General features: G+C 26.9%; 97 protein-coding genes (2 of these 97 cut by a window edge). 2 read left to right on the top strand and 95 right to left on the bottom strand.

Translation table 11 applies throughout. The annotated features are described in order from the left end of the window. The 72 genes from EJJ37_RS07675 to EJJ37_RS07375 form a co-directional block, all read right to left on the bottom strand. Positions 1–236, bottom strand: the 5' portion of a protein-coding gene (locus EJJ37_RS07675; RefSeq protein ID WP_133015015.1) for an HU family DNA-binding protein. The gene continues 67 nt to the left of window position 1, outside the view; the window shows 236 of its 303 coding nt (coding positions 1–236); its start codon is at positions 234–236; the stop codon falls past the left edge of the window. Positions 237–350: 114 nt separating this feature from the next. After that, a complete protein-coding gene (locus tag EJJ37_RS07670) occupies positions 351–1,013 on the bottom strand; it encodes a metallophosphoesterase family protein (RefSeq protein ID WP_243124849.1) in 663 nt (220 codons plus the stop codon). A 66-nt stretch (positions 1,014–1,079) separates the two neighbouring features. Continuing rightward, on the bottom strand, positions 1,080–3,299 hold the full coding sequence (locus EJJ37_RS07665) for an AAA family ATPase (protein ID WP_133015014.1): 2,220 nt from the start codon (positions 3,297–3,299) through the stop codon (positions 1,080–1,082). 13 nt (positions 3,300–3,312) lie between these two features. Continuing rightward, positions 3,313–6,516 carry a PHP domain-containing protein gene (locus EJJ37_RS07660; RefSeq protein WP_133015013.1) on the bottom strand — a complete coding sequence of 1,068 codons (3,204 nt, stop codon included), beginning with the start codon at positions 6,514–6,516 and terminating at the stop codon, positions 3,313–3,315. Positions 6,517–6,606: 90 nt separating this feature from the next. Further along, a complete protein-coding gene (locus EJJ37_RS07655) occupies positions 6,607–7,800 on the bottom strand; it encodes a PD-(D/E)XK nuclease family protein (RefSeq protein WP_133015012.1) in 1,194 nt (397 codons plus the stop codon). Beyond that, positions 7,801–8,829 (bottom strand): toprim domain-containing protein, encoded by a 1,029-nt coding sequence (locus EJJ37_RS07650; RefSeq protein ID WP_133015011.1) that lies wholly within the window; start codon positions 8,827–8,829, stop codon positions 7,801–7,803. Positions 8,830–8,842: 13 nt separating this feature from the next. Further along, positions 8,843–10,315: a P-loop NTPase family protein gene (locus EJJ37_RS07645; protein ID WP_133015010.1), complete on the bottom strand. Its 1,473-nt coding sequence runs from the start codon at positions 10,313–10,315 to the stop codon at positions 8,843–8,845. A 12-nt stretch (positions 10,316–10,327) separates the two neighbouring features. Further along, positions 10,328–10,792: a hypothetical protein gene (locus tag EJJ37_RS07640; protein ID WP_133015009.1), complete on the bottom strand. Its 465-nt coding sequence runs from the start codon at positions 10,790–10,792 to the stop codon at positions 10,328–10,330. Positions 10,793–10,891: 99 nt separating this feature from the next. Beyond that, entirely contained in the window at positions 10,892–11,863 is a 972-nt protein-coding gene (locus EJJ37_RS07635) for an AAA family ATPase (protein ID WP_133015008.1), read from the bottom strand. Positions 11,864–12,005: 142 nt separating this feature from the next. Beyond that, positions 12,006–13,232 (bottom strand): hypothetical protein, encoded by a 1,227-nt coding sequence (locus EJJ37_RS07630; protein ID WP_133015007.1) that lies wholly within the window; start codon positions 13,230–13,232, stop codon positions 12,006–12,008. A gap of 169 nt (positions 13,233–13,401) precedes the next feature. Beyond that, complete coding sequence (locus tag EJJ37_RS07625; RefSeq protein WP_133015006.1) at positions 13,402–14,022, bottom strand: hypothetical protein; 621 nt, start codon at positions 14,020–14,022, stop codon at positions 13,402–13,404. Positions 14,023–14,057: 35 nt separating this feature from the next. Further along, positions 14,058–14,597, bottom strand: coding sequence for a hypothetical protein (locus EJJ37_RS07620; protein ID WP_133015005.1), 540 nt, complete (start codon positions 14,595–14,597; stop codon positions 14,058–14,060). 12 nt (positions 14,598–14,609) lie between these two features. Next, a complete protein-coding gene (locus EJJ37_RS20180) occupies positions 14,610–14,783 on the bottom strand; it encodes a hypothetical protein (RefSeq protein ID WP_166484704.1) in 174 nt (57 codons plus the stop codon). A 12-nt stretch (positions 14,784–14,795) separates the two neighbouring features. After that, on the bottom strand, positions 14,796–15,080 hold the full coding sequence (locus EJJ37_RS07615; RefSeq protein WP_133015004.1) for a hypothetical protein: 285 nt from the start codon (positions 15,078–15,080) through the stop codon (positions 14,796–14,798). A 50-nt stretch (positions 15,081–15,130) separates the two neighbouring features. Beyond that, positions 15,131–16,051 carry an RNA ligase family protein gene (locus EJJ37_RS07610; RefSeq protein WP_133015003.1) on the bottom strand — a complete coding sequence of 307 codons (921 nt, stop codon included), beginning with the start codon at positions 16,049–16,051 and terminating at the stop codon, positions 15,131–15,133. A gap of 66 nt (positions 16,052–16,117) precedes the next feature. Beyond that, on the bottom strand, positions 16,118–16,435 hold the full coding sequence (locus tag EJJ37_RS07605; RefSeq protein WP_133015002.1) for a hypothetical protein: 318 nt from the start codon (positions 16,433–16,435) through the stop codon (positions 16,118–16,120). Positions 16,436–16,458: 23 nt separating this feature from the next. Continuing rightward, the gene (locus EJJ37_RS07600; protein ID WP_133015001.1) at positions 16,459–16,662 is read right to left on the bottom strand and encodes a hypothetical protein; all 204 of its coding nucleotides are present in this window, start codon (positions 16,660–16,662) and stop codon (positions 16,459–16,461) included. 29 nt (positions 16,663–16,691) lie between these two features. After that, positions 16,692–16,865 carry a hypothetical protein gene (locus tag EJJ37_RS20175; RefSeq protein ID WP_166484703.1) on the bottom strand — a complete coding sequence of 58 codons (174 nt, stop codon included), beginning with the start codon at positions 16,863–16,865 and terminating at the stop codon, positions 16,692–16,694. A gap of 11 nt (positions 16,866–16,876) precedes the next feature. Further along, entirely contained in the window at positions 16,877–17,314 is a 438-nt protein-coding gene (locus EJJ37_RS07595; RefSeq protein ID WP_133015000.1) for a hypothetical protein, read from the bottom strand. Further along, positions 17,315–17,443 carry a hypothetical protein gene (locus EJJ37_RS21010; protein WP_275547928.1) on the bottom strand — a complete coding sequence of 43 codons (129 nt, stop codon included), beginning with the start codon at positions 17,441–17,443 and terminating at the stop codon, positions 17,315–17,317. It lies immediately after the preceding gene. A 35-nt stretch (positions 17,444–17,478) separates the two neighbouring features. Then, the gene (locus EJJ37_RS07590) at positions 17,479–17,676 is read right to left on the bottom strand and encodes a hypothetical protein (protein WP_133014999.1); all 198 of its coding nucleotides are present in this window, start codon (positions 17,674–17,676) and stop codon (positions 17,479–17,481) included. Positions 17,677–17,702: 26 nt separating this feature from the next. Then, entirely contained in the window at positions 17,703–17,864 is a 162-nt protein-coding gene (locus tag EJJ37_RS20170; protein WP_166484702.1) for a hypothetical protein, read from the bottom strand. A 40-nt stretch (positions 17,865–17,904) separates the two neighbouring features. Then, positions 17,905–18,066, bottom strand: coding sequence for a hypothetical protein (locus tag EJJ37_RS20165; protein WP_166484701.1), 162 nt, complete (start codon positions 18,064–18,066; stop codon positions 17,905–17,907). Between the two features lie 24 nt (positions 18,067–18,090). After that, entirely contained in the window at positions 18,091–18,309 is a 219-nt protein-coding gene (locus EJJ37_RS07585) for a hypothetical protein (protein WP_133014998.1), read from the bottom strand. Between the two features lie 42 nt (positions 18,310–18,351). Continuing rightward, entirely contained in the window at positions 18,352–18,519 is a 168-nt protein-coding gene (locus EJJ37_RS20160; protein WP_166484700.1) for a hypothetical protein, read from the bottom strand. A gap of 33 nt (positions 18,520–18,552) precedes the next feature. Continuing rightward, on the bottom strand, positions 18,553–18,762 hold the full coding sequence (locus tag EJJ37_RS07580; protein ID WP_133014997.1) for a hypothetical protein: 210 nt from the start codon (positions 18,760–18,762) through the stop codon (positions 18,553–18,555). A 35-nt stretch (positions 18,763–18,797) separates the two neighbouring features. Continuing rightward, positions 18,798–19,136 carry a hypothetical protein gene (locus tag EJJ37_RS07575; protein ID WP_133014996.1) on the bottom strand — a complete coding sequence of 113 codons (339 nt, stop codon included), beginning with the start codon at positions 19,134–19,136 and terminating at the stop codon, positions 18,798–18,800. 65 nt (positions 19,137–19,201) lie between these two features. Beyond that, entirely contained in the window at positions 19,202–19,363 is a 162-nt protein-coding gene (locus EJJ37_RS20155) for a hypothetical protein (protein WP_166484699.1), read from the bottom strand. A gap of 251 nt (positions 19,364–19,614) precedes the next feature. Continuing rightward, complete coding sequence (locus EJJ37_RS07570) at positions 19,615–20,130, bottom strand: methyltransferase domain-containing protein (protein ID WP_133014995.1); 516 nt, start codon at positions 20,128–20,130, stop codon at positions 19,615–19,617. A gap of 54 nt (positions 20,131–20,184) precedes the next feature. After that, positions 20,185–20,469, bottom strand: coding sequence for a hypothetical protein (locus EJJ37_RS07565; protein WP_133014994.1), 285 nt, complete (start codon positions 20,467–20,469; stop codon positions 20,185–20,187). A 3-nt stretch (positions 20,470–20,472) separates the two neighbouring features. Beyond that, the gene (locus EJJ37_RS07560; RefSeq protein WP_133014993.1) at positions 20,473–20,751 is read right to left on the bottom strand and encodes a hypothetical protein; all 279 of its coding nucleotides are present in this window, start codon (positions 20,749–20,751) and stop codon (positions 20,473–20,475) included. A gap of 1 nt (position 20,752) precedes the next feature. Next, the gene (locus tag EJJ37_RS07555) at positions 20,753–20,932 is read right to left on the bottom strand and encodes a hypothetical protein (protein WP_133014992.1); all 180 of its coding nucleotides are present in this window, start codon (positions 20,930–20,932) and stop codon (positions 20,753–20,755) included. A gap of 43 nt (positions 20,933–20,975) precedes the next feature. After that, complete coding sequence (locus tag EJJ37_RS07550; RefSeq protein ID WP_133014991.1) at positions 20,976–21,521, bottom strand: hypothetical protein; 546 nt, start codon at positions 21,519–21,521, stop codon at positions 20,976–20,978. Positions 21,522–21,554: 33 nt separating this feature from the next. Beyond that, entirely contained in the window at positions 21,555–21,764 is a 210-nt protein-coding gene (locus EJJ37_RS07545; RefSeq protein ID WP_133014990.1) for a hypothetical protein, read from the bottom strand. An 18-nt stretch (positions 21,765–21,782) separates the two neighbouring features. Then, positions 21,783–21,986: a hypothetical protein gene (locus EJJ37_RS07540; protein WP_133014989.1), complete on the bottom strand. Its 204-nt coding sequence runs from the start codon at positions 21,984–21,986 to the stop codon at positions 21,783–21,785. Between the two features lie 27 nt (positions 21,987–22,013). Continuing rightward, positions 22,014–22,562, bottom strand: coding sequence for a hypothetical protein (locus tag EJJ37_RS07535; protein WP_133014988.1), 549 nt, complete (start codon positions 22,560–22,562; stop codon positions 22,014–22,016). A gap of 28 nt (positions 22,563–22,590) precedes the next feature. Continuing rightward, a complete protein-coding gene (locus EJJ37_RS07530; RefSeq protein ID WP_133014987.1) occupies positions 22,591–23,007 on the bottom strand; it encodes a macro domain-containing protein in 417 nt (138 codons plus the stop codon). A gap of 2 nt (positions 23,008–23,009) precedes the next feature. Further along, positions 23,010–23,351 carry a hypothetical protein gene (locus EJJ37_RS07525; protein ID WP_133014986.1) on the bottom strand — a complete coding sequence of 114 codons (342 nt, stop codon included), beginning with the start codon at positions 23,349–23,351 and terminating at the stop codon, positions 23,010–23,012. A 24-nt stretch (positions 23,352–23,375) separates the two neighbouring features. Then, positions 23,376–23,576, bottom strand: a complete 201-nt coding sequence (locus EJJ37_RS07520) for a hypothetical protein (RefSeq protein WP_133014985.1) — start codon at positions 23,574–23,576, stop codon at positions 23,376–23,378. A gap of 43 nt (positions 23,577–23,619) precedes the next feature. Next, positions 23,620–23,814, bottom strand: coding sequence for a hypothetical protein (locus EJJ37_RS07515; RefSeq protein ID WP_133014984.1), 195 nt, complete (start codon positions 23,812–23,814; stop codon positions 23,620–23,622). Positions 23,815–23,820: 6 nt separating this feature from the next. Then, positions 23,821–24,030 (bottom strand): hypothetical protein, encoded by a 210-nt coding sequence (locus tag EJJ37_RS07510; RefSeq protein WP_133014983.1) that lies wholly within the window; start codon positions 24,028–24,030, stop codon positions 23,821–23,823. A gap of 28 nt (positions 24,031–24,058) precedes the next feature. Beyond that, on the bottom strand, positions 24,059–24,220 hold the full coding sequence (locus EJJ37_RS20150; RefSeq protein WP_166484698.1) for a hypothetical protein: 162 nt from the start codon (positions 24,218–24,220) through the stop codon (positions 24,059–24,061). 29 nt (positions 24,221–24,249) lie between these two features. Continuing rightward, positions 24,250–24,492 (bottom strand): hypothetical protein, encoded by a 243-nt coding sequence (locus EJJ37_RS07505; protein ID WP_133014982.1) that lies wholly within the window; start codon positions 24,490–24,492, stop codon positions 24,250–24,252. Positions 24,493–24,515: 23 nt separating this feature from the next. Then, positions 24,516–24,830 (bottom strand): hypothetical protein, encoded by a 315-nt coding sequence (locus EJJ37_RS07500; protein WP_133014981.1) that lies wholly within the window; start codon positions 24,828–24,830, stop codon positions 24,516–24,518. Positions 24,831–24,875: 45 nt separating this feature from the next. Further along, positions 24,876–25,232, bottom strand: a complete 357-nt coding sequence (locus EJJ37_RS07495) for a hypothetical protein (protein WP_133014980.1) — start codon at positions 25,230–25,232, stop codon at positions 24,876–24,878. 10 nt (positions 25,233–25,242) lie between these two features. Beyond that, complete coding sequence (locus EJJ37_RS07490) at positions 25,243–25,452, bottom strand: hypothetical protein (RefSeq protein WP_133014979.1); 210 nt, start codon at positions 25,450–25,452, stop codon at positions 25,243–25,245. 4 nt (positions 25,453–25,456) lie between these two features. Further along, the gene (locus EJJ37_RS07485) at positions 25,457–26,116 is read right to left on the bottom strand and encodes a DUF5662 family protein (protein ID WP_133014978.1); all 660 of its coding nucleotides are present in this window, start codon (positions 26,114–26,116) and stop codon (positions 25,457–25,459) included. A gap of 3 nt (positions 26,117–26,119) precedes the next feature. After that, positions 26,120–26,551, bottom strand: a complete 432-nt coding sequence (locus EJJ37_RS07480; RefSeq protein WP_133014977.1) for a YopX family protein — start codon at positions 26,549–26,551, stop codon at positions 26,120–26,122. Then, entirely contained in the window at positions 26,536–26,697 is a 162-nt protein-coding gene (locus tag EJJ37_RS20145) for a hypothetical protein (RefSeq protein WP_166484697.1), read from the bottom strand. Before EJJ37_RS20145 ends, EJJ37_RS07480 begins: the two co-directional genes overlap by 16 nt. Before the next feature lie 45 nt (positions 26,698–26,742). Next, on the bottom strand, positions 26,743–27,507 hold the full coding sequence (locus EJJ37_RS07475) for a hypothetical protein (RefSeq protein ID WP_133014976.1): 765 nt from the start codon (positions 27,505–27,507) through the stop codon (positions 26,743–26,745). A gap of 32 nt (positions 27,508–27,539) precedes the next feature. Next, positions 27,540–27,815, bottom strand: coding sequence for a DUF1653 domain-containing protein (locus tag EJJ37_RS21005; protein ID WP_133015030.1), 276 nt, complete (start codon positions 27,813–27,815; stop codon positions 27,540–27,542). Positions 27,816–27,903: 88 nt separating this feature from the next. Then, complete coding sequence (locus EJJ37_RS07465; RefSeq protein ID WP_133014975.1) at positions 27,904–28,110, bottom strand: hypothetical protein; 207 nt, start codon at positions 28,108–28,110, stop codon at positions 27,904–27,906. Positions 28,111–28,124: 14 nt separating this feature from the next. Next, a complete protein-coding gene (locus EJJ37_RS07460) occupies positions 28,125–28,310 on the bottom strand; it encodes a hypothetical protein (protein WP_133014974.1) in 186 nt (61 codons plus the stop codon). An 83-nt stretch (positions 28,311–28,393) separates the two neighbouring features. Next, positions 28,394–28,609: a hypothetical protein gene (locus tag EJJ37_RS07455; protein ID WP_133014973.1), complete on the bottom strand. Its 216-nt coding sequence runs from the start codon at positions 28,607–28,609 to the stop codon at positions 28,394–28,396. A 62-nt stretch (positions 28,610–28,671) separates the two neighbouring features. Further along, a complete protein-coding gene (locus EJJ37_RS07450) occupies positions 28,672–28,908 on the bottom strand; it encodes a hypothetical protein (RefSeq protein WP_133014972.1) in 237 nt (78 codons plus the stop codon). Positions 28,909–28,911: 3 nt separating this feature from the next. Further along, positions 28,912–29,289, bottom strand: coding sequence for a hypothetical protein (locus EJJ37_RS07445; RefSeq protein ID WP_133014971.1), 378 nt, complete (start codon positions 29,287–29,289; stop codon positions 28,912–28,914). Beyond that, positions 29,270–29,476, bottom strand: a complete 207-nt coding sequence (locus tag EJJ37_RS07440; protein WP_133014970.1) for a hypothetical protein — start codon at positions 29,474–29,476, stop codon at positions 29,270–29,272. Before EJJ37_RS07440 ends, EJJ37_RS07445 begins: the two co-directional genes overlap by 20 nt. An 88-nt stretch (positions 29,477–29,564) precedes the next feature. Beyond that, positions 29,565–29,846, bottom strand: a complete 282-nt coding sequence (locus EJJ37_RS07435) for a hypothetical protein (RefSeq protein ID WP_166484696.1) — start codon at positions 29,844–29,846, stop codon at positions 29,565–29,567. Next, positions 29,818–30,006, bottom strand: a complete 189-nt coding sequence (locus tag EJJ37_RS07430; RefSeq protein WP_133014968.1) for a hypothetical protein — start codon at positions 30,004–30,006, stop codon at positions 29,818–29,820. The genes EJJ37_RS07435 and EJJ37_RS07430 overlap by 29 nt, the downstream gene beginning before the upstream one ends. 41 nt (positions 30,007–30,047) lie before the next feature. Continuing rightward, a complete protein-coding gene (locus EJJ37_RS07425) occupies positions 30,048–30,635 on the bottom strand; it encodes a hypothetical protein (protein ID WP_133014967.1) in 588 nt (195 codons plus the stop codon). A gap of 101 nt (positions 30,636–30,736) precedes the next feature. Then, positions 30,737–31,120, bottom strand: coding sequence for a hypothetical protein (locus tag EJJ37_RS07420; protein WP_133014966.1), 384 nt, complete (start codon positions 31,118–31,120; stop codon positions 30,737–30,739). Then, positions 31,120–31,278 carry a hypothetical protein gene (locus tag EJJ37_RS20140; protein ID WP_166484695.1) on the bottom strand — a complete coding sequence of 53 codons (159 nt, stop codon included), beginning with the start codon at positions 31,276–31,278 and terminating at the stop codon, positions 31,120–31,122. Before EJJ37_RS20140 ends, EJJ37_RS07420 begins: the two co-directional genes overlap by 1 nt. An 11-nt stretch (positions 31,279–31,289) precedes the next feature. Then, the gene (locus EJJ37_RS07415) at positions 31,290–31,595 is read right to left on the bottom strand and encodes a hypothetical protein (RefSeq protein WP_133014965.1); all 306 of its coding nucleotides are present in this window, start codon (positions 31,593–31,595) and stop codon (positions 31,290–31,292) included. Position 31,596: 1 nt separating this feature from the next. Next, complete coding sequence (locus tag EJJ37_RS20135) at positions 31,597–31,740, bottom strand: hypothetical protein (RefSeq protein ID WP_166484694.1); 144 nt, start codon at positions 31,738–31,740, stop codon at positions 31,597–31,599. A 22-nt stretch (positions 31,741–31,762) separates the two neighbouring features. Next, positions 31,763–32,197 carry a hypothetical protein gene (locus tag EJJ37_RS07410; protein WP_133014964.1) on the bottom strand — a complete coding sequence of 145 codons (435 nt, stop codon included), beginning with the start codon at positions 32,195–32,197 and terminating at the stop codon, positions 31,763–31,765. A 102-nt stretch (positions 32,198–32,299) separates the two neighbouring features. Then, the gene (locus tag EJJ37_RS07405; protein ID WP_133014963.1) at positions 32,300–32,953 is read right to left on the bottom strand and encodes a hypothetical protein; all 654 of its coding nucleotides are present in this window, start codon (positions 32,951–32,953) and stop codon (positions 32,300–32,302) included. Between the two features lie 76 nt (positions 32,954–33,029). Then, positions 33,030–33,245: a hypothetical protein gene (locus tag EJJ37_RS07400; RefSeq protein ID WP_133014962.1), complete on the bottom strand. Its 216-nt coding sequence runs from the start codon at positions 33,243–33,245 to the stop codon at positions 33,030–33,032. 91 nt (positions 33,246–33,336) lie between these two features. Next, entirely contained in the window at positions 33,337–33,594 is a 258-nt protein-coding gene (locus tag EJJ37_RS07395; protein WP_133014961.1) for a hypothetical protein, read from the bottom strand. A gap of 41 nt (positions 33,595–33,635) precedes the next feature. Next, positions 33,636–33,845 carry a hypothetical protein gene (locus EJJ37_RS07390; RefSeq protein ID WP_133014960.1) on the bottom strand — a complete coding sequence of 70 codons (210 nt, stop codon included), beginning with the start codon at positions 33,843–33,845 and terminating at the stop codon, positions 33,636–33,638. A gap of 138 nt (positions 33,846–33,983) precedes the next feature. Beyond that, positions 33,984–35,126, bottom strand: coding sequence for a phage lytic cycle repressor MrpR family protein (locus EJJ37_RS07385; protein WP_133014959.1), 1,143 nt, complete (start codon positions 35,124–35,126; stop codon positions 33,984–33,986). Beyond that, positions 35,126–36,466 (bottom strand): hypothetical protein, encoded by a 1,341-nt coding sequence (locus tag EJJ37_RS07380; RefSeq protein WP_133014958.1) that lies wholly within the window; start codon positions 36,464–36,466, stop codon positions 35,126–35,128. Before EJJ37_RS07380 ends, EJJ37_RS07385 begins: the two co-directional genes overlap by 1 nt. A 159-nt stretch (positions 36,467–36,625) precedes the next feature. Continuing rightward, positions 36,626–36,838: a hypothetical protein gene (locus EJJ37_RS07375; protein WP_133014957.1), complete on the bottom strand. Its 213-nt coding sequence runs from the start codon at positions 36,836–36,838 to the stop codon at positions 36,626–36,628. Positions 36,839–37,074: 236 nt separating this feature from the next. Between EJJ37_RS07375 and EJJ37_RS21210 the strand changes: the two genes are divergently transcribed. Further along, a complete protein-coding gene (locus tag EJJ37_RS21210; RefSeq protein ID WP_133014956.1) occupies positions 37,075–37,380 on the top strand; it encodes a helix-turn-helix transcriptional regulator in 306 nt (101 codons plus the stop codon). A 7-nt stretch (positions 37,381–37,387) separates the two neighbouring features. Here EJJ37_RS21210 and EJJ37_RS07365 read toward each other — a convergent pair whose 3' ends face one another. The 18 genes from EJJ37_RS07365 to EJJ37_RS07290 all read right to left on the bottom strand — a co-directional run bounded on the left by EJJ37_RS07365 (position 37,388) and on the right by EJJ37_RS07290 (position 46,741). Continuing rightward, complete coding sequence (locus EJJ37_RS07365) at positions 37,388–38,332, bottom strand: tyrosine-type recombinase/integrase (RefSeq protein ID WP_166484693.1); 945 nt, start codon at positions 38,330–38,332, stop codon at positions 37,388–37,390. A 136-nt stretch (positions 38,333–38,468) separates the two neighbouring features. Further along, positions 38,469–39,335, bottom strand: a complete 867-nt coding sequence (locus EJJ37_RS07360) for a BRO-N domain-containing protein (RefSeq protein ID WP_133014954.1) — start codon at positions 39,333–39,335, stop codon at positions 38,469–38,471. A 75-nt stretch (positions 39,336–39,410) separates the two neighbouring features. Further along, positions 39,411–39,578: a hypothetical protein gene (locus tag EJJ37_RS20130; RefSeq protein WP_166484692.1), complete on the bottom strand. Its 168-nt coding sequence runs from the start codon at positions 39,576–39,578 to the stop codon at positions 39,411–39,413. A gap of 54 nt (positions 39,579–39,632) precedes the next feature. Next, positions 39,633–40,241, bottom strand: a complete 609-nt coding sequence (locus tag EJJ37_RS07355; RefSeq protein ID WP_133014953.1) for a hypothetical protein — start codon at positions 40,239–40,241, stop codon at positions 39,633–39,635. Positions 40,242–40,268: 27 nt separating this feature from the next. Beyond that, positions 40,269–40,859, bottom strand: a complete 591-nt coding sequence (locus EJJ37_RS07350; protein WP_133014952.1) for a type II toxin-antitoxin system PemK/MazF family toxin — start codon at positions 40,857–40,859, stop codon at positions 40,269–40,271. A gap of 100 nt (positions 40,860–40,959) precedes the next feature. Further along, positions 40,960–41,205 (bottom strand): hypothetical protein, encoded by a 246-nt coding sequence (locus tag EJJ37_RS07345; protein WP_133014951.1) that lies wholly within the window; start codon positions 41,203–41,205, stop codon positions 40,960–40,962. Between the two features lie 19 nt (positions 41,206–41,224). Then, the gene (locus tag EJJ37_RS07340) at positions 41,225–41,461 is read right to left on the bottom strand and encodes a hypothetical protein (RefSeq protein WP_133014950.1); all 237 of its coding nucleotides are present in this window, start codon (positions 41,459–41,461) and stop codon (positions 41,225–41,227) included. A gap of 249 nt (positions 41,462–41,710) precedes the next feature. Next, positions 41,711–41,914: a hypothetical protein gene (locus tag EJJ37_RS07335; RefSeq protein ID WP_133014949.1), complete on the bottom strand. Its 204-nt coding sequence runs from the start codon at positions 41,912–41,914 to the stop codon at positions 41,711–41,713. Between the two features lie 104 nt (positions 41,915–42,018). Continuing rightward, positions 42,019–42,228, bottom strand: a complete 210-nt coding sequence (locus tag EJJ37_RS07330) for a hypothetical protein (protein ID WP_133014948.1) — start codon at positions 42,226–42,228, stop codon at positions 42,019–42,021. A gap of 263 nt (positions 42,229–42,491) precedes the next feature. Then, positions 42,492–42,755: a hypothetical protein gene (locus EJJ37_RS07325; RefSeq protein ID WP_133014947.1), complete on the bottom strand. Its 264-nt coding sequence runs from the start codon at positions 42,753–42,755 to the stop codon at positions 42,492–42,494. Between the two features lie 62 nt (positions 42,756–42,817). Then, positions 42,818–43,006, bottom strand: a complete 189-nt coding sequence (locus EJJ37_RS07320) for a hypothetical protein (RefSeq protein ID WP_133014946.1) — start codon at positions 43,004–43,006, stop codon at positions 42,818–42,820. A 110-nt stretch (positions 43,007–43,116) separates the two neighbouring features. Continuing rightward, complete coding sequence (locus EJJ37_RS07315; RefSeq protein WP_133014945.1) at positions 43,117–43,365, bottom strand: hypothetical protein; 249 nt, start codon at positions 43,363–43,365, stop codon at positions 43,117–43,119. A gap of 164 nt (positions 43,366–43,529) precedes the next feature. Beyond that, entirely contained in the window at positions 43,530–44,441 is a 912-nt protein-coding gene (locus EJJ37_RS07310; RefSeq protein ID WP_133014944.1) for a GIY-YIG nuclease family protein, read from the bottom strand. Between the two features lie 145 nt (positions 44,442–44,586). Continuing rightward, a complete protein-coding gene (locus EJJ37_RS07305) occupies positions 44,587–45,510 on the bottom strand; it encodes a hypothetical protein (protein WP_133014943.1) in 924 nt (307 codons plus the stop codon). Positions 45,511–45,651: 141 nt separating this feature from the next. Then, on the bottom strand, positions 45,652–45,780 hold the full coding sequence (locus tag EJJ37_RS21000; RefSeq protein WP_275547925.1) for a hypothetical protein: 129 nt from the start codon (positions 45,778–45,780) through the stop codon (positions 45,652–45,654). 15 nt (positions 45,781–45,795) lie between these two features. After that, positions 45,796–46,011 carry a hypothetical protein gene (locus tag EJJ37_RS07300; protein ID WP_133014942.1) on the bottom strand — a complete coding sequence of 72 codons (216 nt, stop codon included), beginning with the start codon at positions 46,009–46,011 and terminating at the stop codon, positions 45,796–45,798. Positions 46,012–46,088: 77 nt separating this feature from the next. Continuing rightward, entirely contained in the window at positions 46,089–46,496 is a 408-nt protein-coding gene (locus EJJ37_RS07295; RefSeq protein ID WP_133014941.1) for a hypothetical protein, read from the bottom strand. Positions 46,497–46,528: 32 nt separating this feature from the next. Further along, entirely contained in the window at positions 46,529–46,741 is a 213-nt protein-coding gene (locus EJJ37_RS07290; RefSeq protein ID WP_133014940.1) for a hypothetical protein, read from the bottom strand. Positions 46,742–48,424: 1,683 nt separating this feature from the next. On the opposite strand from EJJ37_RS07290, the gene EJJ37_RS07285 reads away from it, so the two are divergent. Further along, on the top strand, positions 48,425–49,573 hold the full coding sequence (locus EJJ37_RS07285) for a replication initiation protein (RefSeq protein ID WP_133014939.1): 1,149 nt from the start codon (positions 48,425–48,427) through the stop codon (positions 49,571–49,573). Between the two features lie 465 nt (positions 49,574–50,038). Here EJJ37_RS07285 and EJJ37_RS07280 read toward each other — a convergent pair whose 3' ends face one another. The 5 genes in view from EJJ37_RS07280 to EJJ37_RS07270 are tightly spaced (at most 50 nt apart) and all read right to left on the bottom strand, a layout consistent with a single transcriptional unit that may run on beyond the window. Further along, complete coding sequence (locus tag EJJ37_RS07280) at positions 50,039–50,608, bottom strand: hypothetical protein (RefSeq protein WP_133014938.1); 570 nt, start codon at positions 50,606–50,608, stop codon at positions 50,039–50,041. A 14-nt stretch (positions 50,609–50,622) separates the two neighbouring features. After that, complete coding sequence (locus EJJ37_RS20125; protein WP_166484691.1) at positions 50,623–50,790, bottom strand: hypothetical protein; 168 nt, start codon at positions 50,788–50,790, stop codon at positions 50,623–50,625. A 17-nt stretch (positions 50,791–50,807) separates the two neighbouring features. Next, entirely contained in the window at positions 50,808–50,975 is a 168-nt protein-coding gene (locus tag EJJ37_RS20120; RefSeq protein WP_166484690.1) for a hypothetical protein, read from the bottom strand. 50 nt (positions 50,976–51,025) lie between these two features. Continuing rightward, positions 51,026–51,625 (bottom strand): hypothetical protein, encoded by a 600-nt coding sequence (locus EJJ37_RS07275; RefSeq protein ID WP_133014937.1) that lies wholly within the window; start codon positions 51,623–51,625, stop codon positions 51,026–51,028. Positions 51,626–51,634: 9 nt separating this feature from the next. Then, positions 51,635–51,917, bottom strand: partial view of an FtsK/SpoIIIE domain-containing protein gene (locus EJJ37_RS07270; protein ID WP_166484689.1) — the final stretch only. The gene runs 1,271 nt beyond the window's last position; 283 of the gene's 1,554 nt are visible here — the last part of the coding sequence; the start codon falls outside the window, past its right edge; the stop codon is at positions 51,635–51,637.

Genomic DNA, 51,917 nt, shown 5'->3' with positions numbered 1-51,917 from the left:
TGATATTCTCCTCTATCTTCATCCAATTCATTTATCACAGTTAGGTTTTCACCACAAGAAGGACAAACTGGTTCGTCATCTAATGCATAATCTTCTTTTGCCTTGTCTAACTCATATTCAAACTTCTTTGGATCTTCATGAATACTAAATAATAATTCATTTACATTTGTTATTATTTCTTTCTTGTTATAATCAAAATGTTCTGCTATAATTTCAAATAACTCATTTGCAGTCATTCTCTCACCTCCTGATATTATATTACCATATCTTTCTTGTTTTTGTCAACATATTTTATTAATTTATATTTAAAAATTTTAAAAAGAAAAGACAGCCGTTAAGCTGCCTTGAAATTAGATATAAAATTCTTCCATAGTATCTAAGCACAAACAAGCTAATTTACCATTTGCTCTCTTAAATACACATCCACAATCAATATAAATAGTTCCATTTCTATGCAATAGCTTAACATCATCACAATTATTAGTTATTGATTGCACAGGACTATGACCTACTATAATTGTATAATCTTTAAACTTCTTCTCATTCCCTATATTACTTCTATCCCATAAACAAAACTCTTCTTCTTGTAACTCTATAAATTCATCAATGATTAACTCTTCGTAGTTACTAGGAAAATAAACTCCTGCGTGTGTTAGTATAAATTTATCCACTACTTTTATATAAGGTAGTTTCTTAATATACTTATATAATGTATCAGCATAATAATAAGGTTGATGTACTATTCCTTCATGAGTTGTATTACCACCATTATAATACCATAATTGTGCATCACCTGATTCGTAAAACTCTTCAAAGAATTTCTCATGATTCCCTTTTATTAGATGAATATTCTTATGAGATATTATATAATCCAATATCTGTATTGGTTTATCTCCTCTATCAAATATATCTCCCAATATATAAAGTTCATCACCTTCATTAAAGTTAATTAACTCTAACATATTTATAAATTCATCGTAACAACCATGTATATCACTCATTACATATTTCATTTAATCACTCCTATTATTTTAATTTTTATAAAACTAGACTTTTATATAAATTATTGGCTTTTCTACTTAATTATAGAACGCGTTTGCCCATGTTTTTCTTAATAAATTCTCTTTCTTTTTAATGGCACTATTAATTGTTGTTATATTACCAATCATAAAACATCTTTCTTTGCTTCTAGTTACTCCTACATAAAGAAGATTTGAATTTAAATTAAAAGCATGCTGTCTAGGTGCTACAACTATAACTTGTTTAGCTGCCGAACCTTGGCTCTTATGTATTGTTATACAGTAACCTAGTTCTAATTGATCTAAATCTTCTTTTTCATATTCTATAACAAGATTATCATCAAATGTAACCTCTATCTTATCATAGCAAACCTTAGTTACTATACCTGTATTTCCATTAAATATAGCTGTTTCTGAACTCTTATTCAACTCGGATAACTTAGGCTTATAATTATTCTTAACCTGAATAACCTTATCATCTAAGAAGAATTTTGTATCTCCTCTCATGATGAAATGATTTCCCTTTCCTTTTTGTATTAAAGATTGTATAAGTTTATTGAATGCAACTGTTCCATAATTTCCTTTGTTTTGAGCTGTTAATACCATTATATCATCTATACTATATCCTTTTGACAACAAGTTCTTGTACACATAAACAATTCCGTCTAATATTTGCTTTTCTTGCTTTTCAAAATATACAAAATCTTTATTATCTCCGAATACCTTAGTGTATTTACTTAACGGTGGCACTAAGAATTGTTGACTATTTCTTATAGAAGTTGCTATATTCATAAGACCACCTTCGCCATATCTGAATATCTTTGTAAGCCTATTCACAGGTATTCTACCTGAAGTTAATAAGTCCTGCGCTAAATTTCCTACACCTACACTTGGTAATTGGTACGGATCAAATACTAATAATAACTTTGTCTTTTCTTCATCTATCGCCTTTAATAAATTATAAAATAAATTTATATCACACATAGAGAATTCGTCTATTATAACTAAATCCCCTGATATTTTATTTTCTTCATTAAATTCAAAACCACCGTTTTCTCCTTTTCCAAAACCTAGCCCCCTATGAATTGTACTACATTCCTTCTTACTATATTGAGATAATACTTTAGAAGAAGCTCCTGTAGGTGTCATCATTTTATATGTTAATTTTTTATCGTCACACATCTCAACCAAAGCTTGGACACTTGCTGATTTTCCTGAGCCTCCTGCCGCCGTTAGAATCCCAACTCCATTATTGCATATCATATCTATAGTATGCAATTGTTCATCAGTTAAACTAAATTCTCCAACTCCCCTATATGCTTCTGATTCACAACTCCATATTTTATAATTTTGTTGCATTTTATCAAGCTTGTTATATATGTATAATTCCTTATTTCGAGTGTTTCTAAGCCCAACCAACTTATTCTCCATATCCACGTATACTTTATCATCATTACTCTTTATACATTCTACAAAATGATGAATACATTCTGGTGTTAATTTATCACATTCACTTCTTAAGTTCTTTAATACAATACAACTATTCCCCTTCAACTCCTCTTGCTGCAAAACATATTCTATACAAGAATACATTCTACTTACAGAAGTTACTAATGGTTCATGAAATAATATTTTTTTATCTGATTCTAATTTTTGCAATATAGCGTCTGCACTTTTAAAACCTACTCTACTAATATCGCATAACGCTTTGTATGGGTTCTCATTTAATTTCTTTTCTATAGTTCTAACATCGTTGTATTTATCATATAACTTTTTAATTATACTCATAGACAATGTTCCACCATATTTATCCACCAATGATATAAGGACATAGTTTTCTATTATCTTTGTTCTTATATCTTCAAAAGTCTTTTCTTTTATGCCCTTTGTCTTTGACAAATCTACATATTCACCATTCATTATCATCTTTATTATATTAGGATAAACCTCTAATAATGTGTTTGTTTGCTTCTCAGTTAATATTTCATTTAAGAACTTTCTAGAAGAAAATTCATCATTATTTAAGTCCCTCCTTAGACTTATAACTTTATATTGTACTCCAAATTTAGTATTGTACTCTTTCTTAGCAGTAAACTCATATTCTATATCTGGTATTAAATTAGGCATATTCCCTGTTAATATTAATTGACCAGCACTATTTAGTTTTACATCTTTGTATTTAGTCTCATTTATATCTGCTACATAAATTTTAAATTCCTCACTATTATATCTACATTTTTTTATTGTCGCTTTAAATATAAATACATTATCGTCATTCATATATTATCAACTCCTATTTTAATAATCTTGTATTTACTAATTCATACTCCGAAATCCATAACTCTATCTTGTTAGGATCTTTTTCAAATATAGGTTTCATTTTACCTGTTTTTGTGTCTAATTTTTCTCCAACCTTTTTACTTCCTATCTTCTCTTCTGTCCCATATATGTATATTAAATCATCTTCATTTAACCCTTTGTAAATTCTTCTGCTTATCTTGTATTCTATAATATTCCCCGTATCTATTCTGTGAACTTTGATTCTAGGCGTATACTTATCATTGATTTCTAATATATAACCATAATTCTTTAGATCCTCATTTTCATAATCTATATATCCCAAATAATCTTTTTGTGCTTTTAATTTTGCAGACAATGTAATATCTTTGTCTGGGATTTGTTTTGTTATATCTGATACTAACTTTATGACATTCACATCCTTAAACATTTTGTCGGTTTCTTTATCAGAATACTTTCTAAAAATATCGGAAGATATTCCATATGGTAATTTATCTTTTTTAAACTGTTTCTTCGTAACGATTTCGTTATATAATTTAACTATTTTTATTAATTTTTTAGATTTTCCAAATTTAGAAAAGAAATCAAGCCTTATAAGTATGTCCAGCTGCCTAGAATTAATAGATGTACTGTCTAGATCTTTTAATAAATCTACGAAAGAATCATATTTGTTATTTCTTAGCTCATACAATTCATCCGCAACCGTATAATTCAGATATGATATAGAACCAACACCTTTGTATATCGATTTATCAACTTTATTAGCAAGATATTCTGCTTTTGAATATCTAAACTTTGGTGGCTTAATTACTATATTCATATCTTTGGCCATTTGAGTAACTTCTGCTCTCTTTTCTTTATATTTGTTATCAGAGAAAGCATTTAATGAACTAGCAATATATTCTACGGGATAATAATATCTTAAATACCCTAATATATATCCTATCATTGAGTATGGATCTGAATGGTTTTCTGAGAATCCATACTCAGAAGCATCTATTATAACTTGTAAAAATGGTTTAACAACCTCTTTTAATTTTGATATAGGAGTTCCATATTTTTTGTTACAAGTCTCTATGAATCTACGTTCTATTTCAGGCAATAACTGTTCTGTGCCTTTTTTCTTTGCTATTGCTCTTCTAACTGAATCCGATTCTGCCTCGCTGTAACCACAAAATTCAACACACCAACGCATTATTTGTTCTTGGAATGTAAGTCGTCCTAGTGTGCTACTTAGAAAAGAGTTTATTTCTTCTAGTCCGTTATCATAGGCAATTCCTAAACTTGCCTCATCTCTGAAGGATGCACATGACGGTCTTAATAATCCGTTTCCAAAACTAAACCATTTTAAATATGAGAAGTTGTCCGTATGAGACTTAATCCTATTTAAAGTTTCATCACTAAACATATTTTCTAATATCCCTTGTGCCATTTTGGACTCCCATTGAAATATACTCCTATTATCTTTTGCGATGCTCATCCATACATTTTCATCCTCTAAATCAACATTATCAGGAGTTAGTCTCTCTATGCCTGCCATCTCACAACACTTATTTATAACGCCCATATTAGCCAACCCTAAACAATCTAATTTTACCCAATTACAAGAGTCTACCTCTTTCATATCACAACAACTAACTGGATAATCATTGGTAGATAAAGTGATCGTTCCTATTTCCCTTGCTATATCTCTATCTGACACAATTATTCCCGCCGGGTGAGAACCGAATGAAACAACTGTTCCTTTTAATATATCTATATATTTAAATAAATCTTCGTGTTCTATCCTTAATTTTGCCAACGCTTCTTCATCATCCGCACTATTAGAAATTTCGTCTACTAAATGACTAGGAACTTTAAATGCTCTTCCTACATCCCTTGCTGCACCCTTAAATGCTATTGTATTATATGTTACAATATAAGAAGCGTTAAATTTTTCGTCTTCTAATAAAAAATGCTGAACCCATTCTTTATCTTCATCAAACCAATCCGAATCAACGTCCATCATGCTAACTCTATTAGGATTTATAAAACGAAAAAAGTTCATTCCAAATTTAATACTATTTATTTCAGTTATTCCTAGTAGATAACAAATAAAGCTGCCACTACAAGATCCTCTAGAATATCCAGGATATATACCATTTATTCTAGCATTTCTTTTAACATATTCCTCTAATAAAATAAAGTCTACAGCTCCAACTTGCTTTATTGTTTTTAACTCAGAGTTTATTCTATCATTTAATACATCTTTAGGAATATCTTTTATGTATTTTCTTCTATATCTTAGCCCCTCTCTTATCTTAACTTTTAAAACCTCTAAAGAGTTGTCATACATCTTAGGATACTTAATGCTTTTATCAAGTTCAAACCCTTCTACCATATCAGCAACCTTATTTGTGTTTTCTATGGCTTCTAAAACCTCATCGATAGGCAGTACATTTTGTCTTTCATAACATTTTATTAATTCCTCATAAGTTTTAAATGTTAAATCAAAAGACTCTTCGTCATCGTTATATTTTATGTTTTTGCTTGTTTGTAATACCTTAGTTCCGTCAACTCTTATACTATCTAAGCTATGCGTATCAGTTCCCGCTATAAGTGGTATTCCGGTTTCTTTAGATAATCTAAGCATTTCTAGATTATATCTCTTTTGAGACTCTGTTTCATGGTGTTGAATTTCTAAGTACGCTAAACCCTCTTTTCTATTCTTTAACCATTCTATGAATCTATTTTTCATATTAACGTTGCTACTTCCAAGTATACCTCCTATACAGGCACTCGTTACAACTATATTGTCAGATATATTAAACAACTCATCTAGACTTATTCTTGGATTATAGTAAAAATGGTTATCCTTTCTATTACATGCGACCTTGTGGCTCATTAAATAATTTATTTCATATACTCCGTCTAAATTTAAAGCATATAAACAACAGTGTTTATTATCTCTGATCTTTTCATCTAATGTCTCTGTTATATAAGCTTCTACTCCATGTATATATTTTATGCCATTCTCTTTACAATAATTATATTTATTTATCCAAGAACAAACATTTCCGTGTTCACTAAATGCTATTGCCTTCATGCCACATTCTTTAGCTCTATCTATAAATTGTTTGTAATTTGTTATACTATCCATTGTTGTAAAAAGATTTGATAAGCTTGTGTGTAAATGAAGTTTCACATAGTTATTCTCCATAATCAATTCCTCCCTTACATAATATTGACAAGTATTTTATATATAAAAAATCTTGTCAATCAATTTTCTTAATTTATATCTATTATTGTTTTACCAATTAAAATCATCATCGTCTTCTTTAATATTTAAATCCTTTTTAAACATATTACAATCATCCAGGTATTGCTTCCAAGGCTTATGTACGCTTTTATCATAATTACACAAGTTCCAATAATAATATTCGCTAGATTTATCTACGTTGCTCCACCATAAATCATCTATTAGTTTTTCATAATATTTTACTTCCTCATCATTATCATTATTGCTTATTATATCTAAATATTCCTTTGTTACTTCTGTTTTATTTTCTACTTCTTTTAATGTCTCAGTTATCTTATCAGATAATCCTTCTATGTTTTCTTGTGATAAATCTACATCAACATAACAATCACTTAATCTAAAATGCTGCTTAACATTAGGGAAACTATCTAGTGAATTGTCTCTAATACAGTTTTGTAATATATCTTCTACCTCCAACTCGTCATAACCCTCTATTTTAAGCCATTTTCTTACATCCCCACTCACATCTTTTACCCATTGACTCCTAACACAATCCTTTGTTTTTATCTTATTCTTTTTCGTATTCTTATCGATAGTCTTTAAATCTATCTCGACTGTTGTGTATTTTATAAAATTCCATCTAGCCCTTATCTTATCTAAGGATATATTAAATTTTTGAGATACCCCTAACGCATACAATAATAATTGAGCCGATTCTTTTTTCTTTTTCTCACCTGTATAAATTGTTGAAGTCTTTATATCTTCTATTACATATGTATCATTTATCTTTGTGATCATATCTATATATCCTACAAAGATAAATCTTCCTACTTTTATTAATATAGGTTTTTCTATTAACCATTTGCAATCCAAAGGTTTATAATTCATAAAAAAATGTCTTATACTGTTTTCATATTTATTGGCTATATTATCATTCATATTCTTATCATTCTTAGCATAAACATAACCTTCATTATTTAACTCAAACAATCCTTCCTCATATTTGTCTATCATATCATTATATTCAATTTTACCCTCTAAAAAGTCTTGAAGTATTTCATGGCACATAGTTCCAGATTTACTATATATGCTTCCATTTTCTATTTGTGGTACATGTTTTATGTATGTTAATAGATAACTATATGGATCTGTCAAATAACTATTGTATCTGCTAAAACTATAAATCGTTTCAACTCCATATTGTTCTTTGATTTTATTTAATTTATTCTTACTTAATCTTCCCATTTATTCTTCTCCTTTATATTTAACTTTTCTTTTATATAATGCTCTCCATATTTTTACGTGTTTGTCAGCAGGAGACTCTTTGTCTTTTAATAATCCCAACTCATCATATATATAATAAATATTTCTCATACCTTTAAACTTAGAGCATTCTTTCTTTACAAAATCTAGTTCTATATCTTTATCATAGGCTATAGTTATATCTACATCTAAGGATATTAATATTCTCACTTGTTCCTCGGATAAATCATGGCAACATACAGCAACTACATTGCCATAGCCTTTACTCATTAGCTGCATTACTGCTTTTTCTGATTCCACAATTATAACTTCGTTGCTTTTTTTAATTTCTTCTTTATTCTCCCATAAACCAAATAAATTCATTGATTTTTTATATTTTATTATAGGAAAGTACTTTGGTATATCAAATAATTCTATTTCTGTCTTGCTTCTTAATGTTCTTCCAATCACCCCACATACCTTGCCACTATCCCACATTCTATGGATAACTACAACTCTATTAGAACTTTCATGAAAACCCACCCCGAATTTCTCCTGGACAGACGGTAATATACCTTCTTGAACCCATCTAATATACGGACATTTATCATATAGTTTCTCTATTTCTTCATCTGAATAATTCTTAATATTATTTGATGTATGACTTCTACTTCCTCTATCATATTTTTTAAAAAAATCTAATACACTGTCCCTGGGTTTAGATGTCTTCCCATTGTAGTCATATTTAAGACCTAACAATGTATGTATATAATTCATACATTGTCCAAATTTAAAACCCTTCATTTCCATAACTAGATCATATATATAACCTCTAAAATCAAAATGGGTTGTAAAAGAATTACAATATAAATTTTCTTTTAACATACTCATTCCAGAAGGGTTATTATAATTAGGTATTGCCATAGTGATATAACCACCATTATCTTTTAATTTATGAAATCCTAAATCTTCTAATATTATAGAGGCTTTATCATTATCTATTATGTATTGTTTTAACTCATTAGCATCCACACCCTATATCCTCCTAAAAATCTGGTGTAATATATGTAATTCCAACTTCAGACAATGTATTTGTAGCCATATCATGTTCTACAACAACACTAAAATCATTACTTCCGCCTTCTCTATTCTTAACTATGAATACAATTTGATAGTGTTTGTCATTATCTAACTGCACCGGTGTTTTTGTCTTCCCATTCTTACCTGATAATTTATATACTTTTATTTCATTTTTGCCACCACTAAATTCATCTTCGTATAAGTTTCTAAGCATCAAGCAAGTAGAAGCTACATCTATAATATTCTTTGCCATTCCGATATTATCTTGTGTGTAGCATCTTTGTTTACTGCTAGACTTGTTTAATTGAAATGTTATCCATACATGAACATTTAATGCCTCCTCCTTTATAGTATCGTATATTTTAACCATATTTTGTTGCATTACTGCTGGATTTGTAGAGTCTTTATTATCATCTGAATCTGCCTTATATGTATCTAAAATAAAATTCTTAAACTTTAAAGCTGCATACTTTTTTATCGTTTTTATAGCTTTGGCTGTATTGTATTGGCTAAAAGGAACTATTATTATTTTATCTTCATTATCTTTTATCCATTTGCAAGGATATTTTTTTAACCAAGTTTTAAATTTAGGATCAAAACCACCATTTCTAAGAATGTATTTCTTTATTGGCTTATTATATATATTGTTTGTAACCCATATTATAAGCTCTCTTTGCCATTTCTTTATACCTTCTTCATTTACCATAATACATATTTTCTCATCATGTTCTACTATAGAGGGTAATATTGCATTTCTTGTAAAAGTTGTCTTACCAGCTCCACTTATACCACCACATAAAGTTATGTTGCCATTTATATTACCACCTATCTCATTTGTAATAGTTGGTAAATTATACAATGGCAATCCTATGGCCAAACCTTGATCTAATTCGTCAATCAATTCCTCTATCTTATACCCTATTTTATAACTTTTATCTTTACTGCTAATATTACTAAATATATGGTTGAGAATACCTTCGTTTTCATCATATATATCTTCACAACTCATATCTATGTATTCACTGAATCTTTCTCCTACTGGAAATCCTTCCTTTATCATTTTAATTAAAACATTCCATTTGTTTAATTCTTCTATGTATCCCTCTATATTTTCCTCATTCACATATTTTCCAGTATCAACTATTTCATATCCCCCATACTCTTCATACTTTTCTTTTAATTTATCATGTTTTTCTAAATACATATCTATTGTAATAGACTCTAATGCTTTTTGTTCTTTGATAATTATATCATTTCCTATTTGATAATATACTTTCGCTTTATTATAAGTAAAACTATCTATGCTTAATTCATCATATACAAAATATAAATCAGGATTCTTCCATAATATACTTACGATATTCATTTCACTTATTATTCTTAATTCACTTATCTTTTGGACTGCTTCTTTATTTGTTATCTTATTTTCTTTCCCCATACATAACTCCTTTTATATTAAATCTTTTAATCTCTTATTGGTTACTTCTCTACTTTTCTTCTTGTAATTTAATTTAGTTCCTTCATTTAATTCCACATTAAGAATCTTTCTTTCAGTTTCTTTTTTCATCTTTAGCTTATCTACTACAGTATTAATATTTCTTTCAACTATTTTCATAACCAAATTAATCATATGTGTTTCATCTTTTATTTCTACATTTTTCATAGCTATAATAATATCTAGTTTACAGAATTTAAACGTCATTAATATTACATCAAATCCATAACTACCAAGTGATTTGATATTATTATTTGCCATGAATTTTCCTTCGTGCAACCCTTTTAATCTTAAGATCATTTCTTTTGGGAATTTCTTACCCGACACTTCATCATATTTCAATACTTCATCTCTGACGTAACAATATAATTCATCCCACTGCTTCAATTCCTTATCTGTCATTTTTCTTTGCTTTGCCATTTTATCACTTCCTTTTTAAATTTTAATATCAATAAATTATGATTTAATTGACTCATATTAAAATTTAAAGGAGGGGATTTTACTCCTCCTCCCCATATTCTATAGTGATTTTATAAATTTCTTTATTTCTTCTAACTTAGATATATCTGCCGAATCCATAGCTTTAACATCTACACCAAGTTCTTTGAATTTATCTTTTATTGCCGCTTTGTCATCTGATTGCTTTATTAATTCTTTTATCTCTTTTGATAATTCTTCTCCTTTATCTGCATCTGATAAAGTCGATGTAGTAGATTCTTTAATATCTTTTGATAAATTAGCACCGTTTAATTCAAGACCATTTCTCTTATCAAAATATGGTTTCCAAATATCATAAGTTATATTTTGTATTATTTGACCTACTCTCGTTACTCCTGTTCTATCTTTCTTAATTTCTCCATAATATTCAACTTCTTTTGTTTGTTTATTAACTTTTGTGAAGAAATAAACTACAACGTCCATATCAAATGGTAATGATTTATGAGCCTCAAAACCTATGTATTTTTGCTTTGTATCTTCGTCAACTACTTCCTTTGCCTGTGCTATAGATACAACATGATAACCTTGTGCTGAAGCACTTATCTTAGCTGCTGACATTTTTGTATTAATGTTCTTAACTCTACCCCACTTAGCTCTTGTATCAACATTCTTACCAGCTAATTTAGCTTTTCTTTCTTCAACCTCTGTACACGCTATATCCATTGAATTGTAAAACTTAGTTTCACTATCTATTATTAATGTTTCAATTCCTTCTAATTCTCCATCTATTATAGCTTGTAGCCCTTCTTCTAAGTCATCTAAATTTGCCGTAGTGTCTACAAGTTCTACGTTGTTATAGGTCTTTCCACCTATTTGTATATCTTGTCCTAAATAAAATGATGAACCAGTTTCGCTATCCAATATTGCTGACTTAGGGAATGTTAATGCTGTATATGTTTTTGAACTTCCTGCAAATCCATAGAATAAGAATTTGCCTCCGATTTTGTTTCCTCCTAAACCTTGCTCTGCTTTGTTAACTTTCTTAAATGCCATAATAAAATCTCTCCTCTAAATTTCAAATATTTTTTTGTTTAACCGTCATCTCACAGGTTTATGCTTATCTCTGTATTGCTATTCTCACTCACAACTTAACTCTCTGTAATTTTCACACCTTTGTTATGTTAATTTATATTTATTATTCAAAATCTCCCCAGTCTATATCGTCATCATCTTCAGTATCAAATGGTGAATCATCTTCTAAATCAATTTCAGGCTGTTCTTCATCTTCGAACCTAGCACCATTTACTTCTAATACATTCTCAATCATTAAATCATCTTCATTGTACTTATCTGATACTACCGCAAGAGAAGGTGTTTTTTGTTCTCCATTTTCAACCATATCCATATGTGGCCTTAATATAATCATTTGTTCAGGCTTTTTATTTCCACCATTGGCGAATGCCATCTTTTCTAATACTTCAGCTTCATCTATCATTCCTAATTCAATTAACTCTTTGATATCTTCTGGAACATCATCTATAGTCACTTGCACAGTTTCAAGGTTTCCGCCTTTAGTAAATATACCATCTACTGTGATCTCTGAAACTTTTTTGTTTTTGGCTTTAAAATACTTAACCATTCTTTTTGCTTTGTCTAAATCTTCCCCTATTTTAAAATCAAACGTTTTAGGCATTGGAATATTTAATCCTTCTTTTCTCTTTCCATTAACCATTCTAATAATTTTCTTTCCATCTAGTTCTTTAGAGAATTCCACTATGTAACAATCTATAGGCAAAGTTCTTGTTTCTTTGTCAGGCTTTCCTAATGAAGAACTATCTGTTAATATCGTTTGAGTAAATGTGGCTCTAAAATCTTTTTCTTCTTTGTTGCTTAATGTTATAGATCTTATATTCTTTCTAACTGATAATTTACCATTATACATTTGATAAGATAAATCGCCCTTTACATTAACTACGTCTCCGTCTTTTAAAACACTTTCTATGTATTGAATTGCATCATATTCTGATAAGAACTTTTTGTAAATTACTTTTCCGCTATCATCCTTTTCTATGCCTACATTTATAAAACATCTTTCTCCTACTTTTTCAAGTATCTCCTCGTCAAATCTATCTTCCCAATCGATAGTAAATGAATTTTTAAAATCATCTACCGTTCTTCCGTTATCATTAACCTTTGTTCCATGAACATAAACCTGATTCTTTCTTGCTAATCCGTAACCACCCATCATTTCAGCTTGAATATCCCCTTCGTTTGTTCTAATCTTTAGTTGCATTTGATTATAAATCCAATCTGATTTTTGTGACTCTGCATCCATTTTAAATGTATATTGATTTACTACTGCCTTACCTACTAAGTTGAATGCTGCTGTTCCTTTTAAAACTTGATTAATTTCTTTTGCCATATAATTCATTTCTCCTTTTTATTTCAATTTATTTAACCGTCATCTCACAGGTTTTAATATTATCTCTGTATTTTAATTTTTATTATTTATTGACTTGTCCTCCTTACATAATTTAGTATATATCATACAAAAGAACTTGTCAACTAATTTTGTTAATTTATATTATATTTTATTTAGATAAAGATTCCAATTCTCTCTCTATCCTTTCTTTCTCTTCTTGTAGCCTTCTTATTTTAGATCGCTTTTCAGCTTCTTCCTTATCCTTTTGTGTCACATTGTTAAACTTGTCCTTATAATCCCAAAAGTCATGCTCGTCTCCATCAAATGAGTTATATCCTATATGTATTATTTTACTGATTGAAAATGCAGGTGCAGTCCAGTCGCAACCATGCCCACAACATCTATATCTTGCATCATAATCCTCATAACCTTCTTCACATTCACAATATCCACAATATCTCTCATCATGCAAAAAATCTATTTTATATTCATAATCCAACATCCTGTCAACATAGTATTCATATTTATTATCTTCACAATTCTTTTCAGCTAATTGGATTCTTATCGAACCATCACTATAATAATCTTCTGGATTTTCTTCTATGTATTGAATTCCATAATCATATCTTTCTAAATCATATAATAAGTCTTCATACTCTTTATTAGTTAAATGTTGATCTAATGCTGCAATCATAAAAGGAATATCCAATCGTCTATTGCCATTATAATCTCTATCTCTATTTTTTATTTTTAAGCACTCCACTATTTCATTTATTAACTTATCCTTCATATCCTCACCTCATAAATTTATATTTTTAAGTTAATTTATTTTACTGTTCCAACATATTCTTTCCAAACAATAGATAAATCATTTAATACATCTTCTAATTTTCTAAATTCTCCATCCGCCGTTTTCATATTAATGCCGACTTTATTTAGGGCTATTTCTAAATCCCAAATATCCGTATCATATGAAATTATATCATAAACTATTTCAGGATAAACTTCTCTACATTCACCATTTTTAAATATGTATCTCCACTGTTCACCGTCTTCACCAATATACTCTAAGTAACCATCATCAATATATTTAGCCATAGATTTGAATAATTCTTCTTCACATCCATCTAATTTTTCACCCATGAAATAATCAATCTTATATTTGTCACCATCTTTATATAATGAAAATCTTAACTCTTCAAACATTTCTTCTATAGTTTCAGATCCAATTACTGCATTTTCATAAATCCATCTTCCTTCAATTTTCTCCTTAAAGAAGGCTTCTTTAACATCTCTCATTAAATTCTCTGCTTTTGTCACATCAAATGAAAAATTATCACAATTTACACTTATACAATATCCCATTTTAATTCCTCCTTAAATTATAAATCCTAATATATATAACATTAAATATATTGTCATTATATTTATACTAACTCGTACCAAATTTTTAACTTTATCTTTAGTATTGCGTTCTACAATTACACCTGTTAAACATATTACTGCACTTAACAAGCTTAATATCAACACTATCCATGCTATTATAGTCATATGTATATCCTCCTAATAATAACTAATTTTACTCATAGCTTTTGCAAATCTCTTCAGTGCTAAATCCATATCCGTTAATTGTATTGGTTGTACTACTAAAAAGCTGCATTCTACTAGGTCAAATAAATCTATACAATCATTTGTTTCAAGATCTGTAAAATCTCCTTCTTCAAATCTATATACACTCGTACATTCATTACCTGAATCATCTTCCTGGAACGCAATTACAATGTCGCCTTCTTTAAAATTCTTTGCTTTACACATTTTTAATATTGTTAATCCATTTACTCTTTCCATATATTTACTCCCATTTATATTAATTTATATAAAATAACAGTTTTAAATAATTAAATTCTTCCTTGATCTTTTAATATTCCTTTAATTGTGTTAGGTAAATTCTTACCTATAATTCTCTTAATTTTATCTTCTTCATAATTAATAAATAAATCTGCTTCTTCCTTCATTATATCTTCGAATACTCTACCACCTAAATTCTTTAATATTAACCCCATATCCTTGATAGCATAATCTTCTTTTAATATACCTTCATCAACTAATTTATGTAATAATTTTTCAACTCTCGCTGTAGTTAATACTGATTTCACTAAAGATACAAATTCATTATTTATGTTAGGGTTCTTTGGTAACTTTTGTTTCTGAACTTCTGCAAACTTTTCAGATACCAATTTAACAAAACATTGTCTTCCATAATTATCAAAATAACTTACATTCTTAACTACAATTCCTTCTCCAGTATTAGGCTCTACAGTTAAATCAGATTTTCCTACAAAACTCATCATATGTTCAAATGATATATATTCCCCCTCATAGAAATAAGGTACTGTTTTAATCCCTAGTCTTACAGCTTCAGATTTTACTATAGCATCATCTTCATATTTATGCATTTCGCCACCTTCATTCCACACACTAAATAAGTAGAATTCGTGCTGTGTTTCAGATTTATATTGTACCTTATGTGATACATTCCATTCACCAAAATATACATAGTTAGGATTTAACTTGTCCTTTATAGGAACAATATTTTTGATAACCCAATCATAAAATCCTCTAAGTCTATTATCTTCTGTTAAAGGTGTATTTCTTGAATAACAACTAACCCCTAACGGATTCGTTTCATCTAATCTAAAACTTGCATTAGCTCCATCAATCTTTTCTGTAATTGTTATATAATCTCCCTCATTAATTACACCATTAGTTGAAGCCTTACCATATCTTATTATATCTGTGTACTTTTTAATCTCTTTCATTCTTTAAATCTCCTTTTATTTTAATTTATTTTTTGATAAATCGTAAATTTTATTTAAAACAACTCTCTATGTTCTACTTTCTAATTCTTTAAACATTAACTCTCTCCAACAACTCCGACATATGTTGCTTTCTTTAATATCTTTAGGATAGGGATAAATACGCCCTCTCTTTAATATATCTCTAGTTTCCTTTCCACATATCTCACATTCTATGTATTCAATTCTACTTGCTGAATATATGGGTTTAAATTCAACATGAACCTCAAATTCTCTTTGACAATTTTCACATTCATGGTCAAAAGCGTTATCGTCAGGCAAATCTACATATCCATCCGACATATCATTGTCATAGCCACAATATGGACATTCTACAGTATCATACATATTAATACTCCTCCTTTTAATTATTAATATTTATTGTTTAATATATACTGAATCAATGAATCTCTACTATGCTCAGAAGATATTACATTCAAATATATTTTTTCAAACATAGTTGAAAAACTTAATATAAATAAATCTCCATCAACATCGTGAAACCCTTCAAATATCATATCTTCTGATTTATCGATAAAATTTCGACATATTATTTTAGCAGTACGTCTATCCATATTAACACCCCTTTAAAATATTGTTTTTATTAATACCAAGACTTTTTATACCCACCTTTAAACTCACATCTATCACAAGAGCCTTCTATATCCGAAGGACAATCTGATTCACAACAACTACTACAATCAGCACAACATTCTCTGCAATTATCTCCGCCAATCCACTTACCATCAATTAATTTAAATTTGCCACAAGTAATCATTTATCTACCTCCTAATACCATACTCTATGTTTTTCTTCTACCCATTCGCTAAATCCACAATCTGATTCTGCAACGTTATATTCAACGTCATCAGGTATCTCTATGATTTTAACTAAGTTTTCATTATTTATTTCTTTTGCAATACCTATTAATGTCTTATCTTCTCTATCTTTAAACATATCGTATTCATTAACTACTTTCTGAGCTATTTCATCGGTAATTTCTTCAATAATATCACCAAAATTATCAAGTAAATACAACGGACAATATATACAAGTGTTATCATCTAATTTGTTTGGATCTTTCAATTCATATATATAATCATCTTCTATTAATTCAGGAATATAAACAAATAACTCAATTCCCTTTCTCTTATAATATTCAACCACCCACTTTGGAGTTAATAAGCCTCCATGAGTTTCTCCACCATTTACAACTATCTGATTCATTTACATTTCTCCTTGCATATATTCTTCATTACTCTTATTAGATTTGCTATAATTAATCTTCATTTCTTTCAACATATCTTCTAATTCTTCTTCAGTTAAATATTCAATAAATTCCTTAGGATTGTCCAACACTCTCACCCTCACTTTTTAAAATTGTAATTTTATCAATTTACTGCTTCATTAATTTCAAGCATTCTCATTTTTAAAAGAAATATTTTTTGATTACATTCTTCAACCTTCTTTTCATTTTTTGAAACAAATCTAGCGATAGTCTTTTCTTTTGCCTGGTATTCTAATTCATCTAATAAATCTATTAATGTACACTTATCAATTTCTTGTTTATATGAAAAATATCTCTTCATTTTACTCCTAATCTCCATATCTATTTTTACTTAAACTCATATTCTACATCTAAATAATCTAACAAACCACAAACCGAATCTTCTAATTTATCAATTTCATCGGATTGAAATTCGATTATTTCTTCACCAACTTCATTGTGTATAGTTACAAATTCCCCAAATGTGCTTTCTATCTTTAATTTACTCATATTACTCTCCTTTTTTTAAATTGCGAATTAAATTTCTAAATTAAATTCTAATAACTGTAAATGTTTTTTCTTTATTTACACAAACTATTCTCAATTCAATATCTTCTTTAGTTTTAGCAAACTTCAAACCCTTTTTAGGGAGTAACATCTTCCAATAAAATTTTTCATCATTCACGCTATATAAAAACTTTTTGTACTTCATAAGCTTATTCCACCTTTAATAAGATTATTGAATTTTAATTACATGAGATACCCTAAATAAACAAGATATACAATTTAAACTACCATCTGTTAAAAAATAACGGTTCTTTGGAATATACAAATTAGGATTATTTTTAAAATCATCTTCCCCTGTTTTTCTAAGATAGCCTTCTATGGTATCACCATCAAATAAATACACTCTTACCTTTTCATTTAAGTGTTTTTCTAACTTTTCCCTTGTCATAATCTTCCTCCCATTTACTTCTTAATGTTTTTGAATTGTGAACTAATTCTTTATTAAAATTTCTTCAATTTCTTTTAAAGTTTTAGCTTCGCAAATAAACTCTCCACCTTCTTCATTTACACAACCCCAAACCATAGACTTTAATAAGTAGCTATACTCCTTCCAAAATGCAACTTTATATTTATTTTCTAATTGCTTTCTTTTTGTCATCTAAAACTCCTTTTTTGAATTATTCATTAATAGTTAATCTAATTCAACTCCATCAGTTTCTAAATCTCCATCGCAATTTGGACACTTGAAGCAAGTTGAATCATATAACAAACCACATAAGTCATTTCCAGTAATCTTCTTAAAAACTTCAAAATCAACTTCTATTTCATTACCACAATATGGACATTCAAATTTTACTGAAATAGGTTTTTGAATTATCACTATAGCTACATCTTTTCTCATATTCAATCTCCTTCTTACCTCATAATAGATTTAAATTATTTATTATCATCCTTGGACAGGCATTCTTCTATATAATCTATAATTTCTATAGCTACACCCAGTAAACCATAATAATTTAAATCTTCAACATCATTACCAACACAGTTAAACCATTCATTTACTATAATGCCCACTATCATATCAGGTTTTAAAGGCATACTGCTACGTATTATAACTTCTATTGTATTCACTATAGTCTCACTATGGTCTTCCCATTCGTACTTATAAACATCACAATATCTCTCATCATATTCATCAACAATATCACCCAGAGTGAATTGCATTATTCCATCCTCATGCTTTTTTAAAGCCTCCATTATTATTTCTCTATCCATTTTTTATTTTCTCCTTAATTCATTATTGTTTTATTTCAAATTATTCCTTTAAAATCCACATTTTATTAATTTACAAATCCCATATTATCTAATTTTTCTTCTATCTCTCTTTTAAGTCTATCTTTAATCTTATTAAGCTGATCCTCTGTATAATCTTCTCTATATCCTGGTATGTATTTTTTAAATCTAAGACCATACACAAATATATTTACCGGAAAACCTATCATCTTAATTACCTCCTTTTATTATTTTAATTTATAAGTCATTTCTTAATTAGTTAATCTCAATACATAAATCACTATGTACTCAGATTGACCAATTAAGGTCAACCGTTAATAATGTGTTAATAGGTTTATTTTTTTTATTTAAATTAGTTTGATCTTGATTTGTTTTTATGTACTTGTCCTAGCTTTTGATAATCACCGCCTTTCATATTATTTATTATATATTACTTATTTTAATTTGTCAACATATTTTATTAATTTATATTGGATAATTTAAATAATTTAAAACTTCCATTGTTACTTATGTATTTTACTTCTCCAAATAATTTTTCTATCATATTGACATCATAAAATCTTTGGAAACTATTATTACTTGTCCAATATCCTAATTGATCCGCATTATAACTCCATGTATCTCTAATTGCTTTTATATCACTTCTAACGGAAATATATACATTATCACTCAAGCTTCTTAATAATTCTAATACTTGTTTATGTTCTTCTAAATCAGGCATTACATTAAAACAATAGTTGCAAGTAACTGTATCATATTTGCTGCTTAACAATTCTTCATTTTTATATAAATCATTAAACTTATCGTATCCAGCTATATTAAAGCCTAAGCTTGATAGTATAGAAACATCTTCACCATAGCCACAAGCAAAATCTAATATTTTCCCTTGTAATAATTCTTTATCTTTTAGTATTTTCATAGGTTTGCTCATGCCTTTTCTAATTATAGCTGTTTTAATAAATGGATTGTATTCCATCAAATCACCTCTTTATTTTATTAATTTCCATATAAAATTTATGTTTTATCTGGATTAATACCAAATATATTCTTTGCTATAATTATTCAAATCTAACTTATAGTCCCCTTCTGCAAAGCTAGGGGCTATATACCTATCATCAAATGGTAATATATCATCATCTAAACACAAGGAATAATTATATTCATTTGCAAATTCATCACATACTATTCTAAGGATTGTATAATCATTCCCATCACAATTAATAGTAAAAGGGAGTTTATAATAATTATCATTATACTCGCTTATATTCTTCATGTGATATTGTTCTAAAAATTCATCTGTAAATTTTAATAACATATTTTACTCACCCTTCTTTACTAATCTTAATTCATATTCACTAGCTTTAAATATTCTCTCATCTTCAACCAAGGAATACGTTAAATCTTCTAGGGTATCATAATAACCGTTATAGCCCGAATCTCCATCTAATGACCATAAAAGATATCTATTTTTACAATCTCTATTATCCCATCGATATGTCACAACATATATCCTATCATTATAAATACCTTCAACTAAATCTCCTAATTGTAATATGTATTTATCCTCTTTTATATTTTTATCTATTATAATTTTCATATTATCGTCCTCCAATATTTTCCCATTTAAAATCTGAAAACTTACTTCTAGCTTTTATAGGTTTTCTATTCCAAAAATAAACTTTACCTTTCTTATTGCATAACACAAAACTCCAATCTATTTCTGATTTGAAATTTACTAATTTAATATAATGCTTAAAGTAATTGCTATATGCTATCATAATTATTCTCCTCCATTTTTAATTTATTTATAAAAGGTTGATTTTAAGATAACTCACTTATAAAATTAATTAAACTATCATAACTATCAGACTCATCTCTTAGCTCCCATAATTCTTGACATTCTTTAAACCATAACTTACCGAATTCTTCATCATTTTTATGACAATATATCGTACCATCATTGTTTTTAAAGAATGTTATAGCTTTTACTAAATTCTTAGTTACTAACTTTATTTCCTCATTATCAAGATAACCAACCGTATCTATATACGTAACATCATTTCTTATTAACCACTTTAATATCGAATATGGAGCTAATAAAATTTCATCCTTATTAAATGGATTTATTAGCTGATAATTCATTAAGTATTTCTCTTCATCATTAAATTCACCATCATATAAGATCACTCTGCTTTTTGTTCCTCTACAAGACTCATTCAATCTTTTTATTCTAATTGTGTGATTGCAGTATTTTATTTTACACTCATAATTAGAAATCATAGCTTCTTCATCAAATCTAATTAGCAAATTTATTTCATCAACTAATTCTTTCATGTTTTCTCTTTTTGTATATATTAATATATCCATCTCAAAATCCTCCAATTAAAATCTTGATTTTACCTAATACTCATTTTCACATTCATATATTAACCTTGATTGTGGATAAGTTATTTCACCACATCTACCTTCTTTTGTCCTCTCTACTAATACAGGTATATATTCAACTTCGTATGTATATCCTTTCTCCTCTATTCTTCTTTGGATCATTTTATTATTTTTTAATCCCTTTGTAATATCTCTTCTTAATATATCTAAAGTATCTTGCTTCATAACACCACTCCTTTTAAATTAAAATTCATCTAATAATTTTTTCATTGTTAAAGATTCTAGTTTGCTAAATACAATTGCTAAAATAAAACATAACCAAGTTAAGCCACCATACTTCATATTTTCAGTAAAAATATATGCAAATAGAAATATAATCATAAGAAAACCACTTATAATATAAATAGTAGAAAATATTCTATTTATAATATCTAAAAATGTTTCCATTATAAACCTCCCATTAAATGATTAATTTTATTTTATTAGATCTTCTCTAATATTACATTTTACTTTATTTGATAGTTCTAAATATTGCTCGCTTAATGTTTTTGCTTTTATGCTCAAGACTTTCATATCCCATCTAAAATCACCATTATTGATATTCTCTATATTTATTCTGGGTATTATGTCGATATATAATTGTATGTAATCTGTACTTAAATCTGAGTCTACTGTGATATCAATATTATCTATATTAAATAGAAATCCATACCTATATAAATTATTGCAATAATAATTTCCCTCCTTTTCTATTTTATGCATTAAAGTATTTAATTTTTCTTGTGTAATATTTTTCAACTCGTATAATTCCAATATTTTATTTATTGATAAATACACAGCTCCATAACTTCTAGTTTGATTTTTAATGTCTTCTAGTACAGATTCGTATTTTTCAAGTTTTAACTCTCTAATAATAGATTTTTCTTTGTATTCTTGATCTTGAATCTTCATTCTTTGTTGAAAATAATATGTTATTGCACTTCCTGCAAAAACTCCTAATGTCCCTATTAATCCTTCCATCATAAAATTACCTCCTTATAAAACACTTATTTTATAAATATCTAACTTCAATTTCTATATCTAGATCCTTAAACTCTTCCTTTATGATTTCTCTAACCTTTGACCATGATAATCTATCTAGACCACAACCTATCTTTGGCATAGCCAAATACTTAATATCGCAATTCTTACACATGTCTCTCATGTATCTAATGCATGTAGTTAAAGATTCATAAGTTGGTTTATGCCAATACTTCTCTTTTGTAACCAAATTAAAAACATTGTTTATAATAATTAGTTCAGGATGTTGACCTTTTCCACATCTCTTTAGACCATCTCTTAATTTAAATCTCTTCTGAAATTCAACTGCAATTCCTGCTCCTAATGCATAGTCAGAACTTATGCAATGTGCAAAGAAATACTTACTATCTAATTCAAATAAATTACCCTTCTTTTCATTTAATATCATATTTAACACTCCTTCTTCTCTTTGAAATATTTACAATAATTATTATGCATTAGAATATCTATATTTCTAGTTTCATTTACAACTTTACAAATATCATATATACCTAACCATTTTCCTGCTTCAAAAATATAATTATCACAAGTTTTACATTGCCTTCTTCTAAAAGTTATACAGCCTTCTTCTTCTCTTGTAGCTCTATCATATTCTTCATATGTCTTATATAGTTTACCTTTGTATGTTATACCTTTAGTATAATTAACACCCATCTCACCCAATAAACATTCAAACTCTTGGTCTGTCATATTTTCAAAAAATTCTTTTGAATTTTCTAAGATTTCACTCATAATTTACACCTCTTTTTATTATATTCATACATTAATCAATACAATTCCAGTACCTTTACAACATATACAGTCTTCTATAGGTATATAATCTACATAATCCCATATACCTGTACCTTCACATTCTAAACATTTAATAGCTTTATATCCATTAGTTATATCATTTTCATTAATTTCTATAGATACTTCATAATCTCTATAATAACCCACATACAATATCGCATTCATATATGATAAATCTCCTACTTAACATCTCTTGTTTTATTCATGTTTATTTTATTCTCCTTTCATATCTTCCATCATAAAACATTCTGTTTAAATCCTTTATGGTCATTTTAGCACTTTCTATTAATTCTTTATTCAATTTTCTTAGGTTGTTTTGCTTGAATTTAGTATAAAAACGTCTATGCATTTTAGCCCTTCTATTCATATGTTTCTTCCACTTTAAATAACTTCTCTTTCTCATTTATTATCAATACTCCTCAATATTTAATTTAAAGCATTCAAATTTTTCACAGTTATATCCATCACAAGCAGATACTTCTTCTGTGGTTACACCACATATTCCTTCACCAGCAAATGATCCATTTTGTAATATATCTCTGTACTCATCTTGATAATAGATACAAAAATCACATATAGCACCAACTTCTTCACATTCTACCGAGCAAAATTTAGCCATTTTATCTCACTCCTTTTTTTTAATATTTTTATACACCTAATAATCCTTTTCTTCTTATATTATTAAATTCATATTCATTAACCCATCTTTCTTCATTTGTATTTATGTTTCTTATCTTATAGTAATAATCAATTTGTCCTCCAAAACCGTCTGACCATTCATCTTCTCTATAATCTATTATCTTAAACATCAAAGTTCACTCCTTATAAAATTCGTCTTTTATTGGTTTATTAATCTACACCAGCTATCAGATAAATCTTTCATTATATCTTTAAAACTCCTAAAGTTCCCTTTATTATCATACAATTGAACATCTAGTTTAGATAAATCTTCTTCCACCATTTCGTAGTAGCACTTTTTATGATAGGTCATATCTCCTGTTAAATCTCCTAAGAAGTCATATAATTCATTTTCATTTTCAATATTTTTATTACAATGTAGACATTTATATATTCTTTTCATATAAACTCCTTTTATAATTTAATTTAATGTTTATCTATGATTTCAATTTTATATCCTAAAATTTCTTCTACTTGTTCAAGTGTCATTTTTTCTACATAGTCCTCAACTATATAACCTACGCCAAGATCTACTAATTGTTTATGTATTGGATGGATTAATTCTCCTCTTTTTAGCAATACTTTATCAGCATGAGTAAGGAATTTAAATATCTTTAATTCACTATCATGTGTTATGCATTTTACTTGATATTCTAAGGTTTTATCTTTAGCGTCAAATATAGTTTCAATATTTAAAACTTCCTTTATTTCAGATAATAAATCTTTATTAGTCATTACCATGATTAACCCTCCATTATATTTCTAGCAACCACCTATATCTATCTTTTATTTCATCTTTAAACTTATCCCATATATTATCTCCATATATATAATGTAATGTACCTTTAATTCTAAATCCTTCGTAACCAAATGAATGAGAATCCCACAATGAGGACATAGTTTTCCATCAGCCCACCCCTCTGTGACTTCTTGATAACCACAACGTTGACAATATATGATTCTTTCTATATCATCCTTATTTACATCTGGTATAATTTCCATTCCTTTGTAATATAAAATTGGTTTCTTACCTCTCTTTTGAGTTTTTAATCTTCTTAATAATAATTCAACGATACATGGATCACCACTTTTAGTTATAGCCATATTTTGTTTATTTTTAATTTCACTTAATTTAATTTTCATATTAATCCTCCTACATATCCTTTATTTTACTTAGCATACTTCTTAATGCTCTCCCACATTCTTCAGCAGATGGTTTTGGTGGTGAAATATATACCACATTACCACTACTTAACCTTTGCCACCCATACTCACCTATTGAGTATAAATAAGCGTATTCTACATCATCTCTATTCTCTTCATTTAGTATAAACTCAACTATTTTCTTATCAATATCACTCATAGAATTACTCTCCTTTTACTAATCTATAAATATTTACATTATATTTATTACAAGCATATACTAAAAAATTATTTAAACAATTTTCAGGATTATCATCTGCAATGCTTCCATGAGTGTTATAATGATCTTCCATATTCTTTATTATCTCTTCAATAGTCATATAAACCTCTGGGCTACATTCACAGACTGCACCATTATATTTATTTATTAAATCTAACTCTTGCTCTAATATAAGTCTAGTTTCACGAGTTATATTCCATTTATTATAATTCTTTAAATAATATTCTTGTGCAGTTCCTCCAAATTTTAAACTCATAGCTTCTAAATCACACACCATTTGTTTTATGTGTTTTCTAGGTATATCCTTACGTATCCAATATTCAGGATGATGTTTATTTCTGCCATAATGTAACTGCCAAGCCTTTTCAAAATCTTCTTTAATTTTCTCTTTAGTTTTAATATTTTTATATCCTATATCTTTTAATAGTGCAGTAGGTGGATAATTGCCATAAAAATATCTTGCATAAGGAATAAATTCACTTGGTCTAAATTTACTTAAATCGTGTGTAAAAGCATGTAAATACAGACCTTTATTCCAACAAGTTTTAAATACATTTTTCTTATGTTCTAATACATACAACAAATATTTAATATATTTATTCATACCTTAAACCTCCAATAAATTTTTATTTTCATAAATATTCCCTATAACTTCTGGCCTAGAATATTCTTCAGCTTTTAATGGTCTAGGCATTATCTTTACTCCATTTTCTATCCAAAAGCAACCCTTTTTATAACTTACAAAACCTATATTTATATCTACATTGGTGAATTTATCCCATGTTAAAATATCGCCTTCATATATATCTTTTCCGTTTTTATCCTTAAAGCCTGTATAGGGCAGAATCTCATAAAAATCTTTTGGAATTACACCACTCCAAGACATATCACTTAAATTTAAGCAACCTAAATTACCGTCCATGTTCACTAACCATTTTTCTAAATCTAAATTATTAGGATAGTACATAATATCCTCTGCTTTATTCCATATTCTATATTTAAAATTTTCCATCATATCATCTCCTATTTTAAATTCCAACCTATTCCACCTACAAACATACCTAATATGTACACTTGTAATACTGCTCTTTTATACTCTAATGGTATATTATTTACTCTGCATATTACTGCAAGTAGAATTCCTGCTATTGTAGATAATATTAATAACTTTATTAAATATTTCATATAATTCCTCATTTATTTTAATTTATTTTCACACTTCTTAATATCTTATAAATTATTGATTTGTTTAACAGCCTCAATTAATTCATTTTCTACATATTCAGTAGTCCTAATTTCCATTGTCTCTGGATACATGTTATTTATTTCAATGCAATGTTTTATATATCTTTCATCCCCTAATAATTTAACTAATTCTAAATCTTTACCATCATTCCAATGTCCACAATCAAAACCAATCCACCAACTATTTTTATTTGTTTCTGCTGGATAATTATTTCTTGTATATTCAGAATAAGTCCAACCTCCATGAACATCTATAAGATTACTTACATCATCATAAAATTTACCATAAAGACAATGACCTTTAGGAATTTCTATATAACCACATCTATGCCCTAATTTGAGACCTATAATTACACATCTGTATCCATCCACTATAAAATCTTTTTCAACTATATAATCATTAGTAACTTTTTTACTTGTCACTTTTCTAGTATCTAGAATATTTTTAAATTTTCCTCTAACCCATTTTACTTCTTTGATCTTTACACCACCTTGATGTGTACTATAATATTTGCTTTTAAATCTACAAGTTATAATTTTAGTATTTCTTTTAAAATACTTACACTTATAATTTTCAGGATGGTCAATACATAATCCATTATATAAACCTTTATTATCTGTATTATATTTACACTTATATGTATCTATAGAATTATTTTCGTAGAAATCCCCATTCCATCTCCTACAATTGTCACAAATATTTTGATGTATATTCTCCATTAAATTATTAATTTCTTTTTGTCTTTTCATTTTTATTATACTCCTTTTATATTTTAAATTTATTAATTTAACTCTATAAACTCTAATCTATATTCTTGCTCTACTTCAGGATATTTAATCTTGTCTACTTTAGACAAAAACATATCTATAGGTCTTGCAAATATTTTATAGTCACCATACATTGCTTTATATATAACTAACTCTTCACCAGTTTCGGTATGTTGAGCAATTCCTATTACTATATAAATTTTACCTTTAAAATGTCTTACTAATTTACCTTCGTGTCTTTTTAATTGGCTTAATCTTTCAAATAATTTATATTCTTCATCGCTAAATATAAAGTTAAATCATAATCATTTCTTTTTAATTTTTCTTTTAATTCTTTTACAGTTATCATTCTTTCTTTTTCTCCTTGCTTAAAATATATTAATAACAATTAAAGCAGATCCAAATATTTTTATAATTCCTATCTTGAAATGCTCTTTCTTCATCTACCAAATCACCACATTGCCAACATCTAACTTCATTTTCTCTCAATTCTCTTGATACACTATGACCAGTACAACCTGTAATGTCTTTTGCAATCTCTTTCAAACTGCAATTATCATCAAATTTACATTGTTCACATCTCATGTAATAACCTCCATTTACTTAAAAAAATCATCATATGTTTTAACTTCAATTGTATGGCTTTGGTAGTCCTCAAATTCTACCAATAACAACTCTTCTGATATATTATTTGTAAGTTCTAATCGGTATACTTGCTTATCACCATAAATTTCTTTTATTTGTTCTAAGGCGAAAATTATTTCTGATATCTTTGCATTTTCCATTTATACACCCCTCCACATTCCTCTAAAATATCCATTTTATTAATTCACTTTAATATCTGAACTATTCGCTACTAACTCTATGTTTAAACTGCTTGAACTATGTTTTTACTTAGATAACACCCGATGTTAGTAGTGCTTCCTTCTTTTAATTCATCAAACTTTATTAAATACTCATATCCTTCACTTCCATGCCCAATTATTAATCCCAAATCTCCATTTTCTATACCATAAATATCTGTTAAGTTTTCATGTACATTTACCATTTTTACTCTAGTTCCTATTTTTAATATTGTATCCATTTCAATACCTCCATCTAATAAACAATACTTTCAAATTGTTCACCTTATTTTTATATTACAAATTAATCAATATAATAATCTATAAATATTACTTCGCCATCAGAATAACCTTCACTTGATATTTCAACTCTTGGATCATAATTATTATCCTTATCTAATACTTGACACTCTACCTTAGTAGTATCATAGTTAAAACCACATAATTTCATATCTTCTTTTATATATTCTCTTACTTTTTCTATACCACCGCATGACATAACATTCTCTAAAATCTTATCAAGAAATTTATCTAATTTCATATATTAAACCTCACTTCCACATATACCATTCATAATTTCTTCATTATATTCTAATTCGATTAGCTCAACACCGTTTTCTATCACTTGTAAACTTCCTAATATACCAATCAATCTATTTATCATTTGATTAGCACTAATTGAGTCACAATCACGAAATAAATAACAATATAATCTATCTAGTGCTTTAGGATTTGTTTCTTTTACTATATCAGTTAAATATTTATATACATGGCCTTGATCTATATATTTTCTATCCACACCTAAATATTGAGATAATATTCTTTCAATTGTATTTCTTGTTGAATATACTCTATTCCAACCTTTACAAGCTAATATAATTTGTTGATAATATTTATTTAATTTAGTTGCTTCTTTCTTCATTTCTCTGTACCTCAAACATTTTATATTTTATAAGTAAACCTGATACTCTATTAATTAAATCTGCTACTTCATCATTATCTACATCAATTTCTTCAAACTTAAATTTTAGCTCTTTGAACTTATCACAAAACTCTTTATATCTAATATCTTTTGTTTGAAAATATTTATATCTACACTTTGAAGTCATAATCCTTGCTAACTCCATAGATGCAATACTTTAATTAATTTCATTACTCCTTTTCCTCCTAATTTTTCTTGATAAAAACATGAATTTATTAATCTATAACCTCTTTTATCCTGATACCTCTCCAAAACTCTATATACTCAATGCTGTTTAACTCTCTATGTAACACAGTATTGATTTTTGTAAAATTCATTGGAATTTTTCTTCTGATTTTATCAATTCTAAATTTATTTTTCTTATCTTTAGCTGCAATCTTTTCTACATTTACGCCTTCTAAAATCACAACCCTATTAGGCTTTGCCATAGCTTGACCAAAACTTATATACATCTCGCCACCATTTAACCTATCGTTGTAATTTTCTTTCAGCTTCAAATATTTCATTGTCCAATTTATGTATTTTTCTAACTAATATATTAAACTTAAATTCTAATTCAACATCTTGTTCTTTTCTTATATTAAGCAATGCTTCTAACTCTCTAGCCCTCTTTATCGCTCTTTCTCTCATTCCATATAATTTTAATAATTCTACCATCTCATATCTCTCCTTTTATCAATTTATTATTTTAATTTATATTATTGTTTTGAACTTTCTATATTTAATATCTCCAGGAATTGCACCATCATATCTTCTAAAGAACCATCATTATTAATTACATAATCTACTTTGGTTTCTATTCCTGCAAAATCGTTCAAGTCTTTCTTAAATCTTTCGTATGCATCCTCTAAAATCAAATTAAATTCTTTTTCTTCTCTATTTAGATAACTTATAAATCTATCTTTATCATTTCTATGTATATAAATACTAACAACATTCTCTTTTCCTAATTGTTCTTCTACTTGCTGAAGGCCTATTGGATTCAATATTACTACATAGCTGCTTTTACTCAAAACAACATCTTTCTTAGCCATAGCATATTTTACAACTCCCTCTGATGGAATAATACATTGGGTAATCTCTAAGAATTTTTTCTTTGCTTCCATCAACATAAATTCTTCTTTGGTTACAAAATGATATTCACGATCTTGTTCTTCGTTACTTCTCATTTTTCTTGTTGTTACAGAAATAACTGGTTTTAAAAATTCATTTTTTACTATCATATTTAATAATGTATCTTTTCCACCAGATGATTCACTTAACAAAACAAATAATTTATTTTTCATATTCTCAACTCCTTTGATTTATCTTACAAATTTATATTACCATAACTTTCTAATTATTGTAAATCATTTTTGTTAATTTATATTATAAAATAGTTATTTTATTAGCTCCACAATTCATATGGAATTTCATCATCAATATCTATAAAGGCAACTTCTTGCCCATTTAATATTCCACCAGTAATTAACTTTGTTGATATTCCTTTTTCTTTATTGTATTTGATTCTTGCTATTTGATTATATACTTCCACAGTGTCTCTATCTACTAAAATTTTCTTCAACCCTAGATCAGTAGCACCACCACAGAATCCTCCACCTCCATATTCATTTTTTACTATATAATATTTCCACATCTCTTCTGGAGAATACCAAGGTTTTTCGATTACTATATATCCTATTTCTAATTCATTTCTTTCAATACTTCTAGCCATATATTGATAGTCTATTTGCCCATTCTCTTTATCATATGGCATTATTTCCATACACATTACAAATCACACTCTCTTTCATCTTCTAAAGCACAAATATATTCATTAAATTCTCTCAAAGCTAATCTGTATTCTTTTTTCGTATCTTCTAATTGTGCATTAGTTATTGATAATTCTAATGACTTTCTTATTAATTCAATTGTTTTATTTGTAAGCATATAATCATTCCTTAAAATCTTTTTAAATATACTGGTTTATCTTGCCCAAAATAATCTACTAAACGCCCAATTTCAACACCATCTATATTTACACCTACTTCATGAATCCTATTAAAACTAACTCCTGCTTCATAAAGCTCTTCAAATAACTCCATTAATTTCTCTATCTTTTCTTCCGCTACTTTTTCAGTCTTCTTTTTACGTGCTATGTCATGCCAAATCTTATCGTAATTCTTACCTTGCAACTCACATAATAATCTTAACTCTCTATCTTTTTCTGCATTTGGTGAATAAATATCGCAAAACTTTCCCCACATTTTAATTCCTTCTTTCTTCATTTAATAAGTTTAATATATCATTATAAAATTTATATTCCTTACATGTTCCTTTATCTATAAGATCTTCTGGAACTTCTATCTTATTTAATCTAGTCATAAAGTCTTCTTCTAAATCTTCTTCCATCTTACCAACTCCAATAAATCTTTTAATTTATATTAAAGTATTGTCTTCTTAATTCACAGCCTATTTTACATGGATTAAAAAAGTCATTGTATAATTTATCAATTTTTCGTATAAGTCTATCCATACCTTTTTCTTTTTGCTTTATTACTTTTACCTTCTTATCCCATTCTTTGTGTATTTCAATATCACTCATATTTCTATTTATCGGTTTACATTTCATGTTTATAATTTCTTTTTCTAATTTATCTATAACTTTATGTGTTTTTAGTATCAGTTTCGATAATTCAAGACTTTTAAATATTATTTCCCCTTCAAGATTAATCCATATAATATGATGTATGCCGCTTTTACTTATTAAGCAATCATTTTCAAATCTACATTTAAATATATCAGTAATTTCATAATTGGTAAAATCAAATTCTTTATTTTTATCCTTTATCTCTTCTATAGTAAACATAAACCCTCCTATATTCCTCTAAATTCATAATTTTATTTATATGCCTCATTAAAAATATTAATAAAGCATATAAATTACTTTCTTATATTTTATAAATTTTTACTAAGCTTTACTCCATAATAACAACGCATTTGTTTCTTTCAGTTCTTTATCATATTTTTCAATACGCTCATTAGCTTTAAAATATTTTTCAAATATATCCTCATATTCTTTTATAGACGAACTTACTTCTCCAAACATTATAATCCCATACTTATATACATAAGATCCGTTTTTTAATTCCCAATCTGAAGATAAACTCTTATCTATATAGTTGAAGCTGTATAGTAGTTCACCTATTTTTGAATATTCATCTCTTACTAAGCTTTCTATATTGCTATTTATTTCTCGTTTATTGTTATATGCCTTTCCAAAATTATCACCATCTTTAAAATCTACTGTTTCTATGAACTCTTGTGATACTTTCCATATGTCAATATTTCTCTCTAGAATACTATTTTTTAAGTTATCGACATTTGCAATACATTCATTCATTTGTCTTTTCAATATCGATAACTTCTCTAATCCCAATTTATTTGTATTCTCCACATCTGTTTTTACATAATTTTCTATTCCATTTTTTATTTTATTTTTAATTTCTTCAATAATTAAATCTGTACATCTAACTTTTATTTCTTCTGCTTTCTTTATATATTTTACACATTTCTCCTTTTCTAACGCTATCTTGTTTTCTAATTCTTTAATTTTATTTTCCATCTCAAATTACTCCTTTTAAAATAATCTTTTTAATAACAATATATTTGAATTGTTCACTCCATCTTGTATTTTCAAACTAACTATTTATACCTTTCAATTTAAAATCTTCCATAACTTCTGTATAAGTTTCTATCATTTGAGATACATCAATTTTATATCTACTATTTTTTGCTAACAACTCAACTAAGTCTATAAGTTTCCAATGTGCCTCATCTACTTCATATCGACTACACTTAGATTCAATTTCTATACATGTTTTAATTATCTCTTCTCCTCTTTTAGACATTCCCATTTTCTCTACCTCTTAAACAATCTTAAACTTTAATATCTTATCAAAATCCTTTAATGCTTGATCTCTTTCTGGATCATTATCTCCATAATCTTCACCTACATAATACCAACATAATATCTTCACTTTCATTTATACCCAATAAAAGTATTTGAAAATGGTCATTAGCACCTTCTATTGTATTTAATACATCTATTGCATTACCTATATTTGGACTATCATTATACTTTATTCTAAACTCGTTATATTTAATTTGCAGAGTATCAAAGTATTCTTCATCAAAATCTGATTCATCTGATAAAAATATTTTATATAATTCTTTTGTTAGGCTTACTTTAAAATTGTATTGCATATTTTATCTTCCTCCTATTGTTTTAAAATTAACTTTTTATATTATTTAGGCTCAGCAACCCTTAATACTATTTTTCCTTCATATGTAGTTGCATGTATTTTTACCACTTCCCAATTTAAATACTCTTGTGTTGTATCTTTACTACCTTTCTTATTAGCTATTTCAAAAACATCTCCTTGTTTATCTCCATAGGTTATAATAAATTCTTGGCCGTAACTGGTTTCTAAAGATAATATTTCTTTTAATCTCATTCTCATCCACTCCTCTTAAAATTCAAATTTCATTTATATTTATCTTATGTAATTATAATATCATAGTTAAATATAAAAGTAAATACTTTTCTCTATAATTTTATTAATTTATATTTAAATAATAAAAAGAACAGGTTTTTATCCCTGCTCTGAATATCTAAATGTTAATCCTCTCATGCCTTCTCTTTCGCCTTTGCATGTTTTCCCAACAACACTCTTATCTATATAGAATCCAAATGCTGCTTTACTATCTTCTACTACATCTTTAATGGATTCATAAGTCTTTATTATTTCACCTGTATTAATATCTATAACATCAATAGGTCTTTTATTTTTTGTTTTAACTTCTAAGCCAAAGATATTTTCTAATTCTTTTCTAAATGTAGTCAAACTAGAGTTTCCACTTGATAAACCTAATATGTCTAATATTTCTTTTAAATCACTTAATTCTATTTGTCCTTCAGTTTTATACATTTCTAATACTAAATCATATCTTCTATTTTTAAATAACATCCCCATGTCTGGTCTTGCAACTTCACTAGCTTTGCTAACTCTGTCTATTATTCCATATATTCTACTTACAGAAGAAGGAGTTCCGCTCATTGTTTTTATCATATAGTCGCCATCTTCATAGTCTGAACATGCCTTACACAACTTTACTCTTCTTATAAATTCTTTATCTATAGGTAATGAAACTACTTTTTTCTTAACAGTTGTAGTTAATATCATTTCTTCCTCATTTAAATCTTCCCATCTAACATTAGGCACATCGCTTACTGGTACACCATATCTAATTAATACATATACCATTTTTTCAACATTATCAGCAGATAATCCATCTACATATGCATAGAATTCATCTAACGGCATGTATTGTTCTTTTAATGCTTTATTATTTACTTCAAATAAATCAGTTGTTGGTATTGAGTCACACGGATTGTAGCTTATAAATCCTCTTTCAACGTTATATATCATATAATTATTTATAGCTGCAAATATAGCACGTTTAGTTGTACTACTATTAGTTATTGCCCCTTTAACCAGGCTCTCTATTTCTACACTTGTAAATTTTCTTAAATCTTTATTATTAGCTATTTCTGAACTATGCACATGCACATCTAACAATCTATAATAAGTTATCTTTGTTTTTTCTGCTATATATCCGTTATTCTCATCATCGTTTAACCAGTTTATCTTATTGTTCTCGTACTCATCAAATTTTAAATTTTTATTTTCCAATTTAACTCTTTCATTTTTTATTAATTCTTCAAAAGTTTTCATTATTTAATCACCTCGCTCAGAATTAAATCTATACTACTATCTGCTATATACTTTTCATTAAATGTGTTTGTGATTTTTTCGCAATTATTTTCTATATACTGGATCAGGTTGTAAATATCCATTCCATATTTTTTATCTCTAACTTCTGCTGCAAACTTTATATACATTTTAAATATATTTCTATTCAAATAAATACTATCAATCATTTTTTCTAAATTATTATCATATAATTCTTTTAATACATAATCTAATGTTTCATCAATTACTTTTGCCACTTTTTCTCGGCTTATTGTGTTCTTTAGATCATCATTCATCTCTATATTAGTTTTCTTAAATGCATCTATTAATATTCTTTTTTCAGTATAATTATTTTCTAATTTCATTTCCTGCTTAGTTAATGCTGTATGTCCGTTTAACCATTTGCATTCTTTTATAAATTCATCTATAAATATATTATCATCATTAGGAGTAATTGCATTTAAATAATCTAGATTAGTCGTACAGCGTTTAAATGTACTAACTATAAAGTGTCTAATAGCTGCCTCATTATCAAAAATATGAACAAAACATCCTAATTCAGCCTTTATTGTTTTTCCTTCTGCTTCAGCTTTTTCAACTGCATTGCACATAGCTGTTAATCTATGCCACCCATCAACACACATTAGTGGTAAATAAGTTTCTGATTCAAAATCAAAGTTCGGTTTAATCCACATATCACCTATATTTTCATACATTTTTTTAAATTTAAAGTTTTCACTTATTCCTGCTGTATTATTAACTAATATAGCAAAATGAATAGATGTTGGTGTCATTCTTTCTTCTGAAAACTCTTTTTCCATATCTAATATATTTTCTATATTTGCATCAATTTTCTTTATAGTTCTTCCAGAAGATGTTCTAACCACCTTAGGTGCACGTTGAAATAACTTATTATAGGAATATAATGAATTTTTTCTCATTTCTACTGCTTGCTTCCCATCAATAACACCTAAAAAGTTTTTGCTATCTATCTGTCTGATTCCTTTAAACAATACATAATCTATTTTTTCTTTAACTTCTATCTCATTGTTGTAGCTAAATATTTCACCTTCACTAAAGTAATTAGATAGTTTAAATTTTTCAGAATCTAACTCATTCTTAAATACTTTTGTTATAGCTATTAATACATTTTTATCTAAATGATCTTCATCTATAGATTCACTAAACAATTGACTCGGTATAGTTGAAGGTAATTTTTTCTTTATAAACTCTTCTCTTAACTCTTTTTGTAGTTTCTTATTATTTATATTATCTTCTACAGTTTCTAATATTCTCTCTTTTAATTTTTCTAAGCTTTCCATAACAACAAACACTCCTTCTATAAATATAATTATATATAAAAACAACAGTTTAATCAATCTTTTTTATTATTTTATATATGTATTATATCCTAAAAGGAGTGTTTTTATGTTTATATTTTGTTAATTTCACTTATATATTAGCACTTAAATGTGCTTATTCTACAACAATAATATTAATTCATTGCTTTTTAATTTTATATGTATTACATCTTCCCCAAAGAACTCGGCTTTTATAATTTTTTCTTTATGTATTTCTTCCCATAATTCATCTGAATCAACATCGAATTTTTTTTCTCCATTTCTCTCAACATCTAACATCTCCTTTTCTATTAATACTACCTCTAAGTCTAATAAACTTAATTCTTCTCCCATCCTAAATTCCCCCTTCCTAGAACATGTGTTCTTTTCTTATTGGTATTATATCAAATAAGACAACCATTTGTCTACAATAACATTATATAACATTTTTTTCACATTTTTATTCCGTATAGTAATAATTATCGTCTATTTTTGCCATATTCCTTCATTTTTGTATTTGTATTGCTTTGTTTTTTCTCCTATTTTTTAATATTATTAAATATAATAAAAATATTAAGAAAGGAATACAAATGATAAAATTAAATTTAAAAGAACATAGGATAAAAAATAAACTCACACAAGATCAACTAGCTATTAAATCTAAAGTATCTCAAACTTACATAAGTAGATTGGAAAATAATAATTTCCGTTATCGTGGCTCTAATGAACGTGACAGATTTATTGAAATTTGTAAAAACTTAAAAACCTGTCCTAGCGAAATAATTCAATACAATTGTAATAATTGTGTTATTATGCCAACGAAAGAGTTACGAAAGACTTGCCGTAGAAATCACATTAATAAAGGCTGTTCTCATATGTTTCTATTAGAAGAGTAGGAAAACCCTACTCTAATATTTTGCTGCAGTATTCAACCATTATTTTATCTATTTCTTCGGTGCTATGAAAATATACTGTTGTACCCATGTCACCTTTGCAACTCCATCCTAATATCTTGTTTCTTATAGAGTCAGGCGTACCAACTGCCATTAAAGCTATATTTGCATAATGCCTAAAACAATGGTTTGTAACGCCCTTAATTCCTAACTCATCACAATATTTTTTTATCATTATGTTACTAGACTTCGTTTCTAATTTCTTTCCCGATCTAGCAGAAACATTTAAATAACTATCGTCTTTTAAATCAAATTTTTTCTCATATTCACTAATATAATTTTTATAATACTCTAATACTTTACCTGCAATTGGTACTCTCTTATTTAATTTTGTAGAATCTTCATTATGAATATTTATATTTATCATCTTATAATTTTTAAAATCATTAATGTCTTTTAATTTAATACTTAATGCTTCTTCTATTCTTAACCCTGTAGTAGATAACAATGCTAATAAAAATCTATCTCTTTGTGAATTAAAGTCAACATTTTTTTCACCGTATCTCTTTGTTTGAGTTTGATTTAATATTTTTTCTACTTCTTCTTTTGTTAATATTTTTTTCTGTTTAGGCATTGTTTTTTTATAGCCTTTTAATCCCTGGGATGGATTATTGCCGCTATACTTTGAATAATAATTAAAGAATGTTTTCAATGCCATAATAACTCTATTTATAGTTGATCTTGAATAATTCTTATCTTCTAAATAGAATACAAAGTCTTCTAACTCTCTATACTCTATTAAAGATAAGGATTCTTCAAATCCAATATCATCACCTAAATTTATCTTTATGTAATCATAAAATTTAGCTAAATCACTTTTATATGCTTTTATAGTATTCGCTGATGTTTCGGCTCTTAATAATTCTCTCTCAAATCTATTAATTATCATTTCCATTTTGATTACCCTCATTTTTCTTAATTTCTATAATTACATATTACCATACTTTTCAAATTCAGTCAACAAGTTTTATTAATTTGTATTATAAGGTGGTTTTATAGATGAGCCACCCAAAACTATTTATATTTATGTATTATGATGCTTTATTCCTTAATAATATATCTTTTACTTTAAATAAACTCTTCCCTAGTTCATTCCATAACTGTTCTTCATCAGCAATAACCAAACAATTAACTTTTTGTTTCAATGTAGAAGGACTTAATAACTTTTTCCCCGAATTTAACCTATCATCTTGAATTTTTCTTTTCTTATTTTCGACTCTAGTTTTTAAATCAATTCCATAATCATCTTCTAATTGCTTGTATGTTAATGTGTATATTTCAGACTGATCTTTACCAGTAGCTCTTGCTACACTATTGACTTCATTTGTAAATTGTTTTCTATCTCCTATTACAAAGATATTTGATATTCTTGCATTAGCTTCGCTTATTTCATCTTTTAATTTTTTTATTTCTCTGCTTTGTAAATATGTATTTAATTCTGTTTGTTTATTGTTTAACATCATTCCTGATAATACATCCGTTGGATTCATTTTTACTATAGTTTCATATTGATGTATTGTTAATCTTAGATTTCTTTCTGTTTCATCTTCTATTAATTTTAATTTTTCTTCTTTAGAATCAAATCTTCCTGTCTTTAAAACTTTAGGTATTACATCATCAAATATCCATGACTCAAGTTTATCTGCATTTTCTTTTCTACTTTTTACTATCAATCTTATTATATCACCTTGTGGAATTAATTTTACTGGATACCCACCCACTTTTAAGCTGTCCCATTTTAGGACACCTTTGCAATGATCTAAAACAGCCTTGCTAGGTCTTTCATATTCTAACATTTCAGCAACGTCTGTTCCTACTGCATATGGCTTACCATTAATTTCAATCATTCTTATATTACCAAATTCTTCATTGTTAAAAATCATTAAATTATTATTCATACTTTCTAATTCTCCTTTATTATATTAATCTGTATAGTTTTAAGTGGACACCAGTTAAGATGTCCACTCTTCTAATTAATTCCAAGGATTCAAGATTGCTAATTCAATCCCATCTTTATCATTTGTGTTCATTGACCAGGGATTCAAGATTCTAGGTTTCATCATTGTTACACCTCCCATTATGCCTATTGCTATAACTATAGCTGCTCCTAGAATGATTCCTTTTCTCATAGTCTTTTTCATAAATGTACCTCCAAAAAATTATATATATTCAACCCCCCCTAAAGAGGAAATTGTCTAGTAAGCACAGTTATAATCTTCTTGTGAATAATCAGGAAAATTCCTTTTTATTTCTTTGTATATTTCTATTTTTAAATTGCAAAGATTTTTTAAAATCTCTGCGCTAATTAACTTATTTTCATCTATTAGTTTAGATTTCTCATAATTATGTATGTCCATAAGGACATTTTCTATTTCTTCTATATCTTTCGTTAGAAATGATATATTTGCTTTAGCTGTATAAATTCTAACTGTATCATTATTAATTATTGCATTTTCTAAATTTATATTGTTAATTTCTATTTGTTCGGCAGTACTTAAATCATCTTTGTACACTTCTGCATATAAATTCATATAATCTATATATCTATCTCTATACTCTTCAATATATTTATCATCTTTTTCTAAAATTTCTTTGAATCTACCCATATAATATTTTGCGTTTTCAATATCACCCGATAAATACCTTATTCTTCCTATATTACATAAAACTATTCTATGATCCTCTGTACAATTCTTATCCGTCAAAATTAACATTAATCTTCTTAGTTTCTTTTCTGCCTCATCTATTTTCCCTTCGCCTAACATAGGGAATATTTCTTCTTTTACAACTCTTTGTATATTCATTTTACATCAGCCCCCATAAATCCTATCTTATCTAACTGCAACCATACCCATATCATTTGAAAATATATTTATATTTGCTATATAATAATTATTTATATTTTTTCTATTTGAATTACATATATTATCTAATTTATTTAACTCTATTTTATATCTTAGTTTTATTTGTTCTAAAGCTGTCTTTGGAACTATATCTTTTAGATCATTTATATTGTTTTCCCATCTCTTAACTTCTTCAACTTGTTTTTCTATTTCTTTTTCTCTTATATCTGTTAATGCTAACGCTGCATCTATTGTTTTATCAATTTCCTCCATTGTCTCTTTTCTTAATCTGCCTATGTAACTAACTAATTTATCCTTTGATATTGTTGTAATTTGTTCTGCCATTGCCATACTCTCTCTATTTAAACCAATTTCATTAATTAATAATGTTTGAGTCATTAAACGCTTCTTTGATACCTTTGAAGTTATCGGAATTACTGTTATAATTGGCCCGTATTTACCTTGTAAGTTATTACCTGCTATGATTACTGGCCTAAGTCCAGCTTGCACACTATCTTCGCTAATTCCTAGATCAGCGTAAAATATCATTCCTCTTTTTATCATAAATTCATTATTCATTTTAATTTCTCCTTTTTTTCTCTCAATCACTATACCTATATATTACCATATTCTTCTTATCTTTGTCAACTAATTTCGTTAATTTTTATTGAATTATTTTTTATATTAACCCTATTTCTTTGAAATTTTTTACAACATAGCTAATATGGTATATTCTTTTAATAATATCATAAGTTTCTAACAATGTTAATCTATTAGGCATAAGCAATATTTTTTCTTCTTGTTCTATTATTTGCTTATCGTAAGTTATTATATAATCAAATTTAACTAATCTTTTTATAAATCTCATTTCTTTTACTGGATCTGCTTCATATACATTTATACTGTTTATTATGTATCTTTTCATGAAAATCCACTTCCTTTGATTATATTATTAGCTGTATTTTTCTCTTATATACCTTTAATATCTGTTTAGTGTCATAATCCTGCGTAGAACTTATTAATTCACTTATAACACTCAAAAGCTCTTGAATAGTCTCATATTCTCTTCTATTGAATTTTTCTTGTATATCATTAAATCTATTATCTATATTATTTCTAACTAATACATCGAGTGTATTACATATTACGCTGTATTTTGTTAATTTACTTATTTGCTTCAATTTTTCTCACCTCTTATTAATTCTCATATCAATATATAATTTTTATATACTCATATAAGAAGCCGATAGTCTCGGCAAGCTTATTTATTATTGTTTAAAAATCTTTTATTGCTGCTGCGGTTTCTTTTTTATAACAATCCTCAACTTTATCTTGTAGATATTCTAAGAATTTTTCTAATTTCTTTTTATCTATATTCATTTTTTCACCTACTTTCAATATATCTAAATTATACACTATTATATAGAAATTTAAACATTATTTTCTATATAGCCATTATCAACTAAATAGTTGTATACCATCATTTTATATATCTCTCTACCACCTTGAAATAACACACAACTTGTATCTAGATCGTTATTAATCTTCTTCCAAACTTCATTACCTAAATTCTTTATAATTGCCTGGTTAAACTCTGTTAAAGTAAGATTTAGGATTGATTTATCTAATTTCACATTAAACACCTCTATTTGTTAATTTTTATATGTGCAGTAACTCAGCCGTTTACTATCTGTCAATATGTCAGTTAATCTCATAAAACTAATATTCTATTTACTTTCTAAGCCACTTCTTTGACTTCAATATTAATCATTTCTATATTATCTTTCTTTTTATGTATTTCTCTATCTAGTAATAAATCTTTTAACCATGTTTTTGATCCTGTAGTAATTGTTATTCCTGCAAGTATTAAGAAGAAAGCTGCTGCACATGTTCCCCATATAGCCGACATTTTTATTAATACTTTTAAAGCTAATACTAAATAACTCATTATTGCACCTCACTTTTATTAATTTATATGTTAGTTTTTAATGAGATACCAACAAACTCATAATTTGTTTACTTCCTGTCTACATTTATTATTATAAGGTATTAAAATATATTTGTCAACATATTTTATTAATTTATATTAAAATATTTTATAGCTTATATTCCTCATTAAAATAGCCTAATTTTAGCTTTTATTTTCAATAGTATAATTTATCCTCTAAATATTAAACGCTTTAAATTCAGTCCGAAAACAGCTTAAAATCCTTATTTTATATCTATATATTTATGTTTCTTTAATTCATTCAATACATATTCAATTAATGCCTTGTTATTGCTATTATGACTAAATTTATAATTCTTTCTATTCTTTAATTGCTGCACTTTTAAACGTCCTCTTAACTTCTCCACACCTTCAAGATCCAGTACGGTAATGTTATAACTATTTATTGTTTTTATGCTTGTTATGAAGCCGTTAGCCTCTCTATATTCTTCTATTACTATTTTACCATTATTCTTTACTATCTCCATTTTAAACACCTCCTAGTAATATTATAACATAAATAAAAGGAGTCGTTAAACCCCTTTTTACTTTAATTTCTTTTTCTAAAATTTATATAATCTTCAACGCCTTCCTCTATAGTTCTTCCATACATTGTACTATCTTCAAGTGTTAAACTTATCTTTATTAATTCGCTAACTTCTTTAATTCTCTTCTTGCCTAGCTTGATATTCTCCTCGGCTAATCTTTTAGTTAATAAGTTTGATATTTCTTTAATCATGTTTTAGATCTCCTTAAATTATCTTTATACTTTATTATATGCTAGATAATCATAAATTATTGCTATATTTTTTTAATTTATATTTATAAAAATAAGTTGTTAAAGTCCTTTTACTTTCTCAATCTATTTTTAGTTCTTAAATCTCTATTCATATTATATATTAAATCTGTTTCAGGTTTATCAGTTAATGGTCTTTTATAATATATAAAATCATTTAATTCTCTATCCCAAACTGATAATTTAGCACTATAGTTATGTTTAAATTCATCTAAAATCTCAAGCACTTCGTTTATAGTTCTACATTCTTCCTCCCAACCATAACCTGTAGTTCCACTCGTATAATCAACTTTATATTTCATAATTTAAAACCACCTTTATGTATTTATTTCTTAACTTGATTTAAGTATACTAAGCTATTTACTTTTTGTCAATCATATTTATTAATTTGTATAAATAAAATGTACTTTTTATTGTAATAAGAAAAGCTAATACAAAATAAATCATACTAGCTTAGTCCGTTATGTTATATTCTTAGTATAGTTGAGTATTCTAAATTATTCATTTGGAAGTATTCGTCTAACTTCTCCATAAAACCATTAATATGACCGTATCTATTTTGAAATACTTCTATTGAACAAACAATGTTTTTAGATACAATAAATTTAAAATAGTAGTCATCATATTCTTTTACCTCGTTATTTCTTTGATAAAAAGTTTTACCTATAAATCTTTTGCTTGTTTCACTTCTCAATATACCTAAAGGCTCAAACTTATCTATATGATATTCTGAAATTAATATTATGGCTCTATCTTTAAATAAGTAAGTAAATTGAAGAACATAACCCTCTCTACTGTATACCGAGAATATTAATTCTTCTAATTTCTTGCTATCAAATTCAATGAAATAATATCTATCTAACTTATCGTTATTCATAAATTTAACACATTCTGCATCACTAAAATAAATACCTATAAAGTTTAAAATATCAATGATATATACCATTTCATATTCTTTTAACTTTCTTTGTTCTATTCTTGTCCTTGTAGTTTTATCGGTAAAATACAATTCAATGTACTTTAATACCTTTTCTATAGATTCACATACAGTATTATTATTTTTATCTAAAACATAATCATTCATTGTGTAAATATCTCTTGTTTTCTCTTTGCTATTATATCCTTCAAAATAAGATCCAAATTTGTCTATATAATATTGTTCCAAATATAAAAGTCTGTCAGCGTCACACTCTTCTAATACGCTAAACTCAAAAGCGTTTTCCCCGTATTTATTCCACGCTCTTTGTAATTTAATAGAATGATGTTCGTTATTGTTTAATAATCTAATATGTTCTTTCCATCTTCTTTCTATATTATTACTACTTCCTATATATACCTTATTATTAATTATATTTTCAATCTTATATATTCCTATCACGTTTTAATATCTCCTTTTCTTTATTAATTTATGTAAAATCGTGCGTTTTTAAGTACCTTTAAAGGTAAAATCGTGCATCTATTATATTATAAAACCCCCTAAAAATAAGGATTTCAGAACATAAAGACATATTAGTATTAACTACCTACACTCTAAACAGCTTATCAAGAAAATCAATGTCATCACTTTTATTGCCCTTATAATATATACATGGATTGACTATAAAAAACTCCTGCTTATAATCTTTATTTATCATCATTGCCTTTTTACCATCAACAAATATATTTAACAATAAAGTTTTTAATTTAGACTTATTACTTTTATACATATCTAAAATATTAGCTATATCATCTAATGTTAATGGATCAATCAATTCTGGTTGTATCTCTTCAGGATTAAAACATAAAACATTTAAATTATAATTTATGTATGGTAACAACTCTATAAGTATAAATAGCTTTTTATGATCTTTTGCAACTGAATTTATGTATATACTTTGAATAGCATTATTAAATATCCTTATGTAATTCTTTTTTGTACCTCCTATATCTCCATTTATACTTAATCTATTATTTATATGTATTGTTTTATCATTTTCTATTTTTATTAATTTATTTTCTATCAATGCCTTTTTAGTATATTGATATTCTCTTGTAGATAATTTTAATAAATCTTGCAACTCATATTCATATATTAATCTATATCTTTCTTTTTCTTCTTTTACCATTAATCTATCATCATTATATTTCAAGTATGTAGATAAATATATAAATCTAAATAGATATTGTTTAGCTATATCAGGCAAATTAGTATAAAAACTAAAATAAAATTTCCCATATAATCCAGTTATCTTTTCTATAAATTCACTTTTATTCTTGTAATATATAGCCTTCTCCTTTTTTATTTCTTCCTGTTTAGCATTGTTTAATGCTTCCTTGTGTATATAGTCTTGTGCGATGAATTCAAGTGCATCAGGATGAAGTTCTACAAATTCCCCCTCTCTAGTAATGCTATGATTTCTTATTATTTCTTTTAAATTGTCTACTTGTTCATTGATATTATTATTCATTAAAACACTCCTTTATATTATTATTTGTTATAAGCCGTAAGGCTTACGGAAGGAACAACTTTAGTTGTGACTGACTTATACCCTCAACTCAACCACCTCCTTTAATTAGATTTATACAAACAACAAAAAGACCTTTTAGGCCTAATTGTTACTTTTTAATGCTTTAACAAATGCTTTTATATTATTTTCTATTCTTTTATTAATTTCTTGCATTTCTTTCTCAACTTCTTGATCTAGTTCTGACCACTCATAAACCGTTAATTCTTTCATTGCTATTGCATCTCCTTATATGAAATTAAATTTATACTTAAATATTTCATCTTTAGTTAGTCCGTATTCTTCTTTTAATTTGTCTATCGTAGCAACTATAAGTGCTGCAAAGAATGGTTCTTGTTCTGGATTAGATTCTATTTCTTTTAACGCTCCTTTGATTGATAATATCATTTTGTGTTCTGGCTTTAGATCCTCTATTGATTTAGTATTAATTAAATATTTATTCATAATTATTTACTCATTTATTTTGTTAATTTCTATAATTCTATTATACTACTTTTACAGAATAAGTCAATAATTTATTACTAATAACTTCCTGTATTTTGGATTGATGAATAAGTTTTAATGCAGTTTTCTAGTTCCTCTAAATCATTAAATTGTTGGTCATAATCTCCAAGTTCTATAGCTTGGAATATATATGTATTGGTTTGTTCATTTATTACTGCCCAAGATCCATTGCTAAATTCTATTCCTATTTCATTAGGTTCTAAATAGAAATCATTAGTTGATTCATATAATATATTAGTCACTTCAAAAGTTGGTTTTATTTCTTCCTTGTTAGATCTTTCTATGTAGTAACCTGATCCATCATTGAAATTTATTAATAATCCTGATTCAGTTTTATCTATTGAGTTAATTGTTAATGCTGCTGTAGTTATTAAAGCTCCTAATATAATTGATATTGTTAATAATATTTTAGTTATTGTTTTCATTGTTCTATCTCCTTTTAATTTGTTAATTTATATTATGCTATTGAATGAATTATAACGTCATATTCATCAGTTAATGTATATTTAAAGTTTATTGCTATCTCTTCCCATCCATTTGATAGATAGATATTTTTATCGTTGTAACCTATATCATCAGCAGAATTTGTTAGATAGTCTTCTAGATCTGAATAGCTGTAATGTGTGTTTGTTAATTCTTGAACCTTTAATTCAATTTGATTTTGTGTCATTGTTAACTCCTCCAATTGATTTATTAATTACTATACTTATATTATATATTATAAGCAGTTATTTGTCAACTAATTTTATTAATTTATATCATATTTTTTTATATTATTTTCTTAGTCTCAGTCGGCAACTGCCTTTATAAAATATATGTTAGTTAGTTGATGATCTTATTATTTATTTTCTATTGATATTTTTATTAGTAATGTGATTGGTTGATATGGTGTGATTGGATATTGATTAGATTGAGTTAGATTTGTATTGATTGGTTGAGTTGTACGTATAAGTGTTTACTTACCTCTCAAAGCTTTTAAACGAACCAAAGCCAAGAAATCACAGCTATTCAACATAATATTTTAATTCTTTATATGGTTTTTATTACTATGTTATATGATATTTTACCCTTATCTTGACTACCTATAATATATAATTATAATGACTTACCGCTAAAATAAAGGGTTTAGAGGGGGTATATTTTCATTTTTGGGGTTGATCGGTGGAGGGAAATTGGGGTTAACTATTCTATTTTTACACAACTATATTTTCACCAACTTCGACTAAAAATCCAAAATGTTATCGTAAATGCTATCGTAAAAACCCTTATTTTAAGCCACTTATCCCCTATTTCACAAACTTAAAAATCACCAATAATTCTAAAATATGCACTATTTATACCCTCAAAACCCTTATAAACACTAGGTTTCTATCGAGTAACATATCCTGCAATCAGATATCGTTGTTTATGATCTTTTACAAATCTCATTAAAACATAGATAAATAGCTAGTTTTGACAAATTTAATAACATTTTACCGATACACGTTAGTCGTTGTTTTGATATCCGAAAAGAAAAGCCATAATAAGCTCTAGAATCAATTTTAAAATTTTAGAGGTATAATTTATCGTCTAAAAATAAAATCCGTTAGAAAGGCAAATAAAGGCTTATAAGCAAAGTCCCTTAGTAGTGGTGTATCTGAAAGATTTGCGCTATGGGTATGATTTTTATTATTGCAGCATGTTCAATTATACAAGTCCTAATATAAGAAATATAAGAAATTTATATATTACTACTATTGCTCCATACTTCCCTACTGATTTCTTATTGAGAAAATAATGCTTTATATTTACGTGCTTTATTTAATATAGTTGTATACTGTACATATGCAATTAAGTATGCAACTTAAATATACAATAAGAATTAGATCTTTTAATTAAAAAGAACAATTACTTACTTTAAACGGAACAAATACAGGAGAAATTTTATGATATTGAGCAGTTTTCAACTATATAATTCCAGGTATTATATATTATTGGCAATATATTTTATATTTTTAACTAAAATGGAGCAATTAATACATAAAAAGTCCTGTAAATGTTCTGTTTAAGGTGAAACCGGCTTGTTGTGTATATATTATAGATAATATTTTTATATTATAACTCACAACAGATTAATTCTATCTATACAATATCGCCTAAACCTAGTAAAAATCGACATTTAGCAACTTTAACATGAACATTTACTTACCTTAACATACACAAATATAGTATTAAACATGAACAAATTCAGGATTGACACAGAACAAATACAGGAGTATTATCGAAATATGTAAAAATATTAAATATACACAGATACATACTTAAATATGAACATTTAGGTATCTAAAGATGAACAAATACAGGAGTGTTGAGAATGGAATGTTATGAACAAGTACAATTACAATTTGACCAAATGGATAATGATAAATATATCTATAAATCAAACAATCTAGTTGAGTCTAGTTATAGTTTAAGTTTAAATGCACAAAGACTAATATATATGGGGGCTAAGAAGTTAAAACCTATATATATTAAGTCTGATATTAAACCTTCGCAATTAAATACTTTTCTAGCAACTCAAACATTTGGTAATTTAAAGATTTATGTTACTGACTTTAAGAGAGAATTTAATATAAAGGGTAATTATCTATACGAAACATTGGTTGATGTAGCTAAAGAATTATGGGATTCTAAAATACAATATTTAAGCAATGATGGAAAGATAATTGAAAAAAGATGGGTTATAACATGTGAATATGATCCTAGTGATTGTTGTATAAGTCTAACCTTTCACCCAGATTTAATATTAGATTTATTAGTATTCAAAAACAAATATAATAAACTGCAGCATGATGCGTCTAAGGTTTTAAAGAATAGTGACCAGATAAGGACATATGAATTATTAAAGAGATATGTTAAGAAAGGTGTTAGGAGGTTTGAGTTAGAAGACTATAGATATAAGTTAGCCTATGAAGATGATATATATCCTGAATATGCTAAACTTAAACAGAGAAAAATAAAACCAACTATAGAAGCTATTAATAAAAATACTGATATAGAAATTTATGATTATAAAGAGATAAGATATGGTCGTAAAGTTGGGGCTATAGAATTCTATATAAGAGATAACAAGAATAGCGATCCAGTAGATAATGAAGCAGAATTGATAGATGATACAATAGATCCATCACACGTAGATAATGTTAGTGAAATAATTGGAAGACCTCTTACTGCTGGTATGGTTAATAAAATAACTAATATATCTTTAGAATCTATAAGAGAAAATAAAGTAGATATGACTGTATATGAGTATATTAAAGATAAAGTTAAAGCTGTAGAAAATTATTCTCAGATTAGTACAATAAAAAATTATATGGCTGTTTTACTTACCGCTTTAAAAGAGAATTGGGATAGTGAAGTGGTGACTATTCATAATAAACTTTGGAGTGGTGAGGAAAGGGATTATAGCCAAGAAGATTGGAACGATTTAGAAAATAAACTTTTAGGTTGGGACAATGAATAGTTTTATTTCTAATTTTGATATTTAAGAAATATATAATTATTTATTGCTCTATCATAGTCGACTGCGACTCGTCTTATATTATTCGTTCCTCCCTGACGGTCGTCCCTCATTCTATTATTGCGCTATTTTAATCTAGTAAAATAGCCACTTTAGACTTAATAAATGTATAATGTATATATACAAGCAAATACACTTTTAAATATACAAAAAAGAGATCATACTAATTGTATAATCTCTAATCAATTGGCTATAATATATGTAAGAGTAAATTAGAGTGGCATCCAGTAATGACGTGAATCAAAACCAGACAAGGAACTTAGTTTTCGCTAGTTCTACCATTCTAAAAAATAATGAAAAGAGAAAAATAAAATATCTGTCTGTGGTGGGATCTATATTTTATATATTATCTCTCTTTCCGTAGGTTAATATAATTATGTTTGCTTAAATAACTAAACTATGGTTGGTTTATTTTGTTATTTCTTTATAAGCTATATCATTATTTATTAACCCTATTAGATATCCATTAAGATAAATATAATCATCATCTGTTATAGCAGAATCTTTTATCTTAGTGTATATCTCATGTTTTACATCATTAAATCTAAAGTTGGAATAGTCTTCTAATACTAATGAATCTATTTCTGACTTTAGATTTTTTATAATGTAGTTTGTTAATTTTCCTTGTCTATTTAGATTAATTATAGATGATCTTAATTCTAAATAGTAATGATTTGGTTCTGCTTTAGGTTTTCTAGCAGTCTTTTTCTTATCTAATTGCTTACAAATATATTCTGCATTTCTATTCCTAGGAACACTTTTCTTCTTTTTATTATAACCTTTCTTTGAAGGTATTGCAGAATAAATCATTATATTCATCATACCAAATCCAAGTGGTAATACAGTAGAGAATAATACAAATATTATAAATATCTTCTCAAATACTGAATTAGTTGTATAATACCATATTAGCAACATAGTACTGATAATAGGTACAATAAATAATGATTTGTTAATAGTTTGTTTCTTTTTAGCCATATAAATAACCTCCTTTAGTTAATTATTATTATTTTGTCTTGATAATTAATAGAGAAATTTTCAGAGCCATATAATCTAAACAATACTTCTTTAAAATCTTCTTCTGTTCTAAAAGAATAATTACCCTTTATACCATATTCCTCTCTAAAGTCTCTATCAAATTTTTTGAATGTAATTTTCATAATAATCTCTCCTTTAGTTAATTAAATAATTCTATAGTTTTTTCATCATAGTTAATTTCAAAATCATCATTATCATACAGTTCATATAAAACTTCTTGCATTTCTGAATTATCTCTTACTATAACCTCCTTTTCATTGTAGTATTTGCAATAGTCTTTTATAAATTCTTTAAATGTAATTGTCACTTAATTCACCTCCTCTTTTGTAATATGTACAAGGGGGCTATAAAAACAATCTAAGCCCCTAATAATATATCTATATTGGTAAAATTAAAATCTAATGATAAATAATCAAATTCAACATCTTTATATTCAGAATTCCCTAACATTGATACAACTACAACTGTAGGAAAATAATCTTCTATATCATAGTTATCTTTAAAATATTTTTGCACTTCTTTTGATTCATACAAACTTTCTAACTTCTCTTTACTTGTAAAATGACTATAATCTATTTCTATTAATAAAGAGTAAAAGCTATCTCCTTTTTTATAAATAATAAATCCATCATTCCTCTTTTTGCTTATCTTCCATGATTTTTCAACTTCAAATAATTCTACACTATCAACTCCCTCATATAACCTTGAATAAAAATCAATCAAATAATACTTATGGGGTGTAATATGCTTTTTATTTATTTGATATATATATTCATTGCTATTATCTAAATATCTTTGCAATAACTTTCCCTGTTCCATTTTACGTAGTTTTCTACTTGCCAGTTGATAGTTTTGTTTAAATCCTTTGTATATTGTCCTGCTACAGATTTTAGCTGTTACAAATCCATATTTTTCTATAAATGATATTATTTCTTTTGTATTTTCATTTATTCTCACAATCCTCACCTACTTAGTATTAATATTTTTAAAACTAATTACTTTACCCTGTTGAGTTTTATCCTCTTTTTCAACACTCTCTTCTAATTTTTCATTATTTTCAGACTGTTTATCCTCGCTTTTTATAGGTTTTTGTACATTTTTTAATAAATCAACCATCATATTCTCTGATAAAAATAATGTCTTGCCTATAGCTACTCCTTCGGTGTAGTCAGCGATAAACTCTCTTGACTTTTCTAAAGATACAGCTCTTTTAGCTAAACCTTCTGCTGATAATACTGTTAATGCAGAA

It is taken from the genome of Clostridium cuniculi (assembly GCF_004353185.1).
In the GTDB taxonomy this organism is placed as follows: Bacteria; Bacillota; Clostridia; order Clostridiales; family Clostridiaceae; genus Clostridium; species Clostridium cuniculi.
This window is presented reverse-complemented; position numbering and strand designations above follow the sequence as displayed.

Excerpts from the sequence above, each read along its gene's own strand:
- EJJ37_RS07670 (WP_243124849.1), bottom strand. The coding sequence starts at position 1,013 with ATGAAATATGTAATGAGTGATATACATGGTTGTTACGATGAATTTATA.
- EJJ37_RS07665 (WP_133015014.1), bottom strand. The coding sequence starts at position 3,299 with ATGAATGACGATAATGTATTTATATTTAAAGCGACAATAAAAAAATGT.
- EJJ37_RS07660 (WP_133015013.1), bottom strand. The coding sequence starts at position 6,516 with ATGGAGAATAACTATGTGAAACTTCATTTACACACAAGCTTATCAAAT.
- EJJ37_RS07655 (WP_133015012.1), bottom strand. The coding sequence starts at position 7,800 with ATGGGAAGATTAAGTAAGAATAAATTAAATAAAATCAAAGAACAATAT.
- EJJ37_RS07645 (WP_133015010.1), bottom strand. The coding sequence starts at position 10,315 with ATGGGGAAAGAAAATAAGATAACAAATAAAGAAGCAGTCCAAAAGATA.
- EJJ37_RS07640 (WP_133015009.1), bottom strand. The coding sequence starts at position 10,792 with ATGGCAAAGCAAAGAAAAATGACAGATAAGGAATTGAAGCAGTGGGAT.
- EJJ37_RS07635 (WP_133015008.1), bottom strand. The coding sequence starts at position 11,863 with ATGGCATTTAAGAAAGTTAACAAAGCAGAGCAAGGTTTAGGAGGAAAC.
- EJJ37_RS07630 (WP_133015007.1), bottom strand. The coding sequence starts at position 13,232 with ATGGCAAAAGAAATTAATCAAGTTTTAAAAGGAACAGCAGCATTCAAC.
- EJJ37_RS07625 (WP_133015006.1), bottom strand. The coding sequence starts at position 14,022 with ATGAAGGATAAGTTAATAAATGAAATAGTGGAGTGCTTAAAAATAAAA.
- EJJ37_RS07620 (WP_133015005.1), bottom strand. The coding sequence starts at position 14,597 with ATGGGATATTGTATAAGTGTAAATTGTGATAATTTTTCATTTGATGTG.
- EJJ37_RS20180 (WP_166484704.1), bottom strand. The coding sequence starts at position 14,783 with ATGACTATAATAGCATGGATAGTGTTGATATTAAGCTTGTTAAGTGCA.
- EJJ37_RS07615 (WP_133015004.1), bottom strand. The coding sequence starts at position 15,080 with ATGGAAAGAGTAAATGGATTAACAATATTAAAAATGTGTAAAGCAAAG.
- EJJ37_RS07610 (WP_133015003.1), bottom strand. The coding sequence starts at position 16,051 with ATGAAAGAGATTAAAAAGTACACAGATATAATAAGATATGGTAAGGCT.
- EJJ37_RS07605 (WP_133015002.1), bottom strand. The coding sequence starts at position 16,435 with ATGTATGATACTGTAGAATGTCCATATTGTGGCTATGACAATGATATG.
- EJJ37_RS07600 (WP_133015001.1), bottom strand. The coding sequence starts at position 16,662 with ATGGATAGACGTACTGCTAAAATAATATGTCGAAATTTTATCGATAAA.
- EJJ37_RS20175 (WP_166484703.1), bottom strand. The coding sequence starts at position 16,865 with ATGATTACTTGTGGCAAATTTAAATTAATTGATGGTAAGTGGATTGGC.
- EJJ37_RS07595 (WP_133015000.1), bottom strand. The coding sequence starts at position 17,314 with ATGAATCAGATAGTTGTAAATGGTGGAGAAACTCATGGAGGCTTATTA.
- EJJ37_RS07590 (WP_133014999.1), bottom strand. The coding sequence starts at position 17,676 with ATGAAGAGATATTTTTCATATAAACAAGAAATTGATAAGTGTACATTA.
- EJJ37_RS20170 (WP_166484702.1), bottom strand. The coding sequence starts at position 17,864 with ATGAGTAAATTAAAGATAGAAAGCACATTTGGGGAATTTGTAACTATA.
- EJJ37_RS20165 (WP_166484701.1), bottom strand. The coding sequence starts at position 18,066 with ATGAAGTACAAAAAGTTTTTATATAGCGTGAATGATGAAAAATTTTAT.
- EJJ37_RS07585 (WP_133014998.1), bottom strand. The coding sequence starts at position 18,309 with ATGACAAGGGAAAAGTTAGAAAAACACTTAAATGAAAAGGTAAGAGTG.
- EJJ37_RS20160 (WP_166484700.1), bottom strand. The coding sequence starts at position 18,519 with ATGACAAAAAGAAAGCAATTAGAAAATAAATATAAAGTTGCATTTTGG.
- EJJ37_RS07580 (WP_133014997.1), bottom strand. The coding sequence starts at position 18,762 with ATGAGAAAAGATGTAGCTATAGTGATAATTCAAAAACCTATTTCAGTA.
- EJJ37_RS07575 (WP_133014996.1), bottom strand. The coding sequence starts at position 19,136 with ATGGATAGAGAAATAATAATGGAGGCTTTAAAAAAGCATGAGGATGGA.
- EJJ37_RS20155 (WP_166484699.1), bottom strand. The coding sequence starts at position 19,363 with ATGATAGGTTTTCCGGTAAATATATTTGTGTATGGTCTTAGATTTAAA.
- EJJ37_RS07570 (WP_133014995.1), bottom strand. The coding sequence starts at position 20,130 with ATGGAATACAATCCATTTATTAAAACAGCTATAATTAGAAAAGGCATG.
- EJJ37_RS07565 (WP_133014994.1), bottom strand. The coding sequence starts at position 20,469 with ATGTTATTAAAATTTACAGATGAATTTTTAGAACAATATCACATGAAG.
- EJJ37_RS07560 (WP_133014993.1), bottom strand. The coding sequence starts at position 20,751 with ATGAAAATTATAATAGATAAAAATATAAAAGAGGATAAATACATATTA.
- EJJ37_RS07555 (WP_133014992.1), bottom strand. The coding sequence starts at position 20,932 with ATGATAGCATATAGCAATTACTTTAAGCATTATATTAAATTAGTAAAT.
- EJJ37_RS07550 (WP_133014991.1), bottom strand. The coding sequence starts at position 21,521 with ATGGATATATTAATATATACAAAAAGAGAAAACATGAAAGAATTAGTT.
- EJJ37_RS07545 (WP_133014990.1), bottom strand. The coding sequence starts at position 21,764 with ATGAAGCAAGATACTTTAGATATATTAAGAAGAGATATTACAAAGGGA.
- EJJ37_RS07540 (WP_133014989.1), bottom strand. The coding sequence starts at position 21,986 with ATGGAAACATTTTTAGATATTATAAATAGAATATTTTCTACTATTTAT.
- EJJ37_RS07535 (WP_133014988.1), bottom strand. The coding sequence starts at position 22,562 with ATGATGGAAGGATTAATAGGGACATTAGGAGTTTTTGCAGGAAGTGCA.
- EJJ37_RS07530 (WP_133014987.1), bottom strand. The coding sequence starts at position 23,007 with ATGATATTAAATGAAAAGAAGGGTAATTTATTTGAATTAGATAGTAAG.
- EJJ37_RS07525 (WP_133014986.1), bottom strand. The coding sequence starts at position 23,351 with ATGAGTGAAATCTTAGAAAATTCAAAAGAATTTTTTGAAAATATGACA.
- EJJ37_RS07520 (WP_133014985.1), bottom strand. The coding sequence starts at position 23,576 with ATGAATGCGATATTGTATGTGGGTTATTATAGAGATTATGAAGTATCT.
- EJJ37_RS07515 (WP_133014984.1), bottom strand. The coding sequence starts at position 23,814 with ATGAGAAAGAGAAGTTATTTAAAGTGGAAGAAACATATGAATAGAAGG.
- EJJ37_RS07510 (WP_133014983.1), bottom strand. The coding sequence starts at position 24,030 with ATGGCTAAATTTTGCTCGGTAGAATGTGAAGAAGTTGGTGCTATATGT.
- EJJ37_RS20150 (WP_166484698.1), bottom strand. The coding sequence starts at position 24,220 with ATGTTTAAGATAATAGATTATAGAGAAGATGAATGGTCAGACGGTTTT.
- EJJ37_RS07505 (WP_133014982.1), bottom strand. The coding sequence starts at position 24,492 with ATGAAAAGAATATATAAATGTCTACATTGTAATAAAAATATTGAAAAT.
- EJJ37_RS07500 (WP_133014981.1), bottom strand. The coding sequence starts at position 24,830 with ATGGTAATGACTAATAAAGATTTATTATCTGAAATAAAGGAAGTTTTA.
- EJJ37_RS07495 (WP_133014980.1), bottom strand. The coding sequence starts at position 25,232 with ATGAAAATTAAATTAAGTGAAATTAAAAATAAACAAAATATGGCTATA.
- EJJ37_RS07490 (WP_133014979.1), bottom strand. The coding sequence starts at position 25,452 with ATGAGTGATATTGATAAGAAAATAGTTGAGTTTATACTAAATGAAGAG.
- EJJ37_RS07485 (WP_133014978.1), bottom strand. The coding sequence starts at position 26,116 with ATGAATAAATATATTAAATATTTGTTGTATGTATTAGAACATAAGAAA.
- EJJ37_RS20145 (WP_166484697.1), bottom strand. The coding sequence starts at position 26,697 with ATGAAATATTTAATAAAGTTATTAATATTATCTACAATAGCAGGAATT.
- EJJ37_RS07475 (WP_133014976.1), bottom strand. The coding sequence starts at position 27,507 with ATGAAAAGACAAAAAGAAATTAATAATTTAATGGAGAATATACATCAA.
- EJJ37_RS07465 (WP_133014975.1), bottom strand. The coding sequence starts at position 28,110 with ATGAGATGTGAACAATGTAAATTTGATGATAATTGCAGTTTGAAAGAG.
- EJJ37_RS07460 (WP_133014974.1), bottom strand. The coding sequence starts at position 28,310 with ATGGAAAATGCAAAGATATCAGAAATAATTTTCGCCTTAGAACAAATA.
- EJJ37_RS07455 (WP_133014973.1), bottom strand. The coding sequence starts at position 28,609 with ATGGATACAATATTAAAAATAGGAACTAGAGTAAAAATGGTAAATGTA.
- EJJ37_RS07450 (WP_133014972.1), bottom strand. The coding sequence starts at position 28,908 with ATGAAATTAGATAAATTTCTTGATAAGATTTTAGAGAATGTTATGTCA.
- EJJ37_RS07445 (WP_133014971.1), bottom strand. The coding sequence starts at position 29,289 with ATGAAGAAAGAAGCAACTAAATTAAATAAATATTATCAACAAATTATA.
- EJJ37_RS07440 (WP_133014970.1), bottom strand. The coding sequence starts at position 29,476 with ATGACTTCAAAGTGTAGATATAAATATTTTCAAACAAAAGATATTAGA.
- EJJ37_RS07430 (WP_133014968.1), bottom strand. The coding sequence starts at position 30,006 with ATGGTAGAATTATTAAAATTATATGGAATGAGAGAAAGAGCGATAAAG.
- EJJ37_RS07425 (WP_133014967.1), bottom strand. The coding sequence starts at position 30,635 with ATGAAAAATAAATTATTTGTTTTGTTAAGTGAATCATCTGGTGGAAAA.
- EJJ37_RS07420 (WP_133014966.1), bottom strand. The coding sequence starts at position 31,120 with ATGTGTATGGAAATAATGCCATATGATAAAGAGAATGGGCAAATAGAC.
- EJJ37_RS20140 (WP_166484695.1), bottom strand. The coding sequence starts at position 31,278 with ATGCTTACAAATAAAACAATTGAATTAATAAGAAAGTCATTAGAATTA.
- EJJ37_RS07415 (WP_133014965.1), bottom strand. The coding sequence starts at position 31,595 with ATGTGGGGAAAGTTTTGCGATATTTATTCACCAAATGCAGAAAAAGAT.
- EJJ37_RS20135 (WP_166484694.1), bottom strand. The coding sequence starts at position 31,740 with ATGGAAGAAGATTTAGAAGAAGACTTTATGACTAGATTAAATAAGATA.
- EJJ37_RS07410 (WP_133014964.1), bottom strand. The coding sequence starts at position 32,197 with ATGTTTACTATAGAAGAGATAAAGGATAAAAATAAAGAATTTGATTTT.
- EJJ37_RS07405 (WP_133014963.1), bottom strand. The coding sequence starts at position 32,953 with ATGGAAAATAAAATTAAAGAATTAGAAAACAAGATAGCGTTAGAAAAG.
- EJJ37_RS07400 (WP_133014962.1), bottom strand. The coding sequence starts at position 33,245 with ATGGGAATGTCTAAAAGAGGAGAAGAGATAATTAAAACATGTATAGAA.
- EJJ37_RS07395 (WP_133014961.1), bottom strand. The coding sequence starts at position 33,594 with ATGCAATACAATTTTAAAGTAAGCCTAACAAAAGAATTATATAAAATA.
- EJJ37_RS07390 (WP_133014960.1), bottom strand. The coding sequence starts at position 33,845 with ATGAGATTAAAAGAAATATTATCTTTAGAAACCAGTTACGGCCAAGAA.
- EJJ37_RS07385 (WP_133014959.1), bottom strand. The coding sequence starts at position 35,126 with ATGAAAACTTTTGAAGAATTAATAAAAAATGAAAGAGTTAAATTGGAA.
- EJJ37_RS07380 (WP_133014958.1), bottom strand. The coding sequence starts at position 36,466 with ATGGAAAGCTTAGAAAAATTAAAAGAGAGAATATTAGAAACTGTAGAA.
- EJJ37_RS07375 (WP_133014957.1), bottom strand. The coding sequence starts at position 36,838 with ATGGGAGAAGAATTAAGTTTATTAGACTTAGAGGTAGTATTAATAGAA.
- EJJ37_RS21210 (WP_133014956.1), top strand. The coding sequence starts at position 37,075 with ATGATAAAATTAAATTTAAAAGAACATAGGATAAAAAATAAACTCACA.
- EJJ37_RS07365 (WP_166484693.1), bottom strand. The coding sequence starts at position 38,332 with ATGGAAATGATAATTAATAGATTTGAGAGAGAATTATTAAGAGCCGAA.
- EJJ37_RS07360 (WP_133014954.1), bottom strand. The coding sequence starts at position 39,335 with ATGAATAATAATTTAATGATTTTTAACAATGAAGAATTTGGTAATATA.
- EJJ37_RS20130 (WP_166484692.1), bottom strand. The coding sequence starts at position 39,578 with ATGAAAAAGACTATGAGAAAAGGAATCATTCTAGGAGCAGCTATAGTT.
- EJJ37_RS07355 (WP_133014953.1), bottom strand. The coding sequence starts at position 40,241 with ATGAATATACAAAGAGTTGTAAAAGAAGAAATATTCCCTATGTTAGGC.
- EJJ37_RS07350 (WP_133014952.1), bottom strand. The coding sequence starts at position 40,859 with ATGAATAATGAATTTATGATAAAAAGAGGAATGATATTTTACGCTGAT.
- EJJ37_RS07345 (WP_133014951.1), bottom strand. The coding sequence starts at position 41,205 with ATGAAAAGATACATAATAAACAGTATAAATGTATATGAAGCAGATCCA.
- EJJ37_RS07330 (WP_133014948.1), bottom strand. The coding sequence starts at position 42,228 with ATGAGTTATTTAGTATTAGCTTTAAAAGTATTAATAAAAATGTCGGCT.
- EJJ37_RS07325 (WP_133014947.1), bottom strand. The coding sequence starts at position 42,755 with ATGGAGATAGTAAAGAATAATGGTAAAATAGTAATAGAAGAATATAGA.
- EJJ37_RS07320 (WP_133014946.1), bottom strand. The coding sequence starts at position 43,006 with ATGATTAAAGAAATATCAAACTTATTAACTAAAAGATTAGCCGAGGAG.
- EJJ37_RS07315 (WP_133014945.1), bottom strand. The coding sequence starts at position 43,365 with ATGAAATATAAAGTTGATTATACGAGTGGAACTACAGGTTATGGTTGG.
- EJJ37_RS07305 (WP_133014943.1), bottom strand. The coding sequence starts at position 45,510 with ATGAATAATAATATCAATGAACAAGTAGACAATTTAAAAGAAATAATA.
- EJJ37_RS21000 (WP_275547925.1), bottom strand. The coding sequence starts at position 45,780 with ATGAAAGAATTAACGGTTTATGAGTGGTCAGAACTAGATCAAGAAGTT.
- EJJ37_RS07300 (WP_133014942.1), bottom strand. The coding sequence starts at position 46,011 with ATGAATAAATATTTAATTAATACTAAATCAATAGAGGATCTAAAGCCA.
- EJJ37_RS07295 (WP_133014941.1), bottom strand. The coding sequence starts at position 46,496 with ATGAAAACAATAACTAAAATATTATTAACAATATCAATTATATTAGGA.
- EJJ37_RS07290 (WP_133014940.1), bottom strand. The coding sequence starts at position 46,741 with ATGACACAAAATCAAATTGAATTAAAGGTTCAAGAATTAACAAACACA.
- EJJ37_RS07285 (WP_133014939.1), top strand. The coding sequence starts at position 48,425 with ATGGAATGTTATGAACAAGTACAATTACAATTTGACCAAATGGATAAT.
- EJJ37_RS07280 (WP_133014938.1), bottom strand. The coding sequence starts at position 50,608 with ATGGCTAAAAAGAAACAAACTATTAACAAATCATTATTTATTGTACCT.
- EJJ37_RS20125 (WP_166484691.1), bottom strand. The coding sequence starts at position 50,790 with ATGAAAATTACATTCAAAAAATTTGATAGAGACTTTAGAGAGGAATAT.